Here is a 57249-nt window from a genome sequence, read left to right as displayed (position 1 = left end):
ATCGCCGCCGTTGCGGTGTTCTGGCTGCTCGCGACAGGCTGGCTCGCCGCACCGCTGATCGCGTGGACCGAGGCAGGCGTCGTGCCGGTCGAGCACCCCGACATGCATGGGCGGACCACGCTGATTCTCATCGGCGCCGGCACGCATCGCACCGACTCCGGGCTGCAGCCGCCACCCGATGGCGTCGCGCGCATCCACAAGGTTGCGGCGCTCTATCGCGCGTGCCGGCAGCAGGCCGAACGCTGCACCGTGGTGATGTCGGGCGGCGACCCGCAGCATCACGGCGAAACCGAGGCGGCCGTATATGGACGCCAGCTCGTCGCGGAAGGCGTCGCCCCCGGCGACCTCGTTCTTGAACCGAACAGCCGCACAACCTACGAAAACGCGAAATTCACTGCGTCTATACTACGCCCACAGTATGACGACGCACGCATTCTCGTCACCTCGTCCTATCAGATGCGCCGCGCCCTGCTGGATTTCCGCCGATTCGGCGTCGATCCGCAGCCCGTTTATGCGAATCGCCGGCGCGCGCAAACGGGCTGGCTGCCACGCTGGCGCAATGTGGTCAACGCCGAGCAGGCGCTGCACGAACTGGTCGGCATCGCGCAATTCCACGTCTACCGATGGCTCGGGTGGTTCTGACGGCCGCGCGGAAACAGGAGCGAAATGGCAGCGCCGCCCGGGATGGCAGGCGCGTGACGAAGTGCGCGAAGTGTTGCGCGACTTCAACGCGGCCTTGCGTTGCGCCAAGATCCGGTGCACATTGATCCGTCACTTTTGTTACACTCGACACGCACTCGTTTGCAGTCGCCAGACAAAACGGCAACATTCGGGTTCATCACCACTTAGCGGAGGTAAAGCAATGAAGAAGACGTCCCTGGCTATCCTGGTAGCGATGTCGGCGCTGACTGGCGCAGCGTATGCGCAAGAGAGCACGGAAATCAAGACCATTACCGATCCGGCCAAGATCTCCGAGATCGAACAGCGCGCACAGGCGCTGCAGCAGCAGCAAGCGGCCGAAGCCGCTCAGCCGGCGATGCAGGAAGAGCATCACCACGGCAAGAAGGCTGCTCACCACAAGGCTGCTGCGAAGAAGGCCGGCAAGAAGGCTGCCAAGGCCGCAGACGCCGCCAGCCAGTAAGTTCGGCCGCACCGCACAAGTAAAAAGCCGAATCCGGGCAACCGGGTTCGGCTTTTTTGGTTGCGGCGCCCGCGCGCTGTGCTAAAGTCGCGCACCGAAATTTTCCACCCGTGCGCACCCCGGTGCGGAGGACAGCATGAGCAACATTCAACTCGACATCGAGTGGACCGAAGCCGCCACTCGCCAGATCAAGCAACTGATGCCCCGCGGCTCGGCCGACGCGTTTCTCGCGCTGCCGCCGATCGAGTGCCTGCCGATGGAGGGCGACGTGCTTTTCCTCGGCCCGCAAGGCAAGCAGCAACCGTTCATCGTCGCCGAGCGCCAGTATCATCACGACGGCGACGCCGACTGGACGATCATCCTGATCCTCGACGTACCCAGCACGTCGCACTGACGCGCCGCTGCGACCGGACACGTCCGGTCGCCCCACCCTGCTCAGACGAGCTTCGACAGCACGCGGATTTCGGAACTTTCGATCCAGTTCGCGGCTGCTTCCCGATACGCGAGAATGTGCGCGGAACGCGCATGGGCGGCCAGCGCCTCCTCGCTCTCCCAGCGCTCGACGAATACGAATCGCGCGGGCTCCTTCAGGTCCCGGTGCAGGTCGTACTGCAACGCACCGGCTTCGTTGCGGGTCGGCTCGACGATCCCTTCAAGCATGGTGCGCAGCTTTTCCTCGGCGCCCGGCTTCGCGACGATCAGCGCCACGACTGCAATTTCCGCCATTCCCGACTCCTTCATCCAGAAAAGTCCGAGAATACGCGAATCACGCATCGCCCGCGCCGATGCGACACTGCACGACGGCCCCAAAAAAATAGCCCGCGCTTCACAGAAGCGCGGGCGAAACCGTCGCCCTACGAGGATAGGCGACGGGGCCATCGAGATCCGCACGCTGGCGCGGATCGTCATCAGTTGCGCCAGCGCTTGTCGCGCCGGCATTTGAAGACGTCGATACCGTTGATCGGGCGCTCACGGCGCACCCCCCGGTATCTGACGCCAGCCTCCCTGTTCCAACAATTCCAACCTATAAAGCAGTTTGCGTGCCAGGCATCGGACGTCAATCACTTCATTGATTTATAAGGACAATTTTTTCGTCGTCGACAATGTGACACGCGTTCTGCCGCCGTAACGCACGGATGTTACGTAACGTCACGAGGAGGGACCGAATCTTTCGCACATGCGCGCGCAAGCTGCTCGCAAGCGAGCGGCCATGAAAAAAGCCCGCCGAATGGCGGGCTTTTCACTGATACGGAGAAACGTCGGGATCAGCGAAGCTGATTCACGAGCAGCCCCATGATCTGGCGAGCCGGCGACGACGAGTCGATCGCGCCCGAATCGTCGACGACCGCGACGCGCGTCTGGTCCGCCGTGAGCGCCTTCACGTTGACACGGTACTGCTTCGCCTGCTTTTCCTTCTTTCCGTGGAACAACTGGCTCCAGAAGCCCTGCTCGGCCGAGCTCAGATCCTTCGGATCGACGTAGCGCACGAAATACACGCCCTTCGAGCGATCGCGATCATCGACCGTGAAGTTCGCACGATCGAGCGCGAGACCGACGTGCAGCCACGACCGGTCGTACGGCTCGCCAAGCGTGACTTCGGACGGCACTGCCGCATCGGCCGCATCATTGCCTTGCGCCGACGTGCGCGAGACGTTCTGCGCGGCGATCGCGGCGGCAGCCTTCGACGATGCGTCGGTGTCGGCCTTCTTGTCCTTCGGCACCGCGTTGTCCTTGATGTTCGCGATCGGCGGCTCGCCGTTCTTCGCACGCTGCTCGTTCTGAGCGAGCACGGCCATCAGCCGCTTCAGGTATTCGGTCTCGAGCGCCGGATCGTTCGGCTTCGCCTCCCACTTGCTCGAATCGTTGTTCGAGCCGGTGATCGCCTCGCGCATCCCCTTCTGGCTGATGAACACGTAGGTGCCGCCGTTCGGCGCCGAGTCGAGACGCGTGCGGTACTTGTTGCGCTCGGCCGTCACGTACGAGTTGCCCATCGCCTTCGAGATCACGCTACGGATCAGGCCGTCGTTGATCTGCGGATGGGTTTCGTTCCAGTCGGTTTCCATCACGCCCTTGTCGCGCTGGTCGACGACGAGCAGGAAGCCCTGCTCCTGCCAGAAACGACGCACCTGCGGCCAGATGTCGGCCGGCTGCCTGCCGTCGATCACGAGCCAGCTTTCGGTGCCGTCGCGCTGGATATGCATGCCGGCCACGGCCGGAGCGACGGTGTCCAGCGCAGGCGCCGCCTGCTGGACCTGCTGAAGCGCAGACAGTGAAGTCGCGCCGCCCTGGGGCGGCAGCGAACGCTGATCGGCCGTCTCGTCGAGCATGTTGGGCGGCACTGCGAGCGACGCTTCCTTCGATTTCGAATCGCTCTTGTAGTCCACTTTCGTGGGCGACGACGTACCGCAACCGGCGACGAGCGCGCCGGTGGCGAGCACTGCAGCGAACCGCATGGTAAGACGAAGATCAGTCATGTTCGGGGAATCCTCTTCCGCTAAATCACGGCGCTTTCCGTGGATCAACCTTGCATTTTACCGGGGCCGCGCCGCGATGTGCAAAAAAGCGACCGGCAAGAAAAAACCCGCGTCAGCTCAAGCTGACGCGGGTTCTTGTCTGGTCGGGGCGAGAGGATTTGAACCTCCGACCACCTGCACCCCATGCAGGTACGCTACCAGGCTGCGCTACGCCCCGAAAGAAGAAAAGTATAACAGACACTTTTCAGATTTAGAATCGGGTCGCATGCATTTTGTGAATGTTCTTGTGAAATTTTTTGGCGCTACGGCACCGATACGGGTGGCAACGCACATCCCGGCACAATTCGCGCCCCGACCACACGGCGCCCGCATCGCATTCACCGCTTGCGCGCAACGCAGATGACCGTCAGGCCGACAACGCGATTGAACCGGAACATCGGCAACTCGACGCGACAGATCGCCTTGAGCAAGCCGTTGACGAGCGGATGGTGCCGGCGCAATTGCGACGCCGGCTCGCGCGGATGCCGACGCACCCGCTCGCCCAGCCGCAGAGCCGCCGCGAGCGGAAACGTGAGGCCGAAGTAATAGGCGCCGCGCTCGACGTCGAGCCCTGCACGACGAACCACATCCTCGAGACCGCCGATCGTATACCTGCGTTTGTGCTCGAGAAAATCGTCATGGCCGCTCCAGAGGAACTGGAACGCGGGAACCGTGATCAGGAACCGGCTGCCCGGAGGCGCCCCCTTCACGTACTGCGCCAGCAGCCCGACATCGTCGTCGACATGCTCGAGCACGTCCATCAGCAGAACGAGATCGGCATCGAATCGCTCGACGGACCGCCGAAAGTGGATGGGCTTGCCGGCCGTCTCCTCATCGGCATCGTCGGCGTAGCTCGTATCGACGCACCACGCTTCCGTCGCCTGCGTGCGTTCGAGCAAGTGCTTCGAGAAGAAACCGGAGCCTGCACCGACGTCGAGTATCCGGTTCGCACCCGACGCGCCCAGGAACCGACGGATCGCGCTCGCCTTCGACGCGTAGTACCAGTGATCGCCCACACCCGCACCCAATACGTCGACTTCCTTCAGATCCATGACGCTTCCCCGTGATGGCCAAGTGTTTTGATCCATACAGCCATGACGCCGATCTTACCTCGCCGTCGCCATCGATCGTACTTGTCGACGCAGCACGGCCCGCACCGGCAACCCGCATTCCTCCCTAATCGAAAAGGACGATGGCCGTTTCGCCGCGGATCGCTACCGTGCGGTAACCCGGCGCGAGATTGATGCGCACGGCGAACCGTCCGACTGCATGCCGATCGACCCGGGCCACCCCGGCTGTGCCGCGTCGCCCGCGATGCAGCAGGCGGCTCCGGTCACCAACGCGGTCGCGACGTCTTGTACCCGTCTCCGACACAGGGCATCGAATGCATCAGAAAAACGAAATATCCCGTCGACATTTTCTCCGGTTGGGCGCCGGCACCATAGGCATGGCACTGGGGAGCGCATCGCTTCTGTCGGCATGCGGCGGCGACTCGATTTCGGTCGCGCCGGTCATGACACCGCGGCTGGGTTCAGCGTCGAACTTTCGCGACACTGGCGGACCGGACGGAACCGGCTACGTGACGACCAGCGGCGCGGCGATGAAGAAGGGCATGATCTATCGCTCGTCCGCGCTCGCATTGTCCGCCGCGGACGTCGCGACCGTCGGCACGCTGGGCATCAGGCAGGTCTGCGATATGCGCACGCCCGCCGAGATCAACGCGCAGCCGGATGTGCCGCTGGCCGGCGCCACCTGGCAAAACCTCAACGTGCTCGGGGCCGCCAGTATCGGCCCGATTCCGACCACCGGCGCGACCGCAACCGCATTCATGCTGAGCATGTACCGGGCGTTCGTGACGTCGGACACCGCGCATGCAAGCTATCGCGCGTTGTTCACCGGCTTCGCCGATGCCGGAGAAAACCTGGTCCTGCACTGCACGGCCGGGAAGGATCGCACCGGCTGGGCGACCGCCATTCTGCACACGATCCTCGGCCTCTCTCAGCAAACGATTTTCGCGGACTACCTGCTGACCAACGTATATAGCGCATCCGGAATTGCCGCATCAGTCGCCCAGGCGCAAAAAGCCGGCGGGCAAAATGCGGCAGACATGATGACCGCGCTGCAAGGCGCGCACGCCGATTATCTGCAGGCGGCATTCGATCAGGTCACCGCGTCGTACGGCTCGATGACGTCGTACATCGTGAACGGCCTGCAACTCGACCAGGCGACGCTGAACGCCATCCGGCAGCACATGCTGGTCTGATCGGCCCCGCGGGCGGCCACGACGGAGCCCGGTCGCACGCTCGTTCCGACCGCATCGGCCGCGGCATCGCGAATCCGGTGAAACCCGCGCCGGCCAAGGCTGGCAGCGGGTTGGCCCGTTCACCGGAAAACACGTTGGCCGAGGGCCCGCACAAACCAAACGACCGTTTGATCCGGCCGCCCCGCCACCCCGAATCCGTTGTCCCGCAGCCCGCCGGCGCGCCGTGCCCGGACGCCCGTTGTTTGGTAACGCCGCTCTAGCGCGCTATGACACACTGCACGGCATCGACGCTCGCGCCGTGCAGTGGCGCGCGCCGCCGTCGATCACGACAAGACATGGAGACAGACGATGCGGAATGCGGTCCGGCGCGGCCATCGCTCGCCTTTGGCAATTTCCGACTGGATTTCCGGCCCGCGACGCGCGGCCGCCCCGGTCTCGCACAAGACATCCCGCGTGTTCGGCTGCGGCGCGCTGGCGCTCGCGTTGCTCTGCACCGGCTGTGCGGAATCGTCCGCGCAGCGCGACGGCAACGCGTCGGTCGCGTCGACGAAGATCGAGCGCACCAAAGCCGAACGCCTCGCCCGCGAGCAGCAGATCGCGCGCGCCGTGCCGTCGCTCGCATCGATCAGCCTCACGCAACCGCGCCCGTTCACGCTGCGCGACTCGGGCCAGAACGGCGCGATGACGTTCCTGCGCGACGTCGACTTCCGCATCGTCAACAACCTCGGCTTCTTCATCCATCAGTTGTCGGCCACGCTCGTGCCGACGCAGGCCGGCGCGCCGATCGTGTTCGACGATCCGACGAGCTTCGAGATCGACGTGCACGAAGGCACGGTCACGCTCGACAACGCGAAGCTGACCGCCCTCTTCAACACCTACATCTTCGGCTATCGCAATGCGCCGCTGCGCAAGCTTGCCGTGTCGGCCGGCGACGGCGTGATCCACCTGCAGGGCGAAATGCAGCGCGACGGCTGGGTGCCGTTCTCGCTGACCGGCACGCTCACGAGCCGCGGCGGCAGCCAGCTCGTGTTCCACCCGACCGGCGTGCGCGTGTCGGGCATCAACGCGCAGCCGGTGATGCACGCGGCCAACGTGAAGATGGCCGACCTGTTGAAGGTCCAGACGCCGATCGCGCAGCTCGCCGGCGACGATCTCGTGATGTCGGTCGACAAGCTGATGCCGCCGCCGCGCCTGAAGCTCACGATCACCGCGCTGCGCGTGACGCCGGCCGGCCTCGACCTCACGCTCGACGACGGCACGCATGCCGGCTTCGCGATGCCTGCGAACGCGCCGCAGCAGGCGATGGTCATCCGCGGCGGCGACGTGAAGTTCATGCGCTCGATGCCGATGAACGCGGACATCCTGATCGGGCCGGTCGATTCGACGAAGCGCGACCAGAATTTCGTGTTCGACCTGTATCACTATCGCGACCAGGTGTCGGCCGGTTATTTCAATTTCGACGAAAGCGGTGCGATGGCAATCCGCATGCCTTCGTACACGGGCCCGGCCAGCGGCGCGCTGCTCGGCAATGCGGCCGCGCGCCTGAACGACAGCTTCCTCGCCGCGCAGCAGAATGCGCTGCGCGACGTGCGCCAGCACTGGGAAGCCTACGCGCTCGCGGCGGACACGGCGCGACCCGGCATGCAGAAGGTCGCGATGCGGCGCACGTCGACGACGCCGTTCAACGAGCGGCACGTGTCGAACCGCAACCCGACGATCCATCTGCGCAACGTCGACTTCAACCTGTCCGGCGATATCGGCTTCCATGTCGAGGATCTCGACGTCGAGCTCGTGTCGAAGCGTCCCGGCGAGCCCATCGATCTCGACGATCCGAACCAGTACGACATCCGCATCCTCGGCGGCACGGTCGTCGAGTCGTGGAAGGCGATGTCCGCGCTCTTCAACAACTATTTGCTCGACTACTCGCCGCGCTCGCTGAACGACCTGCAGCTCAGCGCGGATGGCCAGGACCTGCGCGTCCAGGGCGGCATCAAGCTGTGGAATCATGTGCCGGGCGTCTGGCTGCCGACCGACATGAAGGGCTCGCTGACGGTGCTGGACGACCGGCACCTCGCGTTCAAGCCGTCCCAGGTGTCGGTGCTCGGCATTCCGCAGGCGAAGCTGCTGCGCTCGCTCGGCATCGAGCTCGCCTCGTTGACGCCGCTGCAGCGGCGCGGCGCGGAACTGCGCGGCGACACGCTCGTGCTCGACCAGTACACCGTATTCCCGCCGCCGGTGCTGAACGGCAAGCTCGGGCAGGCAACGGTCGAGCGCGACGGGCTGCGCCTCACGTTCCGGCGTGCGGCGGGCGCGCCCGCGCCGAAGCGGCCGCAGATCGATGCGCCGAGCTACATGTGGATGGAAGGCGGCGACATGAAGATGTTCAACGTGCTCGAACTGAACGTGCGCGCGCTGATCCGGAATTCGGCCGAGGCCGGCCCGATGCGCTTCGACCTGTACGGCTACCGCAACCAGGTCGCGCAGGGCTCGGTGCGAATGCTGCCGGACGGCACGCTGGTCGTCGACATGGGACAGAAGAATCCGCTCGCGTCGCGCTGATCCGTGTGCGCATCATGCATGAAAAAAGCCCGGTGGCACTTCGCCAACCGGGCTTGTCATTTCATCCTTCGCGCTGTGCGCTCAGTCGTGCTTCAGTCCGTCGATCACGTCGAGCAGCGCCTGCCGCAACGCGAAGACGTCGACGGTTGCGCCCGGCTTGCCCGGCACACGCGCGTCGGCGGCCTGCACCTCGGGTTCGACCGGCTCTGCCGCGGCCCGCTCGCCGCCCGGCGAATCGAGCCGGTTGCGCGCGCCGTTGATCGTGAACCCCTGCTCGTACAGCAGCTCGCGAATCCGCCGGATCAGCAGCACTTCGTGATGCTGGTAATACCGACGATTGCCGCGCCGCTTCACCGGCCGAAGCTGAGTGAATTCCTGTTCCCAGTAACGCAGCACATGCGGCTTGACCCCGCACAGTTCGCTGACTTCACCGATCGTGAAGTAGCGCTTCGCGGGAATCGGAGGCAAAACGACTTTCTCAACCGTGGTGGTCATCGTCGGTTAACCGTCGGTAAGGGTGCGCGGCGGCCGCGCGGGGACGTCAGCGCGCGGGACGTTACTCCGTGCCGTTTTCGACCAGCGCCTTCAGCTTCTGGCTCGCGTGGAAGGTTACTACCCGGCGGGCCGCGATCGGAATCGCCTCGCCCGTCTTCGGGTTGCGGCCCGGACGCTGCGGCTTGTCGCGCAACTGGAAATTGCCGAATCCCGACAGCTTGACGCTTTCGCCGTTTTCGAGCGCGTCGCGGATCACTTCGAAAAACGCCTCGACCATGTCCTTCGCTTCACGCTTGTTCAGCCCGACGCTGTCGAACAGCAGCTCCGCCAGTTCCGCTTTCGTCAGCGTGGGCGTCTCGGTGGACACCGGCGCAGAAGCGTCGCGGTTCATGGCGCTGCGTTGCGCCGTCAGGAGGGCTTCGAATTCACTCGAGGTCATGTCGTTCATATCTGCCATACAGCGCGTTGAATCAAAACTTACGATCGGAAAAAGCCGCCCGCGAGCGGGCGGACCCTCTCCTTAGCCGCGCAGGCGCGCACCGGCGCGAGCCATCCGCTCGACCAGCGTCTGGATCGCCTGATCGACGACCTCGTCCTGTAGCGTGCCAGCCGCGTCCTGCAGCGTCACGCGGAAGGCAAGGCTCTTCTCGTGCGCGGCAAGACCACCGGAAGTATTTGATTTTGCACGAAATTCGTCGAAGAGTACAACCTTCTGAACGAATCGGCAGGCCTCTTCTGCAAGCGCCTTCTTCATTTCGTCGAAAAGTGCCTGAACCTCGACCGCCTGATCGACGACAACGGCGATATCGCGACGTACCGGCGGGAATTTCGACACGTCGGTCGGCGCGGGCAGCGCACGCGCAATCAGCGCATCCGCATCGATCTCGAACATCACCGGCGCGTGCGGCAGCTCGTACTTCTGCATCAGGCGCGGGTGCAGCTCGCCGATCCAGCCGACCGCGCGGCCATCGACCTCGATCCGCGCGCTGCGGCCCGGATGGAGGGCCGGATGCTCTGCCTTCACGAAACGTGCGGCCGCGGGCGCGAACAGTGCCTCGAGATCGCCCTTCACGTCGAAGAAATCGACCGCGCGAGTCGCTGCGCCCCACTGCTCGTCGAGTACCGGACCGTACGCGAGCGCGCCGACACGCTTCGGCTGCGCATGACCCTCGACAGCCAGCTCGCCGGCCTTCACCGACGGATCGGCGAGGAACACGCGGCCCGACTCGAACACGCGCACGCGATCGGCGCGGCGGTTCAGGTTGTGGCGCAGCACGGCGATCAGGCTGCCGAACAGCGTCGTGCGCATCACCGAAAGCTGGCTCGCGATCGGGTTCAGCAGCCGGATCGGGTTGTCGTTGCCCGCGAAATCGTGCTCCCACTCCGCATCGACGAAGCTGAAGTTGACGGTTTCCGCATAGTCGCGCGCGGCAAGCGCGTGACGGATGTCGTGGATCGAGCGCCGCGTCTCGTTGGTCGCACGCATTTCGCTCGTCGCGACCGGCGGACGCGCGGGGATCTTCTCGAAGCCGTAGATACGCGCCACTTCCTCGATCAGGTCTTCCTCGATCTCGATGTCGAAGCGGTGCGACGGCGGCGTGACGAGGAACGCGTCGTCTTCACGCTCGAACGACAGGCCGAGGCGCGTGAAGATGCTGGCGATTTCGTCGGCGCCGATCTTCACGCCGATGATGCGGTTCGCGCGCGACACGCGCATCTTCACCGGCGCGCGCTGCGGCAGGTTCACGGACTGATCGTCGACCGGGCCGGCCTTGCCGCCGCAGATCTCGAGAATCAGTTGCGCGATGCGTTCGACGTGCTCGACGGTCGTCGCGTAATCGACACCGCGCTCGAAGCGATGGGCCGCATCGGTCGAGAAGTTGTACTTGCGCGCACGGCCGCGAATGCTGTCCGGCCACCAGAACGCGGCTTCCAGGTAGATGTTGGTCGTGTCGAGCGTGACGGCGGTGCTGTCGCCACCCATGATGCCGGCCAGGCTTTCGACCTGGCGGTCATCCGAAATCACGCCGACCGTTTCGTCCAGTTCGACCGTGTTGCCATTGAGCAGCTTCAGCGATTCGCCGCGCTTGCCCCAGCGCACCTCGATGCCGCCGTGGATCTTGTCGAGATCGAACACGTGCGACGGGCGGCCGAGCTCGAACATCACGTAGTTCGAGATGTCGACGAGCGCGGACACGCTGCGCTGGCCCGAACGCTCGAGGCGCTCGACCATCCACTGCGGCGTCTTCGCGTGCGCGTTCACGCCACGGATCACGCGACCCGAGAAACGGCCGCACAGATCCGGAGCCGCAATGCGCACCGGCAGCGTTTCGTCGAGCTCGACGCGCGCCGGACGGATGTCGACCGGCGTCAGCGGCGCGCCGGTGATCGCGGCCGTTTCGCGCGCGATACCGAACACGGACAGGCAGTCGGCCTTGTTCGGCGTCAGCTTGATTTCGAAGATCGTGTCGTCGAGATTGAGCGTCTCGCGGATGTCCTGACCGACCGGCGTGTCTTCCGGCAGGATCAGCAGGCCGCTGTGGTCCTCGGACAGCTTCAGCTCGCGCGCCGAGCACAGCATCCCCTGGCTCTCCACGCCGCGCAGCTTCGACAGCTTGATCGCGAACGGCTTGCCGCCCTCTTCTGCCGGCGGCAGTTCTGCGCCGACCAGCGCGACCGGCACCTTGATGCCGGGCGCCACGTTCGGCGCACCGCAGACGATATTCAGCGTCGCGCCAGTGCCGGCGTCGACCTGGCAGACATTGAGCTTGTCCGCATCCGGATGCTTGACGACTTCGAGCACGCGGCCGACGACGATCTTCGACGTCGGCGGCGCAGCCTTGCTCAGCGATTCGACTTCGAGCCCCGCCATCGTCAGCGCATGCGACAGTTCGTCGGTCGTGAGCTGCGGGTCGACAAAGGTTCTCAACCAGGATTCAGGGAATTGCATGGATGTCTACGTTCGAAACAGGTTAGATCGACGCCCGGGCCCCATCGGATCGTCCGTCGGGGCGTGCGCGGGCACAGGTCGGCGCGGCGAGCGGCGTTATGCGAACTGGCGCAGGAAACGCAGGTCGTTCTCGAAGAACAGCCGGAGATCCTGGACGCCGTAGCGCAGCATCGTCAGGCGCTCGAGGCCGCTGCCGAACGCGAAGCCGATGTAGCGCTCGGGATCGAGGCCCATGTTGCGAATCACGGTCGGATGTACCTGCCCCGAGCCGGAGATCTCGAGCCACTTGCCGGCGTTCTTGCCTTGCTCGAACATCATGTCGATTTCGGCCGACGGTTCCGTAAACGGGAAATACGACGGACGGAAGCGCACGAGGATGTCGTCGCGCTCGAAGAATTTTTTCAGGAAGTCGGTATAGACGCCCTTGAGGTCGGCGAAGCTGATGTTTTCGTCGATCCACAGCCCCTCGACCTGATTGAACATCGGCGAGTGGGTCGCATCGCTGTCGACGCGATACGTGCGGCCCGGCGCGATCACCTTGATCGGCGGACGGTTCATGCGCGCGTAGCGCACCTGCATCGGGCTCGTGTGCGTGCGCAGCAGCAACTGGCGGCCGTCGGCGTCCTTGCCTTCGACATAGAAGGTGTCCTGCATCGAACGCGCCGGATGGTTCTCCGGGCTGTTCAGCGACGTGAAGTTGTACCAGTCGGTCTCGATTTCGGGACCGTCGGCCACGTCGAAACCGATCGAGCCGAAAATCTGTTCGACGCGCTCCCACGTGCGCATTACGGGGTGCAGGCTGCCTGCACCGGCGCCGCGGCCCGGCAACGTCACGTCGATCGCCTCGGTGGCGAGACGCTGGTTCAACAGCGCATCGGCCAGCGCCTGGCGACGTGCGGTCAGCGCGGCTTCGACCTGCTGCTTCACGACGTTGATGCGTGCGCCTTCGGTCTTGCGTGCTTCGGGATCGAGCTTGCCGAGGCCTTTCAGCAACTCGGTCAGCGCACCCGACTTGCCGAGAAATCGTGCTTTCTCGTTTTCGAGCGTGGTGATGTCGGCAGCCTGTTCGAAGGACTGCTGCGCGTCGGCGACAATCTGGTCCAGATCCATAGATCCCATCATTTCCAACGTCATTCGGTCTTGGTGAGCGAAATCGCCCATCCAAACAAAAAAGGGGCTCGGAAGAGCCCCGTTTTCGCTGCAGCGGCCGAGACTACCGGATCATCGCTGCAACTAACCACGCAGTGCTAATTTCGCAATTAGGCTGCAACGGCGGCTTTCACCTGCTTGACGATCGCAGCAAAAGCAGCCTTGTCGAACACCGCCATGTCGGCCAGTACCTTACGGTCGAGTTCGATCGACGCCTTCTTCAGGCCGTTGATGAACACGCTGTAGGTCATGTCGTGCTGGCGAACTGCCGCGTTGATACGCGTGATCCACAGTGCGCGGAACACACGCTTCTTGTTGCGGCGATCGCGGTACGCGTACTGACCAGCGCGCATCACCGCCTGCTTGGCGATGCGGTAGACGTTATTGCGGCGGCCGCGATAACCCTTGGCCAGGTTGATGATCTTCTTGTGGCGGGCCCGTGCGGTTACCCCACGTTTGACTCGAGGCATGTTTCTCTCCTTTGAGTATCGATTGAGGGGTTACGCGAACGGGAGCATCGCGCGGACGGAGTTCAGATCGGAATCATGAACTGCCGTGGCGCCGCGCAGATGACGCTTGTTCTTCGTGGTTTTCTTGGTCAGGATGTGGCGCTTGAAGGCTTGACCGCGCTTGACGGTACCGCCCGGACGCACCACGAAGCGCTTTGCAGCGCTCTTCTTGGTCTTCATCTTAGGCATGACGAACAACTCCAGTTTATTAGATGGCGATGGGTGTGCGGTTGGCTTGCGCCCTTGACCCGCCCTTCGAAACCCAGTCCACTTGTGTACGGCGAACCGCTTGCGCAGCCGCCGTCATTGCTGGCGCGCCGCCCTGACCGGGCAACGCGCCGAACCACTGTCGAACCTGCGCGCGAAGCGCGCGGGCCCGTTACTTCTTTTTCTTCGGCGAGAGCACCATGATCATCTGGCGCCCTTCCATCTTCGGCATCTGCTCGACCTGGCCGACTTCCTCGAGATCCGTGCGCAGACGCTCAAGCATCCGCATACCGATTTCCTGGTGGGCCATTTCACGGCCGCGGAAACGCAACGTGATCTTCGTCTTGTCGCCCTCTTCGAGGAAGCGCACGAGATTGCGGAGCTTGACGTTGTAATCCCCGTCATCGGTACCCGGGCGGAACTTGACTTCCTTGACCTGGATGACCTTCTGCTTCAGCTTCGCTTCGTGCTGCTTCTTCGATTCCTGGTACTTGAACTTGCCGTAATCCATCAGACGGCAAACCGGGGGAACCGCTTGCGGCGCGATTTCCACCAGGTCAACATCCAGTTCTTCCGATTTACGGAAAGCATCAGCGAGTTTTACGATACCGAGCGGTTCGTTCTCGATCCCGACCAGACGCACTTCCGGCGCAGTGATTTCACCGTTGATGCGATGCGACGACTTATCAGTAGCGATGTTACGTTTCCTCTAAAAATTAAAAAAACGAGCCGCGCTGCCAGGGCGGTTACTTGAACGAGCGCAGGTCTTCCTGCAGACGCTCAACGAAGGCATCGACCGGCATCACGCCAAGATCGACGCCGCCACGGGCACGCACGGCTACCGTTTGCGCATCACGCTCCTTATCGCCCACGACGAGGAGATAAGGCACCTTTTCCAGCGTGTGCTCGCGTATTTTATAGCTAATCTTCTCGTTGCGCAAATCGGCCGTCACTCTAACCCCTTGTTTTTGCAACGATTGGGCCAGAGATTGCGCATATTCGACCTGACTTTCGGCGATATTGAGCACAACAGCCTGCATCGGCGCGAGCCAGACCGGCATTGCCCCAGCATGGTGCTCGATCAAAATGCCGAGGAATCGCTCCATCGAACCGACGATCGCACGGTGCAGCATCACGGGCCGGCGACGGCTGTTGTCTTCCGCCACGTACTCGGCGCCGAGGCGCTCCGGCAGCATCATGTCGAGCTGCAGCGTGCCGCACTGCCACGAACGGCCGAGCGCGTCCTTGATGTGGTATTCGATCTTCGGACCGTAGAACGCACCCTCGCCCGGCAGCTCTTCCCACTGGAGGCCGCACGCCGTCAGCGCTTCACGCAGGCCCTGCTCGGCACGGTCCCACGTTTCGTCGGAACCCATGCGCTGCTCCGGACGCAGCGACAGCTTGATGTCGATGTGGTCGAAGCCGAAATCGCCGTACACGCTCATCGCGAGCTTGTTGAACGCGATCGACTCGGCAATGATCTGGTCTTCCGTACAGAAGATGTGCGCATCGTCCTGCACGAAGCCGCGCACGCGCATCAGGCCGTGCAGCGCACCCGACGCCTCGTTGCGGTGGCACGAGCCGAATTCCGCGTAACGCAGCGGCAAGTCGCGGTACGAACGCAGGCCGTGCTTGAACACCTGGACGTGCCCCGGGCAGTTCATCGGCTTGATCGCGTAATCGCGCTTCTCCGACTCCGTCGTGAACATGTTCTCGCGGTAGTTCTGCCAGTGGCCGGACGCTTCCCACAGCGAGCGGTCCATGATCATCGGCGTCTTGATCTCGAGGTAGCCGGCTTCGTTCACGCGGCGGCGCATGTACTGCTCGACCTGCTGCCACAGCGCCCAGCCCTTCGGATGCCAGAACACCATGCCCGGCGACTCTTCCTGCATGTGGAACAAGTCGAGTTGCTTGCCGAGCTTGCGGTGGTCGCGCTTTTCCGCTTCCTCGAGCATGTGCAGGTACTGGTCCTGGTCTTCCTTCTTCGTCCAGGCCGTGCCGTAGATGCGCTGCAGCTGCTCGTTCTTCGAATCGCCGCGCCAGTACGCGCCTGCGACCTTCATCAGCTTGAACACCTTCAGCTTGCCGGTCGACGGCACGTGCGGGCCACGGCACAGGTCGGTGAAGCCACCGTGCGAATACAGCTTGATGTCGTCGCTCTGCGGAATCGATTCGATGATCTCGGCCTTGTACTTCTCGCCGAGGCTGCGGAAATAACCTGCAGCCTCGTCGCGCGACACGACGCGGCGCGTAACGGGCTCGTCCTTCTTCACGAGTTCCTGCATGCGCTTTTCGATCTTTTCCAGATCTTCCGGCGTAAACGGACGGTTATACGAGAAGTCGTAATAGAAGCCGTTGTCGATCACGGGGCCGATCGTCACCTGCGCATCCGGATACAGTTCCTTCACTGCGTACGCGAGCAAGTGCGCGGTCGAGTGGCGGATGATGTCGAGGCCGTCGGCATCCTTGTCCGTGACAATGGCGAGCGACGCGTCGCGGTCGATCACCGTGGACGTATCGACGAGCTCGCCGTCGAGCTTGCCACCAAGCGCAGCCTTCGCAAGGCCGGGACCGATCGAGGCTGCAACCTCGGCAACTGTCACCGGATGCTCGTATTGTCGAACTGAGCCGTCAGGCAAGCGTATCGAAACCATAGCAATCTCCGTGATGCCGACAGTGGGCGGCAGACCAGGCACGCGATGTAAAAGTCACGCGCGGAATTTTCGCGACAAAAAAAATGCGGCCCCGCTTTCGAGGGGCCGCATTCGATACTTCACTCAAACTGAAAGGGCGAAAACGTTCCTCGACTAGCGTCGCTCCGAAGTGGTTTCGGTCAACGTTCGCGGTGTCATAACCGTATTCGCCTTGTTTGCGTTGAGCTATTTACTGCATCGAACACCCGGAGACCGGGCATTCTCAATTCGTTGGTAGGCTCGATTGGACTCGAACCAACGACCCCCACCATGTCAAGGTGGTGCTCTAACCAGCTGAGCTACGAGCCTAGAGAAGCTGAAATTATATGGAGCCGCTATCGGTTTGGCAAGCGTTTTTATGCGGTCGCAGCAAAATAACGGTGTTCCAACCCCATCACGCCTTGCGTCCGGCCCGCACGACGCCCTGCACCTCGCCGAGCAGCGTGCAGGCACGCTGGACTTGCGCCGAGTTCGACACCTCGACCGTGAATTGCATGAATGCCGCATTGCGGCGGCTCTGCGTCTTCACGCCCACGACGTTGATCTTTTCGCGTGCGAACACTTCGGAGATGTCGCGCAGCAACCCTTGCCGGTCGCTCGCCTCGATCATCAGGTCGACCGGATAAACGGACGCGCCGCGCCCGCCCAGCACGTCGGCCGACCAGGTCGTCTGCAGCACGCGCTCCGGTGCGCGCTCGACCATCCGGCGAAACGTCGGGCAGTCGCTGCGGTGGATCGACATCCCCTTGCCGCGTGTGACGAAGCCGCTGATCGGATCGGGCGGCGCCGGCCGGCAGCAACGCGCGAGCTGCGTCAGCAGCGCGTCGACGCCCACCACCAGCACGCCGGTCGACGCGCCGTGCGCGACGCTCGCGCCGCTGCTGCGCTTCTCGAAATCGGCAGGCGCCTCGGGCGTCGGCTCAGGCGGCGGCGCATCGGACAGCGCGTGCTCGACATTGCGCAGGCTGAATTCTTCCTTGCCGACGACCGAGAACAACTCCTCGGGCGACTTGAAGCCGAGCTTCGCGGCCAGGTTGTCCAGGTTGACCGACGTCTTGCCTTCGCGCTGCAGCGTCTTTTCGACAAGCGCCCGGCCGTGCGCGACGTTTTCCTCCTGCTCGATCGAGTTGAACCACGCCCGCACCTTCTGACGTGCGCGTGAGCTCTTCAGGTAACCGAGCTGCAGGTTCAGCCAGTCGCGCGATGGCCCGCCCTCCTTCACCGCGACGATCTCGACCGTCTGGCCGTTCGCGAGCGGCGTGTTCAGCGGCACCATCGCGCCGTCGACGCGCGCGCCGCGGCAACGATGACCGAGCTCGCTGTGCAGGTGGTACGCGAAATCGACCGGCGTCGCGCCCTGCGGCAACGCGATCACGCGCGCCTGCGGCGTCAGCACGTAGATGTGGTCGTCGTCGAGCGACGTCTCGCGCAATTGCGCCCACGCCTGGTCGCCCGATACCCCGGGGCCGTCCTCGACGTCGTCCTTCCACGCGAGCAACTGGCGCAGCCACGCGATCTTCTCGTCGTACTTGTCGCTCGCCGAGAACTGGCCGCCATAACCGCGCGCGCCGGCCTCCTTGTAGCGCCAGTGCGCGGCAACGCCGTACTCGGCGAAGCGATGCATCTCCTGCGTGCGGATCTGCACTTCGAACGCCCGGCCGTCGTCACCGATCACGACCGTATGCAGCGACTTGTAGCCGTTCGGCTTCGGTCGCGAGATGTAGTCGTCGAACTCCTTCGGCACCGGCTGCCACAGGTGATGCACGATGCCGAGCACCGTGTAGCAATCCTTGATGTCGGGCACGATCACCCGAAACGCGCGGACGTCGTACAGCTCGGAGAAATCGAGCTCCTTGCCGCGCATCTTGCGCCAGATGCTGTAGATATGCTTCGGCCGGCCGCTCACGTCGGCCTGGATGTTCGCGTCCGCCAGCTCGTGCTGCAGCCGCGCGATCGCCTGCGTGACGTACGCCTCGCGTTCGATGCGCTTCTCGTCGAGCAGCTTCGCGATCCGCTTGTAGGTGACGGGATCCTCGAAGCGGAACGCGAGATCCTCGAGCTCCCACTTCAGTTGCCAGATCCCGAGACGGTTCGCGAGCGGCGCATAGATCTCGAGCGTCTCGCGCGCGACGTCGGGCGGCGGGTCGATCTTCGCGGCCGCGTAGTAGCGCAGCGACTGCAACCGCGACGCGAGCCGGATCAGCACCACGCGGATGTCCTGCGCGAACGCGAGGAGCATCTTGCGCAGCGCCTCGATCTGCGTGCGCCGCTCTTCCGCCGCGTCGCGCCCCGCGTCGGGCACCGCATTCTGTGCGGCACGCAGGCTGACGGTGCCGAGCCGCAACAGCTTGCGCACGTCGGATACGAGCCGCGCCACTTCGTCGCCGAAACGCTCGGTGAGCTCGCGCTCGGGATTGCTCAGGTGCGGCGTCAGTACGAACAGCGCGGCGGCCTGCATCGCAGACGGATCGACGTTCAGCGTACGCATGATCGACGCCGTGCCCGCCGAATGATCGGCAAGCAGTTCGCCGGACGACAGGCGCGCGTCGCCGGCCCGCTCGCGCACGAACGCAAGCACGTCGTCGAACGACGGTGCCGCGACGGGGGAAGTGGAAACGGACTCGGTCATTGCACGGTCTGACGGAATGCGGTCATCGTCGGTTAATGCTTTGCCCCGCTCAGCTCCGCTGCGCGGCGACGACCACGATCTCGACGAGCAGCGCCGGATCCGCGAGCTTCGCCTCGACGGTGGCGCGCGGCGGCGTGTTGCCCTGCGCGACCCACGCGTCCCACTCCGCATTCATGCCGTCGAAGTTCGCCAGATCCGAGATGTAGATCTGCACCGACAGCAGATGCGCCTTGTCGCTGTTCGCTTCGGCGAGCAGGCGGTCGATGTGGCCGAGCACTTCGCGCGTCTGGCCCTTGATGTCCTGGGTGGTGTCTTCGGCGATCTGGCCTGCCAGATACACGGTACCGTTGTGGATCGCGGTTTCGGAGAGACGGGCCCCGACGTGGTGACGAATGACTGCCATGGAATGTTCCGGTCGTGAGTGGGTGAAGAATCGGACGGCGACACGGCCCGCGTGCCGCCGAACCGCACATTATGACGCGTTTATGCGTCGCCTTCGACGAAAAACCGCCGTGCGAGCGCAATCTGGTCGGCGCCGATGAACGCCGGCGCGTGGCCCGCACCCGGAATCTCGGCCTGCGTCACATGCCGGCCGCGGCGCATCATGTCGGCCACCGTCTCGCGCGACAGCAGGTCGGACGTCTCGCCGCGCACGACGAGCATCGACGCGTCCGTCGTCTCGATGGCGCGCCACAGCGCGGCCTCGCCGCGCGCGGCCAGTTCGGGCGTCGTCGCCTTGAACGGCTCCGCGATGCGCGGATCGTAGCGCATCGTCCAGCTACCTTCGGGCAGCTCGCGCAGCAGCGGCCCGTTGATCTCGCGCCACTCGTCGGCGGTCAGCGCGCCGAACGGCAGCGACAGCGACGTCAGATAGTCGATCCCTTCCTGCTCGGTCGCGAAGCGCGGCTGCACGCCGAGATATTCGCCGATGCGCGTCAGCGAATCGGGCTCGATGCGCGGGCCGACGTCGTTGACGATCATCCGGCGCAGCGGCGAACCGGGCAGCCCCGCAAGCGCCATGCCGATCAGGCCGCCCATCGACGTGCCGAACCAGTCGACCGATTCGACGTCGAGCCGTGCGATCAGCGTCACCATATCGGCCACGTATTGCGGAATCGCATAGAGCCGCGGATCGGCAAGCCAGTCCGACCGGCCGCGCCCGACGACATCGGGGCAAACGACGTGATACGTATCGGACAGCGCGGCAGCGAGCCGGTCGAAATCGCGCCCGGAACGGGTCAGGCCATGCACGCAGACCAGCACGCGCGGGTTGGCGGGATCGCCCCACTCGGTATAGGCGATGTGGTGCAGGCCGGCAGCGCTCGCACACTGCACGCGCCGCTGGCGAGGAACCGCCGGATTCGCTGGGGTCGTTGGCATCGTTGGCATCCTGTCGAACGGGGGCGACGCGCGGGGCAACGCTTGCGACGCCCGATGCAAACGATTGTAAACCGCTTCCGTCGTGCGGGTCGGCTCACCGGGCACCGAACAGGCGGCACGATCGCCTTCAACGACAAACGCCCCGCATGCCGTCGTGCGGCATGCGGGGCGTCGAAACCGCGCCGATGCGCGGCGAACTTATGCGACCGCGCTGACGTCGAGCGGCGCGCCCGTCTTCGCCTGGATCTCGTCGGCGCTCACGCCGTCGGCGAGCTCGAGGACCTTCAGGCCGGCCGGCGTCACTTCGATCACGCCGAGATCGGTGATGATCAGGTCGACCACACCGACACCCGTCAACGGCAGGTTGCACTCGCCGAGGATCTTGTGCTGGTCGCCCTTCGCGACGTGCTCCATCAGCACGACGACGCGCTTCACGCCGGCGACGAGGTCCATCGCACCGCCCATGCCCTTGATCATCTTGCCGGGGATCATCCAGTTCGCGAGGTCGCCCTGCTTGCTGACCTGCATCGCACCGAGGATCGCGAGGTTGATGTGACCGCCGCGAATCATCGCGAACGAGTCGGCCGACGAGAAGATCGACGAGCCCGGCAGCGTCGTGACGGTCTGCTTGCCGGCGTTGATGAGATCGGCGTCGACCTCGTCTTCGGTCGGCGACGGACCGATGCCCAGCAGGCCGTTCTCCGATTGCAGCCACACCTCGACGCCTTCCGGCACGTGGTTCGCGACGAGCGTCGGCAGGCCGATGCCGAGGTTCACGTAGAAGCCGTCCTGCAGTTCCTTCGCCGCGCGCGCGGCCATCTGGTCACGATTCCAGGCCATGTCAGTCTCCTTTCGCGCGTACGACGCGTTGTTCGATGCGTTTTTCCGGCGTCGCGTTCAGCACGATGCGCTGCACGAAAATCCCCGGCGTATGGACCTGGTCCGGATCGAGTGTGCCGTTCTCGACGATCTCCTCGACCTCCACCACGGTGATCTTGCCGGCCATCGCGCACATCGGGTTGAAGTTGCGCGCGGTGCGGCGATAGATCAGGTTCCCGGACTTGTCGGCCTTCCACGCCTTCACGAGCGCGACGTCGGCCGTCAGCGACGGCTCGAGCACGTAGTGGCGATCGCCGAACTGGCGCGTTTCCTTGCCTTCCGCGATCACGGTGCCGTAGCCGGTATTCGTGAAGAACGCGGGGATGCCCGCGCCGCCCGCGCGCAGCTTTTCGGCCAGCGTGCCTTGCGGCGTGAATTCGAGCTCGAGTTCCCCGGCCAGGTACTGGCGCTCGAACTCCTTGTTCTCGCCGACGTACGACGAGATCATCTTCTTGATCTGGCGCGTTTCCAGCAACAGGCCGAGACCGAAACCGTCGACGCCTGCGTTGTTGCTGATGCACGTGATGCCCTTGACGGCCGAATCGCGCAACGCCGCGATCAGCGCCTCCGGAATCCCGCACAGGCCGAAGCCGCCCACCGCGAAGGTCTGTCCGTCGCGGACGATCCCTTCCAGCGCGGCAGCCGCGCTTGGATAGACTTTGTTCATCTGTTGTCCCTTCCTTTATGGAAACCAGCGAAACCGGTTCACGCGCCCATGTGGGCCGCAAGCCCGCCGCATCATTCTATGCATGCGCGGCGATGCGTGCGTCGAGGCGCGCTGTTTTTATGCCGCGGCAAAGCCGCGAGATGCCCGAAAGGGTACGATGCGGCGCGGATGCGGCACAATACGCAAAAATACATAAGCGTTTGCCTCCGGTTGCCTGCGCCATGCCCGCTCTCGATTACCAGACTGCCTTCCACCTCGCGCCGCTCGGCCTCGTGATGTCGCGCGACCGCGTAATCGAGGACTGCAACGACGCGCTCGCGTCGATCTTCCGCTGCGCGCGGGCCGACCTGATCGGGAAATCGTACGAGGTGCTCTACCCGTCGACGGACGAATTCCAGCGAATCGGCGAGCGCATCTCGCGCGTGATGGCCGCGAACGGCATCTACTCGGATGACAGAATCATGAAACGGGCCGACGGCGAGCTGTTCTGGTGCCACGTGACGGGCCGCGCGCTCGACCGCACCGCGCCGCTCGCCGCCGGCGTCTGGACCTTCGAGGATTTGAGCGCGACGCGCCGCGTCGCCGTCGAGCTGACTCCGCGCGAGCGCGAGATCGCCGCACAACTCGCGACCGGCAAGACCAGCAAGCAGATCGGGCGCGTGCTCGACATCAGCTCGCGCACGGTCGACATCTACCGCGCACGGCTGATGCGCAAGTACGGGACGAACAACACGCCGGAGCTGCTGCAGCGCCTGCTCGGGCAGTGAACGGGCAACAAACGGCAGCGCCCGGATGACAATCGGCCGCGCATGGCGGCCGATTCGGGTAACAACAACGGGCATCGCGACTCACCGGCGCGCCGGCGCCGGCCTCGCCGTATCGGCGCTCAGCCGATTTTCGTCGCGAGCGCGCGCTCGATCGTGTCGCGCAACAGTTGCGGCAGCGGCACCGACTTGCCGAGCGCATAGTCGACCCATACGCAGCGCGCGTTGCCGCGCGCATAGACGTGCTGCGGATCGTCTGCACGCGTGAGTTCGAAACCGGTATCGAAGCTGCTTCGGCCGGGTTTCGCGGCCGACATCTTGGCAATCACGTCGCCCGGATAGTGCAGTTGCTTGAGGAACTCCATCGACGCCGTGACGATGACGGGCCCCTGCCCCTCGCCGTTGCCGCCGGCGATGCCGAGTTCCTCGAACCACGAGATCCGCGCCTGCTCCATGTAGCGGAAATAGACCGTGTTGTTCACGTGGCCGAACGCGTCCATGTCGCCCCAGCGGATCGGCATCGACATCTCAAAAACGGGTGAGTAATCGCTTGTTACGCTCATTGCAATCTTCTTTGTTGCTGTATGTCGTCCGCTCAGGCGAGGCCGAAGCCGTCGTCGGCGGAGATAATCGAGCCATTGATGAACTGCGACTCGTCGGCCGCGAGCAGCAACAACAGCCCGTCGAGATCCTGCGGCTTGCCGACGCGCCGGCGCGGCAGCATCGACTGCAGCTTCTGGCCCTGCTCGGTTTCCCACAGGTAATGATTGATTTCGGTATCGATATAGCCCGGACAGATCGCGTTGACGTTGATCCCGTGGCGCCCCCATTCGAGCGCCATCGCGCGCGTCATCTGCACGACCGCGGACTTGCTCATCGCGTACAGCCCGATCTGCGGGAACACGCGCAGGCCGGCCACCGACGCGATGTTGATGATCCGGCACGGCGGCTTGCCGTTACCGCTGCCGTTCGCGCGCATGATCATCCGCTTCGCGACTTCCTGCGCAACGAAAAACGCGCCGCGCGTATTGGTATCGAACACGAATTCGAAATCGGCCGGCGTCACGTCGACGAGCTTCTGCATCGTCGAAACGCCCGAATTGTTCACGAGGATGTCGATCGTGCCGGCTTCCGTCTCCGCGTGCGCGACCGCCGCCTTGATGCTCTGAACGTCCGTGACGTCGAGCGACACCACGTGCGCGGCGCCCCCCTCCGCCTCGATCTCCGCGCGCAGCTCCTTCAGGCGCTCGACGCGGCGGCTCGCCAGCACGACCTTCGCACCGGCCTGCGACAGTACCTGCGCAAAGCGTTGCCCGAGACCGCTCGACGCGCCCGTGACCAGCGCAACCTTGCCTTCCAGATTGATCGACCGACCCATTGCACACCCCTTTCGATATCGTTTCGCCGCCCCGGACAGCGCAGCCCGTGCGGCATAACCCTAGCATAAAAATAGAACGATCGTGCTAATCTAGCCACCTGCTGTTGCGGCAAGCGTTTCGTTTCGCAGACAATACGCTCCCGAATAAAAGCATTCTAACGGTTAGAGGAACGCCAATGACCCCCGCAAGCCTCATCGAGCAATACGGCCCGCGCGAATCGATGGAATACGACGTCGTGATCGTCGGCGGCGGCCCCGCCGGGCTGTCGGCGGCGATCCGGCTCAAGCAGTTGGCCGCCGAGAAAGGCACCGAGATCGGCGTGTGCGTGCTCGAGAAGGGTTCCGAGATCGGCGCGCACATCCTGTCGGGCGCGGTGATGGACCCGCGCGCGATCACCGAACTGTTCCCCGACTGGAAGGAGCAGGGCGCGCCGCTCAGCGTCGAGGTGACGGAAGACCGCTTCCTGTTCCTGTCCGAGAAGAGCGCGGTGACGACGCCGAACTGGGCGTTGCCCGAGAACTTCAAGAACCACGGCAACTACGTGATCTCGCTGGGCAACGTCACGCGCTGGCTGGGCCAGCAGGCGGAAGCGCTGGGCGTCGAGATCTTCCCGGGCTTCCCGGCTGCCGAGATTCTCTATAACGACGACGGCTCCGTGAAGGGCGTCGCGACCGGCAACATGGGCGTGGGCAAGGACGGCGAGCCGACCGAGAACTTCCAGCTCGGCATGGAGCTGCACGCGAAGTACACGCTGTTCGCCGAAGGCTGCCGCGGCCACCTCGGCCGCCAGTTGATCTCGAAGTTCAAGCTCGACGCGAACGCCGATCCGCAGGCGTACGGGATCGGCATCAAGGAACTGTGGGAAATCGATCCGGCCAAGCACAAGCCGGGCCTCGTGATTCACACGGCCGGCTGGCCGCTGAAGTCGGATACCTACGGCGGCTCGTTCCTGTATCACATGGACAACAACCAGGTCGTGGTCGGCTTCGTGGTGGGCCTCGGCTACACGAACCCGTACCTGTCGCCGTTCGAGGAATTCCAGCGCTACAAGACGCATCCGTCGATCCGCGCGTTCCTGGAAGGCGGCAAGCGCGTGTCGTACGGCGCGCGCGCGATCACCGCGGGCGGGCTGCTGTCGCTGCCGAAGACGGTGTTCCCGGGCGGCGCGCTGATCGGCGACGACGCGGGCTTCCTGAACGCATCGCGGATCAAGGGCAGCCACGCGGCGATCAAGACCGGCATGCTGGCGGCCGACGCCGCGTTCGACGCGCTGCAGGCCGGCCGTCAGAGCGACGAGCTCAATGCGTACCCGGACGCCTTCAAGCAGTCGTGGCTGTACACGGAGCTGTACCGCGCGCGCAACTTCAAGCAGTGGATGGCCAAGGGGCTGTACCTGGGCACGCTGATGGTCGGGCTCGAGCAGAAGGTGATGGGCGGCAACGTGCCGTGGACGCTGCATCACCAGCACGCGGACCACGAGATGCTGAAGCCGGCGTCGCAGTGCGAGCCGATCGAGTATCCGAAGCCGGACGACAAGCTGACGTTCGACCGGCTGTCGTCGGTGTTCATCTCGAACACGAACCACGAGGAGAACCAGCCGGCGCACCTGACGCTGAAGGATGCGAGCGTGCCGGTGAACGTGAACCTGCGCACGTACGCGGGGCCGGAGGCGCGCTTCTGCCCGGCGGCGGTGTACGAGTTCATGAAGAACGACGACGGCAGCGATCGGCTGGTGATCAACGCGCAGAACTGCGTGCACTGCAAGACCTGCGACATCAAGGACCCGACGCAGAACATCGTGTGGGTCACGCCGGAAGGCGGCGGCGGGCCGAATTACCCGAACATGTAACCTGCCGGAACGCGCCGCCACGAGCGGCGCGTTTTTTGCCCGGCCACGCTGCAATCTGCTGCAAACGAAACGGGGCGCTGCATCAAGCAGCGCCCCGTTTGCATTCATCGCTCGACGGTCGAGACGAGGCGCCCGGCGCCCCGCCCGCTTGCGTCAGGTCGCACTGCCCGCGATCTTCGGCGTCGGCGTCTCGACGTCGCCGCACTGCGCGCGATGGCGCAGCGCATGATCGATCAACACCAGTGCGAGCATCGACTCGGCGATCGGCGTGGCACGAATGCCGACGCACGGATCGTGGCGGCCGAAGGTTTCCACCGTGGCCTCCTCGCCGGCCTTCGTGATCGAGCGACGCGGCGTGCGGATGCTCGACGTCGGCTTGATCGCGATCGACACGGTGATGTCCTGCCCCGTCGAAATCCCGCCGAGCACGCCGCCCGCATGGTTGCCAACGAAACCGCCCGGCGTCAGCTCGTCGCCGTGCACCGAGCCGCGTTGTGCGACGCTGTCGAAGCCCGCGCCGATCTCGACGCCCTTCACCGCGTTGATGCTCATCATTGCCTTCGCGATATCCGCATCGAGGCGGTCGAACACGGGTTCGCCCCAGCCGACCGGCACCCCCGACGCGACGACGTCGATGCGCGCGCCGATCGAATCGCCGTCCTTGCGCAGCGCATCCATGTAGGCCTCGAGCTCCGGAACGACCGCCGCGTTCGGCGAGAAGAACGGGTTCTCGCGCACATGCGACCAGTCGACGAACGGCACGTCGATCTCGCCGAGGCCGCTCATGTAGCCGCGCACCTCGACGCCGAAGCGCTCGCGCAGCCACTTCTTCGCGACCGCACCCGCGCCGACGATCGGCGCGGTCAGGCGCGCGGACGAGCGGCCGCCGCCGCGGTAGTCGCGGATGCCGTACTTCTGCCAGTAGGTGTAATCGGCATGGCCGGGACGGAACGTCTCGACGATGTTGCCGTAGTCCTTGCTGCGCTGGTCGGTATTGCGGATCAGCAGCGCGATCGGCGTGCCGGTCGTCACGCCTTCGAACACGCCCGACAGGATCTCGACCTCGTCAGCCTCCTGCCGTTGCGTCACGTGCCGCGACGTGCCGGGCTTGCGGCGATCGAGCTCGACCTGGATGTCGGCTTCGGTCAGCCCCATCCCCGGCGGGCAGCCGTCGATCACGCAGCCGATCGCGGGACCGTGCGATTCGCCGAAGGTCGTGACAGTGAAAAGCGTGCCGAGGGTATTGCCGGACATGATGGAACCGCCCAAAGAGAAATGGGCAAACCGATGCGCTGCCCGGGCCGCAGGCAGGTCGATCGTTTGCCGGTCGAGAAAAGAGGTAAACCGCTATTATGCCAGCCGTCCCGGGCCGGCGGGCCGCATGAAACGCCGGCCAGGCGCACGGTGCGCGCGTACGCGGCCCGGATGGGGCGGCCGGAAGCCCGTTCAGGCCGGCTTGCAGCCGAATGCCTGCCCGCGCCGTGCCCGCAGGCGCCTGCCTACTTCCGCGCGCCGCGCAGTTCGGTCACCGCGGCCTGCAGCGACTCGGGCGTTGCAACCGACGCCGGGATCGGCTCGCCGACCGCCAGCGTCAGCCGGCTCATCACGCCGCGCTTGATGGGCCGCGGCATCCGCGCATCGGAATGCCGTGAGAAATAGCTGCCCCAAAGCCCGCGCAGCGCCATCGGAATCACCGGCGCCGGCGTGCGGCTCAGGATCTCGGTGATGCCGTGATGGAACGTATTGATGTCGCCCGTCTTCGTCAGCTTGCCCTCCGGGAAGATGCACACGAGTTCGCCATCCTTCAGCGCGGCCTCGCACGCGTCGTACGCGCGCGTGAGCATCTCGGGATCCTCGTGGCGCGGCGCGATCGGGATCGCCTTTGCATGCCGGAACACCCAGCTCGCGAAGCGCGTCTTGAAGATCCGGTGATCCATCACGAAACGGATCGGGCGCGGGCTCGCGGCGGCCAGCACAAGCGCATCGACATAGCTGACATGGTTGCAGACGAGCACGGCCGCCCCTTCCGCCGGGATCCGCTCCGCGTGCACGAGGCGAATCCGGTAGAAGGTATGCACGAGCACCCACGCGACGAAGCGCAGCAGGAACTCGGGCACCAGCAGGTAGATATACGTCGCGACGATCACGTTCAGCAGCGCGGTGACGAGGAACAGGCCCGGGATGTCGACGCCGGCCTTGGTCAGCCCCATCGCCATCACGGCCGACAGGATCATGAACAGCGCGTTCAGGATGTTGTTCGCGGCGATAATCCGCGCGCGGTGCGTCGGCGCGCTGCGGCTCTGGATCAGCGCGTACAGCGGCACGCTGTAGAAGCCGCCGAACATCGCGAGCAGGAACAGGTCGGCGAGGATGCGCCAGTGGCGCGCGCCGGCCAGGAATTCGCCGACCGACAGCAGATGGCCGGGCGCCGGCAGCGCGTGGCTCGCGAAATACAGCTCGATCGCGAACACGCTGATGCCGATCGAGCCGAGCGGCACGAGGCCGATCTCGACGCGCCGCTGCGACAGGCGTTCGCACAGCAGCGAGCCGAGGCCGATGCCGACCGAGAACGTCGCGAGCAGGATCGTGACGACGTCGGGGCTCGCGGACAGCACGTCCTTCGCAAAATTGAAGAACGACGTGAGGAACGTCGCGCCGACGAACCACAGCCACGAGATGCCGAGCAGGCTCAGGAACACGGTGCGGTTCTGCCGCGCGAGCCCGAGGTTGCGCCAGGTCTCGCTGAACGGATTCCAGTTGATCACGAGATCGGGCTGCGGCGCCGGCGTGGACGGCACGCGCTGCGAGACGAGCCGCCCCGCGATCGCGATGACGACGACGCTCACCGCGAGCACGCGCTCGCCGCTGCCTTCGATGCCCGCGGCCGCGCCGCCGATGATGGTGCCGATCAGGATCGCGATGAACGTGCCCATCTCGACGAGGCCATTGCCGCCGACCAGTTCGTGCTCGCCGAGATGCTGCGGCAGGTACGAATACTTGACGGGCCCGAACAGCGTCGAGTGCATCCCCATCATGAACGTGCACAGATACAGCAGGGTCGCGCTGTGCGTGACGAAGCCGGCCGCGCCGACCAGCATCAGCACGATCTCGAAGGTCTTCACGAAGCGCGTGAGGGTCGCCTTGTCGTACTTGTCGGCGATCTGGCCGGACGTCGCCGAGAACAGCACGAACGGCAGGATGAAGATCGCGGAAATCAGGAATGCGGCAGTCTTCGCGTCGACGCCGGAGAACCGCGCGGTGTGATAGGTGACGAGCGACGTGAAGCCGATCTTGAAGACGTTGTCGTTCAGCGCGCCGAGGAACTGAGTCGTGAAGAACGGTGCGAAACGGCGCTCGCGCAGCAGGTCGAACTGCGACGCGTGGGCGCGCCGTTCGTCGCGCTGCCCCGAAGTGGCTTGCGTTTGGTCGCTCATGCGGAATACGCGCGCGTCGTCTTGGCGAAGCTGCGCGGGCCTTGTCGTGTTGTCGTTGAAAAAACGGCGGCGCAGGACAAACCTGCGCCGCCGCGTGCCGGATGGCGGCGCCTGCGCATCATGACGCAAGGCGCGGCGTGGTTCACGGCTTGTGCGCTTCGGCTTCCGATTCCGGCCAGTCGCGGATGTACGCCTTCAGCATCCGGTTCTCGAAGCTCTGCGCCTCGACGACCGTCTTCGCGACATCGTAGAACGAAATGACGCCCATCAGCACCTTCTTGTCGAGCACGGGCATGTAGCGCGCGTGGCGCTCGAGCATCATCCGGCGCACTTCGTTGACGTCCGTTTCGGGCGTGCACGTGAGCGGCTCGTCCATCACCTTGCGCACCTGCACGTCGCCGAGCGCGCCGCCGTTGACGTGCAAACGCAAGATGATCTCGCGGAACGTCAGCATCCCGACGAGATCGCCGTACTCCATCACGACCAGCGAACCGATGTCGTGCTCGGCCATCGTATCGACCGCTTCGCGCAGCGGTTTATCGGGCGTCACCGTAAACAACGTGTTGCCCTTCACTTTCAGAATATCGCTGACGCGCATCGTAGTCCCCTCATGCTTGAATGCAAAACCTCTTTCGATCCTATCGGAAAGCCTGTCAAAAGGAAAGCGCGGGCCGGCGCGGCGGGCCGCCCCCGCTTGCGGACACCGGCCGCCGGCCGCACAATGGCCCCATGAACAGCGGCCCGAGGAGATGGCCATGGCGCATACGCATTCGGAGCAATTCGCCAGCTTCGCTGATTTCTACCCGTATTACCTGAACGAACACCAGAACCTGACGTCGCGGCGGCTGCACTTCATCGGCTCGCTCGGCGTGATCGGCTGCGTCGCGATGGCGATCGCGACCGGCCACTGGCTGTGGCTGCCGGCGGCTGTCGTCTGCGGCTACGGGTTCGCATGGGTCGGACACTTCTTCTTCGAGAAGAATCGCCCGGCCACGTTCCGGCACCCGATCTACAGCCTGATGGGCGACTGGGTGATGTTCAAGGACATCTGCACCGGCAAGATTCCGCTGTAGTCACAGGGTGGCCGGGCGCCGCATTCACGCGGGCCGCGGCGGCCGCGCGTGCGGGTCGGGCACGCCTTCCGGCGCCTGCCCCGGGATACCCGTCGGCTGTGCGCCCGCAAGCCGGTGCGCGGCGATCAGCGACGCGAGCGACACGTCGAACCGCTCGTTCGACAGCACCTCGAGCAGCGCCGCGCCATCGACATGGCTGCGCCGCCGCTGCAACTGATAGGTCAGTTCCGTGCGGTCGATCACCAGCACGTCGAACAGTTGCGCGAGCGTCAGTTGCTCCGGGTTCGCGAGCAGGACGTAGCGCGGCGCGGCATCGCCGCCGGCGTCCAGCCGCGCAATCCATTCCCGCTCCTCCATCGTCGTCAGCAACCGCTGCGCGGTTTCCATGTCGCACCGCAGCATGGTCGCAAGCCGCACCGCCGCGTACCCGGGCTTGCCGGCCGCGCGTGCCTCGGCAAGCCGCGCGAGCAGTTCGAGCGCATCGAGCAGGTCGCTGCCCGGATAGTGGATGCGATGGAACTGACCGACGCGGATCGCCGGCAGCGCGGACGCCACCATCGCGCCGAGCAGCGCGACGAACCAGCTGAGGTACACCCACAGCAGGAACACCGGCAGCGCCGCGAACGCGCCATAGACGGCCGTATAGGTCGGAATGCGCCGCACGTAGTAGCCGAAACCGCGTTTCGCGAACTCGAACGCGACGGCCGCGAAGAGTCCGCCGATCACCGCGTCGCGCCATGCGACCGTGCAGTTCGGCAGGTACACGTACAGCAGCGTGAACGCGAGCACCGTCAGCGGCAGCGACGCGAGCGCGAGCAGCCACTCGACGATCGACGTGGACGGCCCCGCGCCGGTGAACGCGAGCGACTGCGTGAACAGGTACGACGAGATCGACAGGCTCACGCCGAACAGCAAGGGCCCAAGCGTGATCAGCGCCCAGTACGCGAGCACGCGCTGCGCGAACGGCCGCGGCTTGCGCACGCGCCAGATCAGGTTGAAGGCCGATTCGATCGTCATCATCGTCATCACCGACGTGACGACGAGCACGATCAGGCCGGCCGTCGTCAGCCCCTTGGCCTTCGACGCGAACTGGTTCAGGTACTTGAAGATCTGGGTGTTGAACTGCGCGGGCATCAGGTGATCCGCGAGGAACCCCTGCAGCGAGATCTGGAACGACGCGAACATCGGGAACGCGGTGAACAGCGCGAACGCGACCGTCACGAGCGGCACGAGCGCCAGCATCGTCGTGAAAGTCAGACTGCCCGCCACTTGCGGGATGCGATCCTCGGCGCTGCGCCGGGCAGCGAACTGCGCGAGGCGCTTGAGGGTGTCGAGATCGACGCTCAACTTCGGCAAACGGCTTCTCCTTCTTGATGCCGCGCGCCTCACGGCGCGCCGCCGCCGCGCTGCGCGACGGCTTCAGCCCCTATAATAGCCGCTCGATCCAGCAGGGGCCGACTGCACCGGGCACGCGCGCGGCCGCACGCGGCTCCGTAGCCCATGAAAGACATCCTCGTCCTCTATTACAGCCGTCACGGCGCCACGCGCGATCTCGCGCTCGCCATCGCCAACGGCATCGACAGCGTGCCGGGCATGCAGGCACGCATCCGCACCGTGCCGTCCGTGTCGACCGTCTGCGAAGCCAGCGCCCCCGACATCCCCGCCGACGGCCCGCCCTATGCGGAACTGCGCGACCTCGAGGAATGCGCGGGCCTCGCGCTCGGCTCGCCGACCCGTTTCGGCAACATGGCCGCCTCGCTCAAGTATTTCCTCGACGGCACGACGCCGCAATGGCTGTCGGGCGCGCTGACCGGCAAGCCGGCGAGCGTGTTCACGTCGACGGGCAGCCTGCACGGCGGCCAGGAATCGACGCTGCTGTCGATGATGCTGCCGCTGCTTCATCACGGGATGATGATCGTCGGGATCCCGTACACCGAATCCGCACTCAGCACGACGCGCACCGGCGGCACGCCGTACGGCGCGTCGCACGTCTCGCAGCACGATCGTGCTGCGCCCGGCGGGCTGTCGGCGGACGAAAAGGCGCTCGCGGCCGCGCTCGGCGTGCGGCTCGCACGCGCGGCGGCCGCCCTCTCCGACGCCCAGGCCGCCGACGCCGCATGAACGCGCCCGCCCGCCCCGCCGTTGCCGCCCGGCCGCGCTACGCGCTGGCCGCCGCCGCGTGCCTCGTCGCGCTGATCGCGCTGTCGCTTGCGTGGGAGCTGTGGCTCGCGCCGCTGCGCCCGGGCGGCTCCGCACTGATGCTCAAGGCTGTGCCGCTCGCGCTCGCACTGCCCGGCGTCTGGCGGCGTAACATCTATACGATGCAGTGGGCGAGCATGCTGATTCTCGTCTATTGCGCCGAAGGCATCGTGCGCGGTATGTCCGATCGCGGGTTGTCCGCAACGCTCGGCTGGTGCGAGACCGCGCTCGCCGTCGGTTTTTTCGTGGCGGCGCTGGCGTACGTCGCGCCGTTCAAGCGCGCGGCAAAAAGGTCGCGCGCCGCGTCCTGACCCTTACGCGACAAGGTGATGATGTCCTCCGAAGCTTTCGTTTCCGCGTGCCGTGACGCGATCGGCGCCGACCACGTGCTGACCGACCCGCACGATACCGAACCGTTCCTGACCGACTGGCGCCGCCGTTACAAGGGTGCCGCGTGCGCGGTGCTGAAACCCGCGAACACGGCCGAAGTCGCCGCACTCGTCAAGCTGGCCAACGCGCACGGCATCGCGCTCGTACCGCAAGGCGGCAACACGGGCCTCGCCGGCGGCGCGACGCCCGACGCGAGCGGCAGCCAGGCCGTGCTGAGCGTCGCGCGGCTGAACCGCGTGCGTGCGCTCGATCCGCACAACAACACGATTACCGTCGAAGCCGGCGTGATCCTCGCCGATGTGCAGGCGCGCGCCCGCGAAAGCGGCCGGCTGTTCGCGCTGAGCCTCGCGGCGGAAGGCAGTTGCACGATCGGCGGCAACTTGTCGACCAATGCGGGCGGTACCGCGGTGCTGCGCTACGGCAACGCGCGCGAGCTGTGCCTGGGGCTCGAGGTCGTAACGCCGCAGGGCGAGATCTGGGAGGGCCTGCGCGGGCTGCGCAAGGACAACACGGGCTACGACCTGCGCGACCTGTTCATCGGCGCGGAAGGCACGCTCGGGATCATCACCGCTGCAGTGATGAAGCTGCATCCGCTGCCGGCTGCACAGGTCACGGCACTGGCCGCGCTCGAATCGCCGCACGCGGCGCTCGACTTCCTCGCGCTCGCGCAGCGCGCGGCCGGGCCGTTGCTGACCGGCTTCGAGCTGATGTCGGATTTCTGCATGCAACTCGTCGGCAAGCACTACCCGCAACTGCGCTACCCGTTCGCGCAGACGCATTCGCAGACGGTGCTGCTCGAACTGTCCGACAACGAAAGCGAAACGCATGCGCGCGCGCTGTTCGAGAAACTGATGGAAGAAGCGTTCGAAGCCGGGCTCGTGGTCGACGCGGTGGTCGCGGAGAATCTCGCGCAGTCGCGCGCGTTCTGGGACCTGCGCGAACACATCCCGCTCGCCCAGGCCGACGAGGGGCTCAACATCAAGCACGACATCGCGGTGCCGATCTCGTCGGTCGCGCGCTTCATCGACGAGACCGACGCGGCGATCCAGCAGGCCGCGCCGGGTGCGCGGATGGTCACGTTCGGCCACCTCGGCGACGGCAACCTCCACTACAACGTGCAGATGCCCGAAGGCGGCGATTCGAAGGCGTTCCTCGCCGCATTTCAGGCGCCGATCAACCGGATCGTCTACGACAACGTGCATCGCCACCACGGCACGATCAGCGCGGAACACGGGATCGGCCAGTTGAAGATCGACGATGCGCAGCGCTACAAGTCGCCGGTCGAAACGACGCTGATGCGCACGCTGAAGACCGCGCTCGACCCGCGCGGCCTGATGAATCCCGGCAAGGTCCTGCGCTGAAGCCGCCCACTCCGGAGCGAAGCCCGTGAAAGTCCGCGTCCTGTCCGACCTGCATCTCGAAAGCAACCAGCCCGACGTGATCGCGCATGCCGACGCGAATCTCGTCGTGCTGGCCGGCGACATCCACAATCACGCGGAAGGCCTGCGCTGGGCCGCCGAGACGTTCGACCCGGCTGTACCGGTGATCTACGTGCCGGGCAACCACGAGTACTACGACGGGGAATTCGGCGCGCTGGAGACGGCGATGCGCGACGCGGCGCATGCGCTCGACAACGTGCATTACCTGAACAACGGCGTCTACGTCGATCCCGAGCAGCGTTTCCGCGTACTCGGCACGACGCTCTGGACCGATTTCTCGCTGTTCGGCAGCGACGAAGCCAGCATCGCCACCTCAATCGAAGCCGCGCTGCACGTGATGCTCGATTTCAAGGGGTTGATCCAGGTGACCTGGCCGCACGACGCGGCGCTGCATGCGGCACCGGGCACGGCGGAACGGGATTTCTCGCCGGCCGATGCGATCGCGCTGCATCGGCAAAGCCGTGCGTGGCTGGAAGCGCAGCTCGCGGTGCCGTTCGCGGGGCGGACGATCGTCGTCACCCACCACGCGCCGCATCGGCGCTCGCTGGCGGAACGCTATGCGGAAGACCTCGCGTCGGCGGGGTTCGTCACGGATATGGCGGAACTCGTGCGGCCGCCGGTGGATCTGTGGATCCACGGCCACACGCATACGTCATTCGACTACGTGGCGGACGGCGGCACACGCGTGGTGTGCAATCCGCGCGGCTATATCCACCGGCGCACCGGCGAACTGGAAAATACCGCGTTCGCGTGGAACAAGGTCGTCGAGCTCGGCTGAACGCCGGCCCGCCCGGCCGCATTGCGCGGCCTTCTCCGACCCGGGCTGATATGACCCGATCAGCGGTCGTTGCGGCGCGCGCCATGCTGGGCCGCGCGCACGCGCACCGGCACCGGCTTCATCTGCGCCTTCGCCTTCATCGCACGCAGCAGGTCGCGGGTCGCCGCGGCGGCAGCGGCCGCGCCAAGCAGGACGCCAAGGCCGATCATCAGGTGCGTATCCATTGCTACTCCGGTGTGACGTATCTCGATTACTCTAACAGTATCAAACTGTCCGACACGCGTTCGTAAAAAAATGTTGCGTGAAGGACAAATCTCGTCAGATTGCGGTCAACCGCGCTGTCATGTCGCACGCGTGTACTGCGCGAGCGCGGCTTCGTCGGCTTCGAGCGTGGCCGGCAGTTCGTCGCGCAGGAAATCGACCCAGGTGCGGATTTTCGCGTCGAGGTACTGGCGCGACGGATACAGCGCGTAGATGTTCATCACGTGCGACCGGTACTCGGGCATCACGCGCACGAAGTACCCGCTGCGCAGCCCGCCGATCGCCGAATAGAGCGGCAGCCCGCCGATCCCCATCCCCTCCCGCACGGCCACCGCGAGCGCTTCCGCAACGTTCACGCGAAACGGCGGCGCCGCGATCGGAACGACCTCGTCGCCATTCGGCCCCGACAGCGTCCAGTCGTCGTAGTGAAAGCCCGGCGTGACCATCCCGAGGCACACGTGCTGCGCGAGATCCGCCGGCCGCCGCGGCACGCCATGCGCCTCGACGTAGCCGGGCGATGCGCACACGACGCTGTAGCTCTCGCCGAGCCGCTGCGATACGAGCCCCGAATCGGGCAGGTCGCGGCCGACGACGATCGCGACGTCGTACCCCTCGTCGAGCAGGTCGGGCATCCGCTGCGCGAGCGTCAGCTCGACGTGCACGTCCGGATAGCGCTCGCGATAGCGCGCGATGGCCGGCACCAGGTAGTGCTGGCCGAGGCTCGTGAAGCAATGGACCTTCAGCTTGCCCGACGGGCGCGCGTGCGCGTCGCCGGCCTCGGCTTCGGCCTGCTCGACATACGCGAGGATCTGCTCGCAGCGCTGCAGGTAGCGCTCGCCGGCTTCGGTCAGCGCGATCCGCCGCGTGGTGCGGTTCAGCAGGCGCGTGCGCAGGTGCGCCTCGAGATCCGAGACCGCGCGCGACGCATAGGCGGTGGTCGAATTCATCTGCTGGGCGGCCGCGGTAAAGCTTCCCGCGTCGACCACGCGGACGAATACCCGCATGTTTTGTAACGTATCCATCCCATTACCCGTTTGAATCCGGACGGATTGTTGCACAGAGGCGAACAAGTATTGTCTCAGGATTCGTAAAAATGACTTGCACCGTTGTCCATTTATTCAGGAATCACTGAAAAATATAATCGCATCCGACTCATCTATATCCGAAAGGGAGAAAATCGTGCAGTCTCCGGCGACAAAAGGGACGCTCGCACTGGCGGTTCTTGCAGTCTCATTAATAATGGCCGGATGCGCGAGCATGGGCGACAACAAGCCGCAGTCGGCCCGTATCGAAGCGAATGCGCTCGATGCCGGCGCCGCGATCCGCGCGGCCGACCGCGACGCGGGCTGGCCCGCGGCCGACTGGTGGCGCGCCTACCGCGATCCGCAACTCGATTCGTGGATCGCCGCCGCCCAGGCCGGCAACCCGACACTCGCGGCCGCCGAGGCGCGCGTACGCGAAGCGCAGGCAATGGCGCGCGTCGCCCGCTCGGCCGAACTGCCGCAGATCAACGGCAATCTTTCGCTGATGCGCGAGCACTGGCCCGACAACGTGTTCTACGGCCCGGGCCCGCTCGCGAACGCCGATACCTGGAACAACACCGGCACGCTCGGCCTGTCGTATCACCTCGACCTGTGGGGCAAGGACAAGAACGCAACCGAGCGCGCGCTCGACACCGCCCATGCGACCGCCGCCGACGCGCGCGCGGCGAAGCTCGAGCTCGAAGTCAACGTCGTGCGTGCGTATGTCGGAATGTCGATGAACTATGCGCTGCTCGACCTCGCGCACGCAACGTTCGAACGCCAGCGCTCGCTCGCCGATCTCGCGCGCAAGCGGCTGCAGGCCGGCCTCGGCACGCAGCTCGAAGTGAGCCAGGCGGAATCGACGCTGCCCGATTACGAGCGCCAGATCGACAGCTATGAAGAAGCGATCCAGCTCGCGCGCCACCAGCTCGCCGCGCTGGCCGGCAAGGGCCCGGGCGCCGGCGACGCGATCAAGCGGCCGCAGCTTTCGCTCGACGCGCCGGCCGGCCTGCCGTCGGCGCTGCCGGCCGACCTGCTCGGCCGCCGCCCCGATGTGGTCGCGGCGCGCTGGACGGTCGACGCGCAGGCGCGCGGCATCGATGTCGCAAAGGCCTCGTTCTACCCGAACATCGACCTGCTCGCGACGGTCGGCGGCTTCGGCGTGACCGCGCCGTTTACCGACTTCCTGCGCGCGATGAACGGCGGCTGGACGGCCGGCCCCGCGCTGTCGCTGCCGATCTTCGAAGGCGGCCGGCTGCGCGCGCAGCTCGGCGCCGCGAATGCCGGCTACGACCAGGCGGTCGAGCACTACAACCAGACGATCGTCGGCGCGCTCAAGGACATCGCCGACCAGGTCGTGCGAATCCGCTCGCTCGATACGCAGAAAAAGGACGCCGCGCGCTCGGTGGCCGCCAACGACCGCAGCTACCAGTTGTCGCGCGAAGGCTTCCGCCGTGGGCTGACCGATTACGTGAACGTGCTGATTGCGCAACAGCAGTTGCTGCGCGCGCAGGAGACGGCGGCCCGCATCGACGCGGAACGCCTCGCCGCGCACGCGCAGTTGATGGCCGCGCTCGGCGGCGGCGTCGAGACGGGCAAGGACGTTCCCGCCGACGACGTACCCGCCGCGGGCGCCGCCGCGTCGGACGCGAAGCCCGTGGCGGCGGTCGCCCGCCCAGCGCAGGTCGCCGCCGTCGGCGCGTCCGGCGTGCCGGCCTTACGGTAACGCGGAGCGCCCGCCATGTCAGCCTCCTCCCCCGCTTCCAGGCACGCCGGCGGTCCGCTCGCGGCCTGGTCCGCCGCGTTCGGCGACTGGGCCCGCAGCGACGGCGCTGCGTGGCTCTACTTGTTCAAGGCGCTGCTCGCCGCATTCATCGCGACCGGCGTGTCGATGCGGCTCGACCTGCCCGCGCCGAAAACGGCGATGACCACGGTGTTCATCGTGATGCAGCCGCAAAGCGGCGCGGTGCTCGCGAAAAGCTTCTACCGCGTCGCCGGCACGATCTTCGGGCTCATCGCGACGCTCACGTTCGTCGGGCTGTTCCCGCAGCAGCCGCAGCTGTTCCTGCTGGCGGTCGCGCTGTGGGTCGCGCTGTGCACGGCCGGCGCCGCGCGCAATCGCAACTTCCGCAGCTACGGCTTCCTGCTGGCCGGCTATACGACCGCGCTGATCGGGCTGCCCGCTGCGCTGCATCCGGACAGCGCATTCATGAGCGCGATGACGCGCGTTGCCGAAATCATGGTCGGGATCGTGTCGGCCGGCGTGGTCAGCGCGCTCGTGTTTCCGCAATACACGGGCGAGCAGATGCGCACGACGGTGCGCAAGCGCTTCGGCAGCTTCGTCGACTATGTTGCTTCGGCGCTGTCGGGCAAGCTCGACCGCGCGCATATCGAAACCATCCATACGCGCTTCGTCGCCGACGTGGTCGGGTTCGAGGCCGCGCGCAGCATGGCCGTGTTCGAGGATCCGGACACGCGGATGCGCAGCGGCCGCCTCGCGCGACTGAACAGCGAGTTCATGAGCGCGTCGAGCCGGTTCCATGCGCTGCACCAGCTGATGAACCGGCTGCATGCGGCCGGCGCGCAGGCCGCGATCGACGCGATCGAGCCGTACTTCCGCGAGATCGCGCCGCTGCTGATGACGCGCGCCGGCGAACCCGTGCGCACGTCGGCCGACGCGGGGCATGCGGCCGAGCAACTGCTCGCATGGCGCGACGCGCTGCCGCGCCGCATCCGCGCGACGCGCGCGGCGCTCGAAACGCAGCCGGACTTTCCGCTGCTCGACTTCGATACGGCCGCCGAGCTGCTGTACCGCTTCATCACCGACCTGCACGAGTACGCGGCGACCTACGCGTCGCTGTCGACCGCGACGCACGAACGCGAACGCTGGATCGAACGCTACGAGCCGCGCACCAACATGACGGCGATGGTGATCGCGGCGATCCGCACCGCGACCGTGATCCTCCTGCTCGGCTGGTTCTGGATCGAGACCGCGTGGCCGAGCGGCGTGACGATGACGCTGACGGCGGCGGCCACCTGCGCGCTCGCGTCGTCGACGCCGCGCCCGACCGCGATGTCCGCGCAGATGGGCATGGGGACGGCGCTCGCCGTCTGCACGGGTTTCCTGCTGACGTTCGGCATCTATCCGTACATCGACGGCTTCCCGCTGCTGTGCGTCGCACTCGCGCCGCTGCTCGCGATCGGCATCTTCATGACGCTGAAGCCGAAGCTCGCGGGCTACGGGATGGGCTACCTGATTTTCTTCAGCTTCCTCGCCGGCCCGGACAACATCACGCACTACGACCCGACCAGCTTCATGAACGACGCGCTCGCGCTCGTGCTGTCGATGCTGGTGTCGGCGATCGCGTTCGCGGTGCTGTTCCCGCCGACCGCGCCGTGGCTCAAGAAGCGGCTGTTCGCCGACCTGCGCCACCAGGCCGTCGCGGCCGGCCATGCGCGGCTCGCCGGCTTGCGCACGCGCTTCGAGAGCGGCGCGCGCGACCTGATGTACCAGGCCCATACGCTGTCGGCCGACCAGCCCGACGTGCAGCGCGACGCGCTGCGCTGGATGTTCGCGGTGCTCGAAACCGGCAACGCGACGATCGACCTGCGCCACGAGCTGGCGACGCTGCCGCCCGACCCGCGCTATGCGCCGTCGATGCCGTGGCGTCGTGCGATCGAGACGATGCGCTCAGCCCTTTCCGCGCTGTTCACGAAACCGACCGCCGACCGTTTCGATGCGACGCTCGCCGCGACCAATGCGGCAATCGACGCGACCCGGCAAGCGCTCGACGTGTTCGCACCGACGCGCGACGAGCGCCACCGGCTGCAGCGCATCCTGAGCCATCTGCATTTCGTGCGCACGGCGCTGCTCGATCCGGAATCGCCGCTCGAGCCGCTCAACCGCAACCGCCCCGTGCGTCCCCAACCAGGAGCCTCGTCATGATGCCGCGTGAAATCGCCATTCTCGATGCCTACATGCCCACGGTGGTGCTGATGTTCGTCCTCGGCGCGCTCGCGACCTGGGCCGTCGACCGCCTGCTCGCCTACACGGGCCTCTACCGTCTCGTCTGGCACCCGTCGCTGTTCCGGGCCTGCCTTCTCGTCTGCATTTGCGGCGGACTGAGTCTTGCCGTTTACCGTTGATTCCGAACCATCATGATTCTCAGAAAACTCTTCGGCTTCGTCGCGACCGCCGTCATCCTTCTCGTCGCGATCCTGATCGGGCGCTCGCTGTGGGTGCACTACATGGACGATCCGTGGACGCGCGACGGGCGCGTGCGCGCCGAGATCGTCAACGTCGCGCCGGACGTGTCGGGCGCGATCGTCGAGCTGCCCGTGCATGACAACCAGCTCGTGAAAAAGGGCGACCTGATCATGCAGATCGACCCGTCGCACTACCAGATCGCGGTCGAGCAGGCGCAGGCGGCCGTCGCCGCCCGCCGTGCGGAACTGCAGATGCGCCGCGACGACGCGGCCCGCCGCGCCGATCTCGATGCGCTGGTCGTGTCGAAGGAAAACCGCGAGAACGCGGCGCACAGCGCGTCGAGCGCCGATGCGCAGTACCAGCAGGCGATCGCCGCGCTCGACGCCGCGAAGCTCAATCTCGAGCGCACGCGCGTCGTCGCGCCGGTCGACGGCTACATCACGAACCTGCAGACGTTCAAGGGCAATTACGCGGTGGCCGGCCAGGCGAAGCTCGCGATCGTCGACAGCCATTCGTTCTGGGTCTACGGCTACTTCGAGGAAACCAAGCTGCCGCGCGTGAAGATCGGCGCGCCGGCCGAAATGCGGCTGATGAGCGGCGGCGTGATGAAGGGCCACGTCGAAAGCATCTCGCGCGGCATCTACGATCGCGACAACCCGCAAAGCCGCGATCTCGTCGCGGACGTGAACCCGACCTTCAACTGGGTGCGCCTCGCGCAGCGCGTGCCGGTGCGCATCCGGATCGACGAAGTGCCGGCCGACGTGGTGCTGTCGGCGGGCACGACCTGCACGGTCATCATCGATCCGGACAAGCAGAAGAAGTCGTAAGCGTGGAGCGGCCGGGCGGCACCCCGCCCGGCCGCGTCACTCCCAGAAGAACCGGTAAGGCAGGAACGGCGACGGGCCGAGCCCGGATTCGCCGATCATGTTGCGCAACCGCATCGCGAAGCCGATGGCGCCGATCACGACGAGTGCGGCGATCACGTAGCGGCGCCGTATACCCGGCACGCGCTGCAGCGGTACGAACTGGCAGCTCATCGCGAACAGCACGAGCCACTGGAAACGCAGCCCCGCATAGCTGACTCGCGCGAGCGCGAAGCTCGCGATCTCGCAGACGAACAGAAAGCCGAGCGTGCGCGGAATGCGCGCGAGCAGCACCGCGCCGGCCGCGAGCGTCAGCAGCGCGAGCACGAGCGGCGCAATGCCCGACATCTGCGCCGGCGGCGTGAACGCTGCATAGAGGCCGACCTTGGCGAGCAGCGCGTCATGATGCATTGCGAACAGCGCGCCGCCGATAGCGACTGCCAGCCCCGCATAGCGCAGCAGGCGCAGCCGCCGGACCTGCAGCAGCACGACAAGCAGCGCCGCGGACACATGCATGCTGGCCGCCGCGGCCGCCAACGTGAACGATGCGCCGCGCCGCCGGTGCGCCCATTCGTCCGACGCGATCTTGGCCACGCAAAATGCAAGGCCATAGCGCAGCCCGCTCATCGCCATGTCGTAGAAGAACAGCGGAAAGATCAGCGTGGCGAACACGCACGCGTCCTCGGCGGTCCGCCCGAACGCGACAACACACGTGATGACGATCAGCAGCGACAGGATCGCCGTCGCGATGCGCGGATCGTGGCCGGCCCATTCGAGCGCGTGCACGAGCCACACGAAGCCGGGCTCGAGCGTGCGCGGCACGACTTTCAGGTTGCCGCTCCAGATGCCGGCCACGATGCTCTGGTAAATCGCCGTGTCGGTGCCCGTCCGGCCGCGCAGCACGGCGAACGCGGCGGCCGGTGCGATGCCCGCCGCGAGCCAACGCCACGCGTCCATGCGCTTGCGCATGCCGATCGCGGCGGAGACGAGCATGCACAGGTATCCGCTCAGGTAAATCGATACTGTCATTGTTATGAATGACCCGCTCGGTGCGCCGGCGCATCGGTGTCGATGCGCGCGCGGCGAGTTCTGGCCCCTACTGTGTGGACGCGCATTGTAGGGGATTGCGCGCCGCGCAACCGCGGATTTCGTAATCGATCGGCGGGTGGCCGGCGGGAAGCGCGCGTCGCGGGGGCGGCCGGCCCGCGACCGCGCGGCGCTCAGGCCGCGATGCGAAAACGCCCGACCAGCGACTTCAACGCCTGGGCCTGTTCATCGAGTGCGTTCGCGGCGGCAGCAGCCTGTTCGACGAGCGCCGCATTCTGCTGCGTGCCGGCGTCCATCTGCGTGACCGCGCGGCCGATCTCTTCGATCCCGGCGCTCTGCTCGTCCGATGCCGCCGAAATCTCGCCGATGATGTCGGTCACGCGCTTGACCGCGCGCACGACGTCGCCCATCGTGCGGCCCGCGTCGTGCGCGAGCGCCGCGCCGTTCGCGACGCGCTCGACCGAAGCGCCGATCAGCGCGCGGATCTCCTTCGCCGCGGTCGCCGCGCGCTGCGCGAGCAGGCGCACCTCGCCCGCGACCACCGAGAAGCCGCGCCCCTGTTCGCCGGCGCGCGCGGCCTCGACCGCCGCATTCAACGCGAGAATGTTGGTCTGGAACGCGATCCCTTCGATCGTGCCGATGATCTCGCGAATGTTCTTCGCGCTGTCGTCGATCTCGCTCATCGTCGCGACCACGCGCCCGACGACTTCCCCGCCCGTTTCCGCTACGGCCGACGCATTGGCCGCGAGCGTGCTCGCCTGCCGCGCGTTTTCGGCGTTCTGCCGCACGGTCGACGTGAGCTGCTCCATGCTGGCGGCGGTGCGTTCGAGCGCGACGGCCTGCTGCTCGGTGCGCCGCGACAGGTCGAGATTGCCGGTCGAGATCTCCCCGGACGCGGCCGCGATGGCCTCGGCGCTGACGGCGATCTCGCCGACGGTCGCCGCGAGCCCCGTCTGCATGTCGGCCAGCGCGCGCACCATGCTGTCGCGGTCGTGGCGGCCGAGCGCGATCGGCCGCGTCAGGTCGCCGCGCGCGATGTCGGCGGCAATCGCCTTCGCGTGCGCGGGCTCGCCGCCGAGCTGCGACGCGAGGCGCCGCACGACACGCTCGGCGATCATGATCGCGAGCACGATCAGCGCGGCCGTCATGACCGCGATCATCGCAAACGACGACGAGAAGATGGTTGCAGATGCATCGAGCGTCGCCTTCGACTTCTCGCCGCGCGTCTTCACAAGTATGGCGACGAGCTTTTCGAGCTTGCCGGTTTCGACCAGCAGCGACACGTCCTGCGTGCCGACCTGCCAGTTCATCTGCGACAGGTCGAGCGGCTGCGCGCGCACGAGCGCGACGAAATCGCGCAGATGCGCGCTCCACGTGCCGACGGCCGTCGAGAACGCACGCAGCCGCGCCGAATCGTCGGCGTCGGCCGGATCCGCGTAACGCTGCAGCGTGCCGAGCGCCTGGCCGATCGACGCGAGCCCCGCGCCGACCTCGGCGCCCAGCTCGTCGCGCTCCTTCGCGGTGGTCGCGGTCAGCAGCATCTTCTGTGCGCGGCTCGCCCGCAGCACCTCGGCCCGGACTTCCTGCGCCGCGCGGCTCGCGACGTGGCCCTGCTCGTAGACCGATGAGATCGACGCGTTCAGCCGGCTGATCTGCCACAGCGAAAACACGCCGATCGCCAGCGTGCCGGCCAGCAGGATCGCGAACGCGGCGCGCAAGGTCGCCTTGACGGTCCACGGCCGGCGCTCGTGACGCGCCGCGCGCGGACGCGGTGCGGCGCGACCGGCGGCAACGTCGGGTGCGGCGGCGGCCGCACCTGGCTGCGGATGCAATGATGCTGCTTTCATCGATATATCCCCGTATGGATCACGCTGCCGGAAAGGTCGGTCCCGGCGGTCCGCGATGGCAGGCCATGCCGTGCGTCCTGCGCCTGCACGGCGGGTAGCCGGTGCCGGGCGCGGCGCACCTGTGGTCATTGGGTCGTTCTACGGCCGCCACCGCCGTTTCTTGAGTCCGGTAAAACACGCACCGGGCCCGGCGCGGCCCCGCTGACAGGCAGACGCGCCGCCAGCGTTATACCCAGTCAAAAAAACGGGCAACGGCCGATCGGTCGGACGAATGTCCGATTCGCGATAAAACTTGGCCTGACATTCCCGATGCGCCACATTACACTTCTTTGACGCATCAACGATTCAAAACGCGCCGATCCCCATCAGAGCGCGCCCGCCACCTCAACTCGTTCAGCTCACATGGAAACCAGCCTCGACACCGGAGCCGCCGGCGCAGCCGCCGTGCAGCCGTCCGCGCCCCCCGCATCGCGCACCGTCTATCCGGTGCTCGGCGCGATCAGCTTCTCGCACATGCTCAACGACATGATCCAGTCGTTGATCCTCGCGATCTATCCGATGCTCAAGAGCCAGTTCGCGCTGTCGTTCGCGCAGATCGGCCTGATCACGCTCACCTACCAGATCACCGCGTCGCTGCTGCAGCCGCTCGTCGGCCTCTATACCGACAAGCGTCCGAAGCCCTATTCGCTGCCGGTCGGCATGGGCTTCACGCTTGCGGGGCTGCTGCTGATGTCGGTCGCGCCGAGCTTCCCCGTGCTGCTGGTGGCCGCGGCGCTGGTCGGCTGCGGCTCGTCGGTGTTCCATCCTGAATCGTCGCGCGTCGCGCGGATGGCGTCGGGCGGCCAGCACGGGCTCGCGCAGTCGGTGTTCCAGGTCGGCGGCAACGCGGGTTCCGCGCTCGGGCCGCTGCTCGCCGCGCTCGTGATCATTCCGCACGGCCAGCACAGCATTGCGTGGTTCTCCGCGGCCGCGCTCGTCGCGATGGTCGTGCTCACGCAGATCGGCCACTGGTACAAGAAGCATCCGTCGATGAAGAAGAAGGCCGCGGCGGCCGGCCACCCGACGCTGTCGCGCAGCCGCGTGATCGGTGCGATGGGCGTGCTGGTGCTGCTCGTGTTCTCGAAGTACTTCTACCTCGCGAGCATCAACAGCTATTTCACGTTCTACCTGATCGACAAGTTCCACCTGTCGGTGCAGGCCGCGCAGATCCACCTGTTCGTGTTCCTCGCGGCCGTGGCGGCCGGCACGCTGATCGGCGGGCCGGTCGGCGACCGGATCGGCCGCAAGTACGTGATCTGGGTGTCGATCCTCGGCGTCGCGCCGTTCACGCTGCTGCTGCCGTACGCGAACCTGTTCTGGACGAGCGTGCTGACCGTGATCATCGGCATCGTGCTGGCGTCGGCGTTCGCTGCGATCCTCGTCTATGCGACGGAACTGATGCCCGGCAAGGTCGGGATGGTCGCTGGCCTGTTCTTCGGCTTCGCGTTCGGCCTCGGCGGCGTCGGCGCGGCCGTGCTCGGCCAGCTCGCCGACGCGACGAGCATCACGTTCGTCTACAAGGTGTGTTCGTTCCTGCCGCTGATCGGCGTGCTGACGGTGTTCCTGCCGAACCTCGAAAGCAGCCGGCGCAAGAAGGCGTGACGAGCCGGCCGCGGCGTGCGCGCCGCGGCCGGTCGACCGGCTCGAATGGAGAAAACGACGGCGGCTTCAGGCCGCCGTCGTCGCATGCAGCGTCAGGAAACGCTTGAGGATGCCGGACGAATAGCTGCTCGCGATCGCCGACAGGAAGTGCGAGAACGACTGCGTCGCGTGATCGTCGGCCGTATCGGAAATCGTGCGGACGAGTGCGAACGGCACGTCGTGCTCCGCGCACACCTGCGCGATCGCGGCGCCTTCCATTTCGACCGCGAGCGCGTCCGGCAGCGCGTCGCGCAGCGCGACGACCTCGCGCTCGCTCGACACGAAGCGGTCGCCGCTGATGATGAGCCCTGCGTGCAGCGCCGCGCCGGCGAGCCCGAAGCGCTCGGCGAACAACGCGCCCTCTTCCGCGACGAATTGCGTGCAAGCATCCCTGAGACGGGCCGTCAGTGCCGCGTCGGTCGCGAAACGCGTGATGCCGAGCAGCGGTACCTCGTAGCGCGGAAAGAGCGGCGACGCGTCGAGATCGTGCTGCAGCAGCGTATCGGCCACGACGACATCGCCGACGCGCACCGTGCGCGACACGCCGCCCGCGACGCCGGTAAACACGACGCCCGCCACGCCGAACACGTGGATCAGCGCGCTGACCGTCGCGGCGGCAGCAACCTTGCCGACCCGTGCGAGCGTGACCACGCAGGCCGCGCCGTGCACGGTGCCGACGTGGTAATCGCGGCGGCCGAGCGTGACGGTCTTCATCGCGCCGTCGGCGCGCATCGCGGCGATCAGGTCGCCGAGTTCCTCGGGCAGCGCGGCCAGAATGCCGAGCGGGCGAGTCGAAGGCGTGGCAACCATGTCGATGCCCATCATTCCACCGCCTGCAGTTTCGCGACCGCGAGCGCGAGCCACTTCTCGCCGTGCCGCTTGAACTTCACCTGCGCCTTCGCATCGGTGCCGTTGCCTTCGAGCGCGGTGACCGTGCCTTCGCCGAACTTGGTATGGAACACCTGCTGGCCGACCCGGAAACCGGCATCGGCCGCGCGCTGCTTGTTCGCGAACGCGGGCAGCGGCGCGGTCACGGCCGCGTCGACGATCTGCTCGCGGCTGCCGCCGCCCGGCCGCGCGAACCAGTCGCGCCCGTACCCGGCGTTGTCCGAACGCCCGCCCCAGCGCGAACCGGCCTCGACCTTCGGCGTCAGCCACTTCAGCACGTGCTCCGGCAACTCGTCGAAGAAGCGCGAGCGCACGTTGTAGCGCGTCTGGCCGTGCAGCATCCGGCTCTGCGCGAACGACAGGTAGAGCCGCTCCTTCGCGCGCGTGATCGCGACGTACATCAGCCGGCGCTCCTCCTCGAGGCCGTCCGATTCGAGCACGCTGTTTTCGTGCGGGAACAGCCCTTCCTCGAGGCCCGTAATGAACACGGCCGAGAATTCGAGACCCTTCGCCGCGTGCACCGTCATCAGCTGCACGGCGTCCTGCCCGGCCTGCGCCTGGTTGTCGCCGGCCTCCAGCGACGCATGCGACAGGAAACCGGCGAGCGGCGTCATCGTGTCGGGGTTCTGCGCGGGATCGGCGAGCGGCGCCGGATCGAGCACGTCGACCGCCGGATCGTCCGTCGCGGCGCCAAGCTCGGGCGCCGCGATCGCGCCCGCGCGCAGCGGGATCGACCGGGCCGGCGTATCAAGCCCGTAGCCTTCCTCGGCGACGAACGCGGTGGCCGCGTTCACGAGTTCCTGCAAGTTCTCGAGGCGGTCCTGGCCTTCGCGCTCGCCCTGGTAGAAATCGGCGAGGCCGCTCGCGCGCACGACGTACTCGACCGTGTCCGGCAAATTCATCTGCTGCGTCTCGGCGCGCATCTTCGCGACCAGGTTCGCGAACCCGCCCAGGCTCGTGCCGGCCTTGCCCGTCACGTACGGGATCGCGGCCGCCATCGAGCAATCGTAGAGGCGCGCCGCATCGGCGAGCTGTTCGATCGAGCGCGCACCGATCCCGCGGGTCGGGAAGTTCACGACCCGCACGAACGCCGTGTCGTCGTTCGGGTTGTCGATCAGGCGCAGGTACGCGAGCGCATGCTTCACTTCCTGCCGCTCGAAGAAGCGCAGGCCGCCGTACACGCGGTACGGGATGCCCGACGACATCAGCGTGTGCTCGATCGAGCGCGACTGCGCGTTGCTGCGGTACAGGACGGCCACTTCGCTGCGCGCCATCCCGGTGTTGATCAGCGAGCGGATTTCTTCGACGATCCAGCCGGCTTCCTGCGAATCGGTGCTCGCTTCGTACACGCGCACCGGCTCGCCGTGGCCCGCGTCGGTGCGCAGGTTCTTGCCGAGGCGGTGCGCGTTGTTCGAGATCAGCTGGTTCGCCGCGTCGAGGATGTTGCCGTGCGACCGATAGTTCTGCTCGAGCTTGATCAGGTTGCGCACGCGGAATTCGTCTTCGAAGTCGCGCATGTTGCCGACGTTCGCGCCGCGGAACGCGTAGATCGACTGGTCGTCGTCGCCGACCGCGAAGATCGCGTTCTGGCCGCCCGCGAGCATCTTGAGCCACGCGTACTGCAGCTTGTTGGTGTCCTGGAACTCGTCGACGAGGATGTGCTTGAAGCGCGCCTGGTAATGCGCGCGCAGCGGCGCGTTGTACGCGAGCAGCTCGTAGCAGCGCAGCAGCAGCTCGGGGAAATCGACGACGCCTTCGCGCTGGCACTGCTGGTCGTACGCCTGGTACAGCTCGACGAACTTGCGGTTGAAGCTGTCGGTCGCGTCGACCTTGTCGGGACGCAGCCCCTGCTCCTTCGCGTTGTTGATGAAGTACTGGACGTTCTTCGGCGGGTACTTCTCGTCGTCGACGTTCGCCGCCTTCATCAGCCGCTTGATCGCGGACAGCTGGTCGGCCGTATCGAGGATCTGGAAGGTCTGCGGCAGGCCGGCGTCGCGCCAGTGCGTGCGCAGCATCCGGTTGCACAGGCCGTGGAACGTGCCGATCCACATCCCGCGCGTGTCGATCGGCATCATCGCCGACAGGCGCGCCATCATCTCGCGCGCAGCCTTGTTCGTGAAGGTGACGGCGAGCACGGTGGGCGGCGACGCGTAGCCCTGCTGGATCAGCCACGCGATGCGCGTGATCAGCACGCGGGTCTTGCCGCTGCCCGCCCCTGCGAGGATCAGCGCCGGTTCGTTCGGCAACGTGACGGCGGCGTGTTGTTCGGGGTTCAGATTGGCGAGCAGATCGGGCATGGAGCGGCAGCGGGCGGGCGTAAGAAAAGCGGACCCGACATTATAAGTCGGCCGCGCGATGCCGTTCCCGATCCGTTCGGACACCCGTCGCAAGCACGTTGCGGCCGCGTTGCGACGGGCCCGCGCCGGCAACGCGATGGCTGGCCGATGGGCATCCATTTATAATTGTCGGATTCGGCATCCAATTCACGCATTTTTCGGCAGATTTCCAACATGAGCGACAACACGCTTGCGAAGAGCTTCGAGCCCCACACCATCGAGTCCCAATGGGGGCCGGAGTGGGAAAAACGCGGCTATGCCGCCCCGGCAATCGACCCGTCCCGCCCCGATTTCGCGATCCAGTTGCCGCCGCCGAACGTGACCGGCACGCTGCACATGGGCCACGCGTTCAACCAGACGATCATGGACGGCCTCGCCCGCTATCACCGGATGCTCGGCGAGAACACGCTGTGGGTGCCCGGCACCGACCACGCGGGGATCGCCACCCAGATCGTCGTCGAACGCCAGCTCGACGCGCAGGGCGTGTCGCGCCACGACCTCGGCCGCGAAAAGTTCGTCGAGCGCGTGTGGGAATGGAAGCAGCAGTCCGGTTCGACGATCACGGGCCAGGTGCGCCGTCTCGGCGCGTCGACCGACTGGTCGCGCGAATACTTCACGATGGACGACAAGATGTCGGCCGCCGTGCGCGACGTGTTCGTCACGCTCTATGAACAGGGCCTGATCTACCGCGGCAAGCGCCTCGTCAACTGGGATCCGGTGCTGCTGACCGCCGTGTCGGATCTCGAAGTCGCGAGCGAAGAGGAAAACGGCCACCTGTGGCACATCCGCTACCCGCTCGTCGACGGCTCTGGCTCGCTGACCGTCGCGACCACTCGCCCGGAGACGATGCTCGGCGACGTCGCGCTGATGGTGCATCCGGAAGACGAGCGCTACGCGAACCTGATCGGCAAGCTCGTCACGCTGCCGCTGACGGGCCGCGAGATCCCGGTGATCGCCGACGACTACGTCGACCGCGAGTTCGGCACGGGCGTCGTGAAGGTCACGCCCGCGCACGACTTCAACGACTACCAGGTCGGCCTGCGCCACAACCTCGCACCGATCGAGATCCTGACGCTCGACGCGAAGATCAACGACAACGGCCCCGAGCAGTATCGCGGCCTCGACCGCTTCGATGCGCGCAAGGCGATCGTCGCCGATCTCGACGCGCTGGGTTTCCTCGACTCCGTGAAGCCGCACAAGCTGATGGTGCCGCGCGGCGACCGCACCGGCGTCGTGATCGAGCCGATGCTGACCGACCAGTGGTTCGTCGCGATGACGAAGGCGGCGCCGGAAGGCACGTTCAATCCCGGCAAGTCGATCACCGAGACGTCGCTCGACGTCGTGCGCAGCGGCCAGATCAAGTTCGTCCCGGAAAACTGGACGACCACCTACTACCAGTGGCTCGAGAACATCCAGGACTGGTGCATCTCGCGCCAGCTGTGGTGGGGCCACCAGATTCCCGCGTGGTATGGCGAGAACGGCGAGGTGTTCGTCGCGCGCAACGAGGAAGAAGCGCGCGCGCAGGCCGCCGCGAAGGGTTACGCCGGTGCGCTGAAGCGCGACGAAGACGTGCTCGACACGTGGTTCTCGTCGGCACTCGTGCCGTTCTCGTCGCTCGGCTGGCCGAACGAAACGCCTGAACTGAAGCACTTCCTGCCGTCGTCGGTGCTCGTCACGGGCTTCGACATCATCTTCTTCTGGGTCGCCCGGATGGTGATGATGACCACGCACTTCACCGGCAAAGTGCCGTTCCACACCGTCTACGTGCACGGCCTCGTGCGCGACGCGGAAGGCCAGAAGATGTCGAAGAGCAAGGGCAACACGCTCGACCCGATCGACATCGTCGACGGCATCGATCTCGAGACGCTGGTCGCCAAGCGCACGACGGGCCTGATGAACCCGAAGCAGGCCGCGACGATCGAGAAGAAGACGCGCAAGGAATTCCCGGACGGCATCGCCGCGTTCGGCACCGACGCGCTGCGCTTCACGATGGCGTCGATGGCAACGCTCGGCCGCAACGTGAACTTCGACCTCGCGCGCTGCGAAGGCTATCGCAACTTCTGCAACAAGCTGTGGAACGCGACCCGCTTCGTGCTGATGAACTGCGAAGGCCACGACTGCGGCAGCGACAAGCCGGAAGTCTGCGGCGCGGGCGACTGCGGCCCGGGCGGCTACCTCGACTTCTCGGCGGCCGACCGCTGGATCGTGTCGCTGCTGCAGCGCACCGAGGCCGACATCGCGAAGGGCTTCGCCGATTACCGCTTCGACAACGTCGCGACCAGCATCTACAAGTTCGTGTGGGACGAGTACTGCGACTGGTATCTCGAACTCGCGAAGGTGCAGATCCAGAACGGCACGCCGGAACAGCAGCGCGCCACGCGCCGCACGCTGCTGCGCGTGCTCGAAACGGTGCTGCGCCTCGCGCACCCGGTCATCCCGTTCATTACCGAAGCGCTCTGGCAGAAGGTCGCGCCGCTCGCGGGCCGCTATCCGCAGGGCCAGGCCGAGGGCGAAGCGTCGCTGATGACGCAGGCGTATCCGGTCGCCAACCTGCAGAAGATCGACGAGGCGTCCGAGCAGTGGGCGGCCGACCTGAAGGCGATCGTCGACGCATGCCGCAACCTGCGCGGCGAGATGAACCTGTCGCCGGCGACGAAGGTGCCGCTGCTTGCGGCCGGCGACGCCGAGCGCCTGCGCTCGTTCGCGCCGTACGTCCAGGCGCTTGCGCGCCTGTCGGAAGTGCAGATCCTCGCGGACGAAGCGACGCTCGACAAGGAAGCGCACGGCGCGCCGATCGCGATCGTCGGCCCGAACAAGCTGGTGCTGAAGGTGGAAATCGACGTCGCGGCCGAACGCGAGCGCCTGTCGAAGGAAATCGCGCGCCTGACGGGCGAGATCGCGAAGTGCAACGCGAAGCTCGGCAACGAGGCTTTCGTCGCGAAAGCGCCGCCGGCCGTGGTCGAACAGGAGCAAAAGCGCGTCGCCGAATTCCAGAGCACGCTCGAGAAACTGCGTGCGCAGCTCGATCGGTTGCCTGCGTAACAATCGGTAAGGCCGTTTGCGTTCACTATAATGCGAACGTGAACATAGACCGTCTGACAAGTCGATTACAGGAATAAAGGTTCGATCATGTTGAAAGTCACCAAGGCGGTATTCCCCGTCGCCGGCCTCGGCACGCGGTTCCTCCCGGCAACGAAGGCGAGCCCGAAGGAAATGCTGCCGGTCGTCGACAAGCCGTTGATCCAGTACGCGGTCGAGGAAGCGATCGCCGCGGGCATCACCGAGATGATCTTCGTCACCGGGCGCAGCAAGCGCGCGATCGAGGATCACTTCGACAAGTCGTACGAGGTCGAGGCGGAACTCGAGGCGCGCGGCAAGGAAAAGCTGCTCGAGCTCGTACGCAGCATCAAGCCGAGCCATGTCGACTGTTTCTACGTGCGCCAGCCGGAAGCGCTCGGCCTCGGCCATGCGGTGCTGTGCGCGGAGAAGCTCGTGGCGGACAACCCGTTCGCGGTGATCCTCGCGGACGACCTGCTCGACGGCAACCCGCCCGTGATGAAGCAGATGGTCGACGTGTTCGACCACTATCACAGCTCGGTGATCGGCGTCGAAGAGATCCCGCCGTCGGAGACGAAGTCGTACGGGATCGTCGACGGCAAGGAGTGGGAAGAGTCGATCGTCAAGATGTCGGCGATCGTCGAGAAGCCGGCGCCGGAAGTCGCGCCGTCGAACCTCGGCGTGGTCGGCCGGTACATCCTGAAGCCGCGGATCTTCCAGCACCTGCGCGCGCTGAAGCCGGGTGCGGGCGGCGAGCTGCAGCTCACCGACGCGATCCAGGCGCTGCTCGCCGATGAACAGGTGCTGGCCTACAAGTACCAGGGCACGCGCTACGACTGCGGCAGCAAGCTCGGTTACCTGAAGGCGACGGTCGAATTCGCGCTGCGCCATCCGGAAGTCGCCACGGAATTCGACGAATACCTGCGCACGCGCGGCGGCGCGCATCCGGCCGCCTGAACGCGGCAAGGGCTCGCCCCGGCGGGCCCGCCCTCACCTTGCCGGCCGGCGCTCAGCGCGCTTCGGCCGGCTTCACCGAGACGACGCCCGGCATCCCGCCCGCGTCGTCTTTTTTCGTCTTGACGAGCCAGCCGTCGCCCGCGTCGAACGGCACCTTCGCGAGCGCGCTCTTCACGAGCGCCGGCGCGGCCTGCTGCGTGCCCGGTTCGCGATCGCGCAGCGCGGCCGTCACGCGATAGACGTCGGCGCCCGAGTTCGCATCGACGAAACGCAGCGTCAGCACGTGGCGGTACAGCTTGCCCACGAACGGCAGCGCGAGCGGCGACGGCCCGTCGACCGTCACGCACGCGCTGCTCGCGGCGCCGCACTGGTCGGCCACGGCCGCGACCGCCGCCGGCTGCGTCGCGTACGCGATCGACAGCCGGTAGCGCGCGTCCTTGAGCGGCTGCGCGTCGAAACCGCGGCGCGCGAGCTCGTCGCGCACGAGCGTCTCGATCTGCCGGTATTCGGCGTCGTCGGCCTGCGCGGCCGTCTGGACGAAATCGTAGCCGTGCGCGCCGGATGCAAACGCATTCGGCTGCCCGACCGCACTCACGCCGCTCGTCACGCCGGCGCAGCCCGTCAACAGCGACGCCGCAAGCGCGGCCGCTGCCCATTCCTTTCTCATGGCTTTCCCCAGATGCCTGCCGTCGTGCCCGGCCCTGTCAGGCGGACGGCTCGTCGATCGCGGGCAGCGACACCGTCACCGCGGTGCCGACACCCACTTCGCTGTCGACCGACACGCTGCCCCCATGGCGCGTGACGACCGTCTTCACGAATGCCATGCCGAGCCCGGAACCCGAGATCTCGGGCCGCTCGCCGGCATGGAATCGCTTGAAACGCTCGAACAGATGCCGCTGATCTTCCGGCGCGATGCCGTACCCCTGATCGCGAATCGTACAGAACATCCGCTTCGACGCGTGCTCGACCGTCAGCGTACACGCGATCGCGGTATCGGACGGACTGTATTTGACCGCGTTGTTCAGCAGGTTCACGAACGCGCGCGTGATCAGCGAGCGATCCGCGCGCACCCAGCACATGTCGGTGCCGACCTCGGTATCGATGCGGATGTGCTTCGCCTGCGCCTGCGGCCATACCTCGTCGCTCGCATCGATCAGCACGTCGACGAGGCTCGTCGCCTCGAGCTGGTACGCCTGCGACTCCGCGCGCGCCAACTGCACGAACTCGTCGGCCAGCGACAGCGCGCGGTGCGCGTAGCGCTCGATCCGCGCGAGCAGCGCGCGCATCGCGTCGGTCTCGACGCGGTCACGCTCGATCTCGACGAGCGCGAGGATCGACGACTGCGGCGAGCGCATGTCGTGCGACAGCAGGTGCAGCGCTTCCTCGCGATGCCGCTCGGCCGCATGCAGTTCGGTCACGTCGACGAGGCCGGCAATCCAGCCCGTCACGCGGCCCTGCGCGTTCGTGCAAGCGGCGTAGCGTAACAGATGGTCGAGCCCGTCGCGATCGCGCACCTCGATGCCGCGCGCCATTGCATCGTGCTCGTCCTCGAGCGTCGGGTCGAGCACGGCCGGCCAGTGCTCGCGGATCGCCGCGTCGTGTTCGGCATTGCCGTCGACGGTCTTCATGAACGTCAGTTCGCCGAGCGCGGCGCGCAGCGGCCGCCCTTCCGGCAGCGGCAGCGCGAGCCGCGACCCGTAGCGCTTCGCCGCATGGTTCGCGATCAGCACGGTGCCGGCCAGGTCGGTCACGAAGATCGGTTCGGGCATGCTGTCGAGGCTGTCCCACACGAAGCGCTTCATGTCCTGCACGCGCTGCGCGGCTTGCGCCATCAGCGCCATCTGGCGCTCGAGCACGTCGCCGCCGACGCTGCGCGTGCGCGGCGCCTCGGGCAGCAGGTGCGGCTCGTCGGCGAGCCGCTGCAGCTCGCGGCGCAGGTACGACATCGTCATTTCGAGGCGCCGCCAGTTCCAGATCGGGTAGACGGCGATCAGCCCGAAGATCGCCGGCGCCGGCGACAGCCAGATGCGCACCTCGAACAGCAGCGCCATGCTCGCGACGACGGCAAGCGCGGCGAGGCTCATCGTCAGCAGCAGTGCGCGCCACGGCGACAGCATCAGGAAGCCGCCCAGCAGCGCGGCGAGCGGCAGCAGCGACGCGGCGAACAGCCCCGCGCGCGACGCAGGCGAGATTGCGCTGCCGGTCGCCAGCATGTCGAGCACGTTGGCGTGGATATACACGCCGGCGAGCGGGCCGAAATCGCCGGATACGGGGGTCGCGAAGCGGTCGTACAGCCCCGAAGCGGTCACGCCGACGACGACGATCTTGCCGCGCAGCGCGTCGGGCTTCACGCGCCCCTCGAGCACGTCGTCGAACGACACCGTCGGATAAGCGGGCGTGTTGCGGCTGAACGGGATCAGGTAGCGGCCCTCGCCGTTCGCGTCGCGCGACAGGTCGTGCGCATTCGCGCCCGGCTCGCCGCCGACCGGATGCAGCCGGCCGGCCTGGATCGCGCGGTACACGGGCACCATCAGTTGCGGCCAGCGCACGCGGCCGTCGCTTTCGAACAGCGCGACGCTGCGCACGATGCCATCGCGATCGACTTCGAGGTTGATGTGACCGAGCCCTGTCGCGCGCGCCGCGAGCGCGGCCACCGGCGGATCGACGGTACGCGAGCCGTCCGCCTGCTCGGGGCTCAGCAGCACGGGCAGGAAGGTCGGCACGTGGCTCATCGCGTCCGCGAACGCGCGATCCTCCGGCGATGGTTCGGTGAACAGGACGTCGTAGACGACGGCGGCCGGCTGCGCGCGCGCCAGCGTGTCGAGCAGCCGCGCATGCACGTCGCGCGACCACGGCCAGCGGCCGAGCGCCGACACGCTCTGGTTGTCGATGTCGACGACGACCACGTCGGGCGACAGCGGCAGGCTGCGCAGCATCAGCAGCCGGTCGTAGATCAGCCCGTCGACGCTCGACGACAGGCGGCCGAGCGCACACGCGAGGATGACCGCGATCCCGAGGCAGCCGATCGCGATCCATTCGATCAGGAAGCGGCGGCCGAGATGCCGCCGTGGGGAAACGGAGTCGGGTTTCATGCGCCGCGGGTCAGCGCGACAGCGTGAACGCGCTGACCGGACTGGTCTTCTCGTAGAACTTGCCGCCTTCGAACTCTTCGACGGTCACTGCCCAGAAATAATCGCCCGGCGGCAAGTGCGCGACGGTGATCTTGCGTGCCTGCAGGCCGACCTGGTCGACGACCGGCGCGCTCAGGTCCTTCGAGCGCGACAGCACGAACCGGTAGCGCGCATCCTTGCCCGAACCGTTCGGCGTCCAGCGGAATTCGTAGCCGCCCGCGCCGGGCGACGCGCTTGCGTCGAGCCCCATCACGCGGCGTTCGAACGCATAGGTGCGCGGCAGCCCCTCGAGGCCGTTGGCATCGATCGCGGCAATCCGCACGAAGTAGTTCCCGTTCGGCACGTCGCGGAAGACCGCGCGCGGCGAATCGGTGCGCGTTTCGCGGAACAGGTCGAGCAGCCCCGCATCGTGCGCGAGCTGCATGCGGTACGCGTGCGCGTTCTCCTCGGGCGAAACGTCGAACGCGACGTCGGGCTCGTCCTGCACCTTGTCGGGATGCACGAGCGCCGGTGCTGCCAGCAGCTCGACGGGCGCACCGACCGCGCCGGACGACGTCGCGACGCTGCCGAAGTTCGCATGCACGAGCGTCGGGCCGGCCGGCTGCCGGTTGCCC

The 57249-nt window shown here is 66.3% G+C and carries 50 protein-coding genes and 2 tRNA genes (2 of these 52 running past the window's edge); 19 read left to right on the top strand and 33 right to left on the bottom strand.

The window, feature by feature from the left end:
* From R9B84_RS07575 to R9B84_RS07565, 3 genes are all read left to right on the top strand, one after another.
* A protein-coding gene (locus R9B84_RS07575; RefSeq protein ID WP_423759818.1) for a YdcF family protein crosses the window boundary here: on the top strand, positions 1-642 show its 3' portion. The gene continues 75 nt to the left of window position 1, outside the view; the window shows 642 of its 717 coding nt (coding positions 76-717); the start codon falls outside the window, past its left edge; its stop codon occupies positions 640-642.
* A gap of 220 nt (positions 643-862) precedes the next feature.
* Positions 863-1141 carry a hypothetical protein gene (locus tag R9B84_RS07570; RefSeq protein ID WP_011351789.1) on the top strand — a complete coding sequence of 93 codons (279 nt, stop codon included), beginning with the start codon at positions 863-865 and terminating at the stop codon, positions 1139-1141.
* Between the two features lie 136 nt (positions 1142-1277).
* Positions 1278-1535 (top strand): hypothetical protein, encoded by a 258-nt coding sequence (locus R9B84_RS07565; RefSeq protein ID WP_011351788.1) that lies wholly within the window; start codon positions 1278-1280, stop codon positions 1533-1535.
* Positions 1536-1576: 41 nt separating this feature from the next.
* Here R9B84_RS07565 and R9B84_RS07560 read toward each other — a convergent pair whose 3' ends face one another.
* The 4 genes from R9B84_RS07560 to R9B84_RS07545 all read right to left on the bottom strand — a co-directional run bounded on the left by R9B84_RS07560 (position 1577) and on the right by R9B84_RS07545 (position 4706).
* The gene (locus R9B84_RS07560; RefSeq protein WP_423759976.1) at positions 1577-1867 is read right to left on the bottom strand and encodes a putative quinol monooxygenase; all 291 of its coding nucleotides are present in this window, start codon (positions 1865-1867) and stop codon (positions 1577-1579) included.
* Positions 1868-2406: 539 nt separating this feature from the next.
* Positions 2407-3615 (bottom strand): outer membrane protein assembly factor BamC, encoded by a 1209-nt coding sequence (bamC, locus tag R9B84_RS07555; protein WP_423759817.1) that lies wholly within the window; start codon positions 3613-3615, stop codon positions 2407-2409.
* Between the two features lie 140 nt (positions 3616-3755).
* Positions 3756-3832: transfer RNA gene (locus tag R9B84_RS07550), tRNA-Pro, on the bottom strand.
* 160 nt (positions 3833-3992) lie between these two features.
* Complete coding sequence (locus R9B84_RS07545) at positions 3993-4706, bottom strand: class I SAM-dependent methyltransferase (RefSeq protein WP_423759816.1); 714 nt, start codon at positions 4704-4706, stop codon at positions 3993-3995.
* Positions 4707-5038: 332 nt separating this feature from the next.
* On the opposite strand from R9B84_RS07545, the gene R9B84_RS07540 reads away from it, so the two are divergent.
* Positions 5039-5917 carry a tyrosine-protein phosphatase gene (locus R9B84_RS07540; protein WP_423759815.1) on the top strand — a complete coding sequence of 293 codons (879 nt, stop codon included), beginning with the start codon at positions 5039-5041 and terminating at the stop codon, positions 5915-5917.
* A gap of 348 nt (positions 5918-6265) precedes the next feature.
* A complete protein-coding gene (locus tag R9B84_RS07535) occupies positions 6266-8476 on the top strand; it encodes a hypothetical protein (RefSeq protein ID WP_423759814.1) in 2211 nt (736 codons plus the stop codon).
* Positions 8477-8557: 81 nt separating this feature from the next.
* Here R9B84_RS07535 and R9B84_RS07530 read toward each other — a convergent pair whose 3' ends face one another.
* The 14 genes from R9B84_RS07530 to R9B84_RS07465 form a co-directional block, all read right to left on the bottom strand.
* A complete protein-coding gene (locus R9B84_RS07530) occupies positions 8558-8971 on the bottom strand; it encodes a MerR family transcriptional regulator (protein ID WP_423759813.1) in 414 nt (137 codons plus the stop codon).
* A 61-nt stretch (positions 8972-9032) separates the two neighbouring features.
* On the bottom strand, positions 9033-9419 hold the full coding sequence (locus R9B84_RS07525) for an integration host factor subunit alpha (RefSeq protein WP_423759812.1): 387 nt from the start codon (positions 9417-9419) through the stop codon (positions 9033-9035).
* A 72-nt stretch (positions 9420-9491) separates the two neighbouring features.
* A complete protein-coding gene (gene pheT, locus R9B84_RS07520) occupies positions 9492-11921 on the bottom strand; it encodes a phenylalanine--tRNA ligase subunit beta (protein WP_423759811.1) in 2430 nt (809 codons plus the stop codon).
* 96 nt (positions 11922-12017) lie between these two features.
* Positions 12018-13031, bottom strand: coding sequence for a phenylalanine--tRNA ligase subunit alpha (gene pheS, locus R9B84_RS07515; protein ID WP_047900506.1), 1014 nt, complete (start codon positions 13029-13031; stop codon positions 12018-12020).
* A 149-nt stretch (positions 13032-13180) separates the two neighbouring features.
* A complete protein-coding gene (gene rplT / locus R9B84_RS07510; RefSeq protein WP_004192938.1) occupies positions 13181-13540 on the bottom strand; it encodes a 50S ribosomal protein L20 in 360 nt (119 codons plus the stop codon).
* 30 nt (positions 13541-13570) lie between these two features.
* A complete protein-coding gene (gene rpmI / locus R9B84_RS07505) occupies positions 13571-13768 on the bottom strand; it encodes a 50S ribosomal protein L35 (protein WP_004191477.1) in 198 nt (65 codons plus the stop codon).
* 190 nt (positions 13769-13958) lie between these two features.
* Positions 13959-14483 carry a translation initiation factor IF-3 gene (infC, locus tag R9B84_RS07500; protein WP_071734130.1) on the bottom strand — a complete coding sequence of 175 codons (525 nt, stop codon included), beginning with the start codon at positions 14481-14483 and terminating at the stop codon, positions 13959-13961.
* A gap of 49 nt (positions 14484-14532) precedes the next feature.
* On the bottom strand, positions 14533-16440 hold the full coding sequence (gene thrS, locus R9B84_RS07495) for a threonine--tRNA ligase (RefSeq protein ID WP_423759810.1): 1908 nt from the start codon (positions 16438-16440) through the stop codon (positions 14533-14535).
* Positions 16441-16711: 271 nt separating this feature from the next.
* Positions 16712-16788 (bottom strand) — tRNA-Val (locus tag R9B84_RS07490).
* Positions 16789-16873: 85 nt separating this feature from the next.
* Entirely contained in the window at positions 16874-19108 is a 2235-nt protein-coding gene (locus R9B84_RS07485; RefSeq protein ID WP_423759809.1) for a RelA/SpoT family protein, read from the bottom strand.
* Between the two features lie 49 nt (positions 19109-19157).
* Complete coding sequence (locus R9B84_RS07480) at positions 19158-19511, bottom strand: RidA family protein (RefSeq protein ID WP_021162422.1); 354 nt, start codon at positions 19509-19511, stop codon at positions 19158-19160.
* 80 nt (positions 19512-19591) lie between these two features.
* Positions 19592-20488 (bottom strand): alpha/beta fold hydrolase, encoded by an 897-nt coding sequence (locus R9B84_RS07475; RefSeq protein WP_423759808.1) that lies wholly within the window; start codon positions 20486-20488, stop codon positions 19592-19594.
* A gap of 198 nt (positions 20489-20686) precedes the next feature.
* A complete protein-coding gene (locus tag R9B84_RS07470; protein WP_423759807.1) occupies positions 20687-21328 on the bottom strand; it encodes a CoA transferase subunit B in 642 nt (213 codons plus the stop codon).
* Position 21329: 1 nt separating this feature from the next.
* Complete coding sequence (locus R9B84_RS07465; protein WP_011545238.1) at positions 21330-22034, bottom strand: CoA transferase subunit A; 705 nt, start codon at positions 22032-22034, stop codon at positions 21330-21332.
* A gap of 221 nt (positions 22035-22255) precedes the next feature.
* On the opposite strand from R9B84_RS07465, the gene R9B84_RS07460 reads away from it, so the two are divergent.
* Positions 22256-22801, top strand: a complete 546-nt coding sequence (locus R9B84_RS07460) for a LuxR C-terminal-related transcriptional regulator (protein WP_072444303.1) — start codon at positions 22256-22258, stop codon at positions 22799-22801.
* Between the two features lie 119 nt (positions 22802-22920).
* Here the strand turns inward: R9B84_RS07460 and R9B84_RS07455 are convergent, their stop codons facing one another.
* Entirely contained in the window at positions 22921-23361 is a 441-nt protein-coding gene (locus R9B84_RS07455; RefSeq protein WP_423759806.1) for an acyl-CoA thioesterase, read from the bottom strand.
* A 32-nt stretch (positions 23362-23393) separates the two neighbouring features.
* Entirely contained in the window at positions 23394-24176 is a 783-nt protein-coding gene (locus R9B84_RS07450; protein ID WP_423759805.1) for an SDR family oxidoreductase, read from the bottom strand.
* A 176-nt stretch (positions 24177-24352) separates the two neighbouring features.
* On the opposite strand from R9B84_RS07450, the gene R9B84_RS07445 reads away from it, so the two are divergent.
* Positions 24353-26026 carry an electron transfer flavoprotein-ubiquinone oxidoreductase gene (locus R9B84_RS07445; RefSeq protein ID WP_423759804.1) on the top strand — a complete coding sequence of 558 codons (1674 nt, stop codon included), beginning with the start codon at positions 24353-24355 and terminating at the stop codon, positions 26024-26026.
* A gap of 153 nt (positions 26027-26179) precedes the next feature.
* Here R9B84_RS07445 and aroC read toward each other — a convergent pair whose 3' ends face one another.
* The 3 genes from aroC to R9B84_RS07430 form a co-directional block, all read right to left on the bottom strand.
* Positions 26180-27280 (bottom strand): chorismate synthase, encoded by a 1101-nt coding sequence (aroC, locus tag R9B84_RS07440; protein WP_423759803.1) that lies wholly within the window; start codon positions 27278-27280, stop codon positions 26180-26182.
* A 245-nt stretch (positions 27281-27525) separates the two neighbouring features.
* Positions 27526-29460: an MFS transporter gene (locus R9B84_RS07435; protein ID WP_423759802.1), complete on the bottom strand. Its 1935-nt coding sequence runs from the start codon at positions 29458-29460 to the stop codon at positions 27526-27528.
* A 142-nt stretch (positions 29461-29602) separates the two neighbouring features.
* The gene (locus tag R9B84_RS07430; RefSeq protein WP_423759801.1) at positions 29603-30058 is read right to left on the bottom strand and encodes a CBS domain-containing protein; all 456 of its coding nucleotides are present in this window, start codon (positions 30056-30058) and stop codon (positions 29603-29605) included.
* Between the two features lie 157 nt (positions 30059-30215).
* Here R9B84_RS07430 and R9B84_RS07425 point away from each other — a divergent pair, with 157 nt between their 5' ends.
* A complete protein-coding gene (locus R9B84_RS07425) occupies positions 30216-30533 on the top strand; it encodes an Mpo1-like protein (RefSeq protein ID WP_047900495.1) in 318 nt (105 codons plus the stop codon).
* 24 nt (positions 30534-30557) lie between these two features.
* Here R9B84_RS07425 and R9B84_RS07420 read toward each other — a convergent pair whose 3' ends face one another.
* Positions 30558-31889, bottom strand: a complete 1332-nt coding sequence (locus R9B84_RS07420; RefSeq protein WP_423759800.1) for a YihY family inner membrane protein — start codon at positions 31887-31889, stop codon at positions 30558-30560.
* Between the two features lie 144 nt (positions 31890-32033).
* On the opposite strand from R9B84_RS07420, the gene wrbA reads away from it, so the two are divergent.
* From wrbA to R9B84_RS07400, 4 genes are read left to right on the top strand one after another with little or no spacing between them, the layout of a single operon-like run.
* Positions 32034-32654, top strand: a complete 621-nt coding sequence (gene wrbA / locus R9B84_RS07415; protein ID WP_423759799.1) for an NAD(P)H:quinone oxidoreductase — start codon at positions 32034-32036, stop codon at positions 32652-32654.
* A complete protein-coding gene (locus R9B84_RS07410; protein ID WP_423759798.1) occupies positions 32651-33043 on the top strand; it encodes a DUF2069 domain-containing protein in 393 nt (130 codons plus the stop codon). Before wrbA ends, R9B84_RS07410 begins: the two co-directional genes overlap by 4 nt.
* 18 nt (positions 33044-33061) lie before the next feature.
* The gene (locus R9B84_RS07405) at positions 33062-34483 is read left to right on the top strand and encodes an FAD-binding oxidoreductase (RefSeq protein WP_423759797.1); all 1422 of its coding nucleotides are present in this window, start codon (positions 33062-33064) and stop codon (positions 34481-34483) included.
* Between the two features lie 25 nt (positions 34484-34508).
* On the top strand, positions 34509-35339 hold the full coding sequence (locus R9B84_RS07400) for a metallophosphoesterase (RefSeq protein WP_423759796.1): 831 nt from the start codon (positions 34509-34511) through the stop codon (positions 35337-35339).
* Positions 35340-35398: 59 nt separating this feature from the next.
* On the opposite strand, the gene R9B84_RS07395 is transcribed toward R9B84_RS07400, so the two are convergent.
* Together R9B84_RS07395 and R9B84_RS07390 are read right to left on the bottom strand one after the other, a co-directional pair.
* Positions 35399-35563: a hypothetical protein gene (locus tag R9B84_RS07395; protein WP_423759795.1), complete on the bottom strand. Its 165-nt coding sequence runs from the start codon at positions 35561-35563 to the stop codon at positions 35399-35401.
* Positions 35564-35680: 117 nt separating this feature from the next.
* Positions 35681-36622 (bottom strand): LysR family transcriptional regulator, encoded by a 942-nt coding sequence (locus R9B84_RS07390; RefSeq protein ID WP_423759794.1) that lies wholly within the window; start codon positions 36620-36622, stop codon positions 35681-35683.
* Positions 36623-36779: 157 nt separating this feature from the next.
* On the opposite strand from R9B84_RS07390, the gene R9B84_RS07385 reads away from it, so the two are divergent.
* Genes R9B84_RS07385 through R9B84_RS07370 form a run of 4 tightly spaced genes read left to right on the top strand, consistent with a single transcriptional unit; the run spans position 36780 to position 41656 of the window.
* Positions 36780-38348: an efflux transporter outer membrane subunit gene (locus R9B84_RS07385; RefSeq protein ID WP_423759793.1), complete on the top strand. Its 1569-nt coding sequence runs from the start codon at positions 36780-36782 to the stop codon at positions 38346-38348.
* Between the two features lie 15 nt (positions 38349-38363).
* Positions 38364-40568, top strand: coding sequence for an FUSC family protein (locus R9B84_RS07380; protein WP_423759792.1), 2205 nt, complete (start codon positions 38364-38366; stop codon positions 40566-40568).
* Positions 40565-40768 (top strand): DUF1656 domain-containing protein, encoded by a 204-nt coding sequence (locus R9B84_RS07375; RefSeq protein WP_011351756.1) that lies wholly within the window; start codon positions 40565-40567, stop codon positions 40766-40768. The genes R9B84_RS07380 and R9B84_RS07375 overlap by 4 nt, the downstream gene beginning before the upstream one ends.
* Before the next feature lie 12 nt (positions 40769-40780).
* Positions 40781-41656: an HlyD family secretion protein gene (locus R9B84_RS07370; protein ID WP_014897260.1), complete on the top strand. Its 876-nt coding sequence runs from the start codon at positions 40781-40783 to the stop codon at positions 41654-41656.
* Between the two features lie 36 nt (positions 41657-41692).
* On the opposite strand, the gene R9B84_RS07365 is transcribed toward R9B84_RS07370, so the two are convergent.
* Both R9B84_RS07365 and R9B84_RS07360 read right to left on the bottom strand, forming a co-directional pair.
* Complete coding sequence (locus R9B84_RS07365; protein ID WP_423759791.1) at positions 41693-42685, bottom strand: EpsG family protein; 993 nt, start codon at positions 42683-42685, stop codon at positions 41693-41695.
* A 227-nt stretch (positions 42686-42912) separates the two neighbouring features.
* Positions 42913-44586, bottom strand: a complete 1674-nt coding sequence (locus tag R9B84_RS07360; RefSeq protein WP_423759790.1) for a methyl-accepting chemotaxis protein — start codon at positions 44584-44586, stop codon at positions 42913-42915.
* A 402-nt stretch (positions 44587-44988) separates the two neighbouring features.
* On the opposite strand from R9B84_RS07360, the gene R9B84_RS07355 reads away from it, so the two are divergent.
* Positions 44989-46227, top strand: coding sequence for an MFS transporter (locus R9B84_RS07355; RefSeq protein WP_423759789.1), 1239 nt, complete (start codon positions 44989-44991; stop codon positions 46225-46227).
* Between the two features lie 66 nt (positions 46228-46293).
* Here the strand turns inward: R9B84_RS07355 and R9B84_RS07350 are convergent, their stop codons facing one another.
* Positions 46294-47091 (bottom strand): 5'-methylthioadenosine/adenosylhomocysteine nucleosidase, encoded by a 798-nt coding sequence (locus R9B84_RS07350; protein WP_423759788.1) that lies wholly within the window; start codon positions 47089-47091, stop codon positions 46294-46296.
* Complete coding sequence (locus R9B84_RS07345) at positions 47088-49451, bottom strand: UvrD-helicase domain-containing protein (RefSeq protein WP_423759787.1); 2364 nt, start codon at positions 49449-49451, stop codon at positions 47088-47090. The genes R9B84_RS07350 and R9B84_RS07345 overlap by 4 nt, the downstream gene beginning before the upstream one ends.
* A 213-nt stretch (positions 49452-49664) precedes the next feature.
* Here R9B84_RS07345 and R9B84_RS07340 point away from each other — a divergent pair, with 213 nt between their 5' ends.
* Together R9B84_RS07340 and galU are read left to right on the top strand one after the other, a co-directional pair.
* On the top strand, positions 49665-52532 hold the full coding sequence (locus tag R9B84_RS07340; RefSeq protein ID WP_423759786.1) for a valine--tRNA ligase: 2868 nt from the start codon (positions 49665-49667) through the stop codon (positions 52530-52532).
* 87 nt (positions 52533-52619) lie between these two features.
* Positions 52620-53504, top strand: coding sequence for a UTP--glucose-1-phosphate uridylyltransferase GalU (galU, locus tag R9B84_RS07335; RefSeq protein WP_423759785.1), 885 nt, complete (start codon positions 52620-52622; stop codon positions 53502-53504).
* Between the two features lie 52 nt (positions 53505-53556).
* Here galU and R9B84_RS07330 read toward each other — a convergent pair whose 3' ends face one another.
* The 3 genes in view from R9B84_RS07330 to R9B84_RS07320 are tightly spaced (at most 37 nt apart) and all read right to left on the bottom strand, a layout consistent with a single transcriptional unit that may run on beyond the window.
* Positions 53557-54171 carry a DUF4136 domain-containing protein gene (locus R9B84_RS07330; RefSeq protein WP_423759784.1) on the bottom strand — a complete coding sequence of 205 codons (615 nt, stop codon included), beginning with the start codon at positions 54169-54171 and terminating at the stop codon, positions 53557-53559.
* Between the two features lie 37 nt (positions 54172-54208).
* Positions 54209-56596 (bottom strand): CHASE2 domain-containing protein, encoded by a 2388-nt coding sequence (locus tag R9B84_RS07325; protein ID WP_423759783.1) that lies wholly within the window; start codon positions 56594-56596, stop codon positions 54209-54211.
* A gap of 10 nt (positions 56597-56606) precedes the next feature.
* Positions 56607-57249: the 3' end of a FecR domain-containing protein gene (locus R9B84_RS07320; RefSeq protein ID WP_423759782.1), read on the bottom strand. 719 nt of this gene lie beyond the right edge of the window; the window shows 643 of its 1362 coding nt (coding positions 720-1362); the start codon falls outside the window, past its right edge; it ends in the stop codon at positions 56607-56609.

The organism is Burkholderia sp. NLJ2, assembly GCF_049487195.1.
Taxonomy (GTDB): Bacteria; Pseudomonadota; Gammaproteobacteria; order Burkholderiales; family Burkholderiaceae; genus Burkholderia; species Burkholderia pyrrocinia.
The sequence above is the reverse complement of the archived record's forward strand: the minus strand, read 5'-3'. Positions and strand labels throughout refer to the sequence as shown.

Bases quoted from the DNA above. Each gene is read 5' to 3' on its own strand.
- galU (WP_423759785.1), top strand. From the start codon at position 52,620: ATGTTGAAAGTCACCAAGGCGGTATTCCCCGTCGCCGGCCTCGGCACG.
- R9B84_RS07435 (WP_423759802.1), bottom strand. From the start codon at position 29,460: ATGAGCGACCAAACGCAAGCCACTTCGGGGCAGCGCGACGAACGGCGC.
- R9B84_RS07330 (WP_423759784.1), bottom strand. From the start codon at position 54,171: ATGAGAAAGGAATGGGCAGCGGCCGCGCTTGCGGCGTCGCTGTTGACG.
- R9B84_RS07350 (WP_423759788.1), bottom strand. From the start codon at position 47,091: ATGATGGGCATCGACATGGTTGCCACGCCTTCGACTCGCCCGCTCGGC.
- R9B84_RS07525 (WP_423759812.1), bottom strand. From the start codon at position 9,419: ATGAACGACATGACCTCGAGTGAATTCGAAGCCCTCCTGACGGCGCAA.
- R9B84_RS07455 (WP_423759806.1), bottom strand. From the start codon at position 23,361: ATGAGCGTAACAAGCGATTACTCACCCGTTTTTGAGATGTCGATGCCG.
- bamC (WP_423759817.1), bottom strand. From the start codon at position 3,615: ATGACTGATCTTCGTCTTACCATGCGGTTCGCTGCAGTGCTCGCCACC.
- R9B84_RS07365 (WP_423759791.1), bottom strand. From the start codon at position 42,685: ATGCTCGTCTCCGCCGCGATCGGCATGCGCAAGCGCATGGACGCGTGG.
- R9B84_RS07445 (WP_423759804.1), top strand. From the start codon at position 24,353: ATGACCCCCGCAAGCCTCATCGAGCAATACGGCCCGCGCGAATCGATG.
- R9B84_RS07460 (WP_072444303.1), top strand. From the start codon at position 22,256: ATGCCCGCTCTCGATTACCAGACTGCCTTCCACCTCGCGCCGCTCGGC.
- pheT (WP_423759811.1), bottom strand. From the start codon at position 11,921: ATGCAATTCCCTGAATCCTGGTTGAGAACCTTTGTCGACCCGCAGCTC.
- rpmI (WP_004191477.1), bottom strand. From the start codon at position 13,768: ATGCCTAAGATGAAGACCAAGAAGAGCGCTGCAAAGCGCTTCGTGGTG.
- R9B84_RS07570 (WP_011351789.1), top strand. From the start codon at position 863: ATGAAGAAGACGTCCCTGGCTATCCTGGTAGCGATGTCGGCGCTGACT.
- R9B84_RS07325 (WP_423759783.1), bottom strand. From the start codon at position 56,596: ATGAAACCCGACTCCGTTTCCCCACGGCGGCATCTCGGCCGCCGCTTC.
- R9B84_RS07410 (WP_423759798.1), top strand. From the start codon at position 32,651: ATGAACGCGCCCGCCCGCCCCGCCGTTGCCGCCCGGCCGCGCTACGCG.
- wrbA (WP_423759799.1), top strand. From the start codon at position 32,034: ATGAAAGACATCCTCGTCCTCTATTACAGCCGTCACGGCGCCACGCGC.
- R9B84_RS07485 (WP_423759809.1), bottom strand. From the start codon at position 19,108: ATGACCGAGTCCGTTTCCACTTCCCCCGTCGCGGCACCGTCGTTCGAC.
- thrS (WP_423759810.1), bottom strand. From the start codon at position 16,440: ATGGTTTCGATACGCTTGCCTGACGGCTCAGTTCGACAATACGAGCAT.
- R9B84_RS07430 (WP_423759801.1), bottom strand. From the start codon at position 30,058: ATGCGCGTCAGCGATATTCTGAAAGTGAAGGGCAACACGTTGTTTACG.
- R9B84_RS07470 (WP_423759807.1), bottom strand. From the start codon at position 21,328: ATGGCCTGGAATCGTGACCAGATGGCCGCGCGCGCGGCGAAGGAACTG.
- R9B84_RS07425 (WP_047900495.1), top strand. From the start codon at position 30,216: ATGGCGCATACGCATTCGGAGCAATTCGCCAGCTTCGCTGATTTCTAC.
- R9B84_RS07405 (WP_423759797.1), top strand. From the start codon at position 33,062: ATGATGTCCTCCGAAGCTTTCGTTTCCGCGTGCCGTGACGCGATCGGC.
- R9B84_RS07375 (WP_011351756.1), top strand. From the start codon at position 40,565: ATGATGCCGCGTGAAATCGCCATTCTCGATGCCTACATGCCCACGGTG.
- R9B84_RS07390 (WP_423759794.1), bottom strand. From the start codon at position 36,622: ATGGATACGTTACAAAACATGCGGGTATTCGTCCGCGTGGTCGACGCG.
- rplT (WP_004192938.1), bottom strand. From the start codon at position 13,540: ATGCCTCGAGTCAAACGTGGGGTAACCGCACGGGCCCGCCACAAGAAG.
- R9B84_RS07340 (WP_423759786.1), top strand. From the start codon at position 49,665: ATGAGCGACAACACGCTTGCGAAGAGCTTCGAGCCCCACACCATCGAG.
- R9B84_RS07360 (WP_423759790.1), bottom strand. From the start codon at position 44,586: ATGAAAGCAGCATCATTGCATCCGCAGCCAGGTGCGGCCGCCGCCGCA.
- R9B84_RS07535 (WP_423759814.1), top strand. From the start codon at position 6,266: ATGCGGAATGCGGTCCGGCGCGGCCATCGCTCGCCTTTGGCAATTTCC.
- R9B84_RS07545 (WP_423759816.1), bottom strand. From the start codon at position 4,706: ATGGATCTGAAGGAAGTCGACGTATTGGGTGCGGGTGTGGGCGATCAC.
- R9B84_RS07565 (WP_011351788.1), top strand. From the start codon at position 1,278: ATGAGCAACATTCAACTCGACATCGAGTGGACCGAAGCCGCCACTCGC.
- R9B84_RS07395 (WP_423759795.1), bottom strand. From the start codon at position 35,563: ATGGATACGCACCTGATGATCGGCCTTGGCGTCCTGCTTGGCGCGGCC.
- aroC (WP_423759803.1), bottom strand. From the start codon at position 27,280: ATGTCCGGCAATACCCTCGGCACGCTTTTCACTGTCACGACCTTCGGC.
- R9B84_RS07345 (WP_423759787.1), bottom strand. From the start codon at position 49,451: ATGCCCGATCTGCTCGCCAATCTGAACCCCGAACAACACGCCGCCGTC.
- R9B84_RS07370 (WP_014897260.1), top strand. From the start codon at position 40,781: ATGATTCTCAGAAAACTCTTCGGCTTCGTCGCGACCGCCGTCATCCTT.
- R9B84_RS07380 (WP_423759792.1), top strand. From the start codon at position 38,364: ATGTCAGCCTCCTCCCCCGCTTCCAGGCACGCCGGCGGTCCGCTCGCG.
- R9B84_RS07355 (WP_423759789.1), top strand. From the start codon at position 44,989: ATGGAAACCAGCCTCGACACCGGAGCCGCCGGCGCAGCCGCCGTGCAG.
- pheS (WP_047900506.1), bottom strand. From the start codon at position 13,031: ATGGATCTGGACCAGATTGTCGCCGACGCGCAGCAGTCCTTCGAACAG.
- R9B84_RS07480 (WP_021162422.1), bottom strand. From the start codon at position 19,511: ATGGCAGTCATTCGTCACCACGTCGGGGCCCGTCTCTCCGAAACCGCG.
- R9B84_RS07540 (WP_423759815.1), top strand. From the start codon at position 5,039: ATGCATCAGAAAAACGAAATATCCCGTCGACATTTTCTCCGGTTGGGC.
- R9B84_RS07465 (WP_011545238.1), bottom strand. From the start codon at position 22,034: ATGAACAAAGTCTATCCAAGCGCGGCTGCCGCGCTGGAAGGGATCGTC.
- R9B84_RS07475 (WP_423759808.1), bottom strand. From the start codon at position 20,488: ATGCCAACGACCCCAGCGAATCCGGCGGTTCCTCGCCAGCGGCGCGTG.
- R9B84_RS07530 (WP_423759813.1), bottom strand. From the start codon at position 8,971: ATGACCACCACGGTTGAGAAAGTCGTTTTGCCTCCGATTCCCGCGAAG.
- R9B84_RS07450 (WP_423759805.1), bottom strand. From the start codon at position 24,176: ATGGGTCGGTCGATCAATCTGGAAGGCAAGGTTGCGCTGGTCACGGGC.
- R9B84_RS07560 (WP_423759976.1), bottom strand. From the start codon at position 1,867: ATGGCGGAAATTGCAGTCGTGGCGCTGATCGTCGCGAAGCCGGGCGCC.